Source organism: Streptomyces sp. NPDC015661 (assembly GCF_043077765.1).
Taxonomy (GTDB): Bacteria; Actinomycetota; Actinomycetes; order Streptomycetales; family Streptomycetaceae; genus Streptomyces.
In genome coordinates, this window is sequence record NZ_JBIBST010000008.1 from 289932 (window position 1) to 346558 (window position 56627).

50 protein-coding genes and 5 tRNA genes (2 of these 55 cut by a window edge) are annotated in these 56627 nt (G+C 71.3%); 36 read left to right on the plus strand and 19 right to left on the minus strand.

Going from position 1 to position 56627, the window contains the following annotated elements; translation table 11 throughout:
• Together serA and ACF07V_RS23265 are read left to right on the plus strand one after the other, a co-directional pair.
• Positions 1-1319, plus strand: the 3' portion of a protein-coding gene (serA, locus tag ACF07V_RS23260) for a phosphoglycerate dehydrogenase (RefSeq protein ID WP_392156793.1). The gene continues 271 nt to the left of window position 1, outside the view; only the last 1319 of its 1590 coding nucleotides appear in the window; the start codon falls outside the window, past its left edge; its stop codon occupies positions 1317-1319.
• A gap of 77 nt (positions 1320-1396) precedes the next feature.
• On the plus strand, positions 1397-1975 hold the full coding sequence (locus ACF07V_RS23265; protein WP_392156795.1) for a TetR/AcrR family transcriptional regulator: 579 nt from the start codon (positions 1397-1399) through the stop codon (positions 1973-1975).
• Here the strand turns inward: ACF07V_RS23265 and ACF07V_RS23270 are convergent.
• On the minus strand, positions 1947-2939 hold the full coding sequence (locus ACF07V_RS23270) for an NAD(P)-dependent alcohol dehydrogenase (RefSeq protein ID WP_392156796.1): 993 nt from the start codon (positions 2937-2939) through the stop codon (positions 1947-1949). The genes ACF07V_RS23265 and ACF07V_RS23270 overlap by 29 nt on opposite strands.
• A 124-nt stretch (positions 2940-3063) precedes the next feature.
• Positions 3064-4176, minus strand: coding sequence for a PucR family transcriptional regulator (locus tag ACF07V_RS23275; RefSeq protein ID WP_392156798.1), 1113 nt, complete (start codon positions 4174-4176; stop codon positions 3064-3066).
• A gap of 182 nt (positions 4177-4358) precedes the next feature.
• Here ACF07V_RS23275 and ACF07V_RS23280 point away from each other — a divergent pair, with 182 nt between their 5' ends.
• Both ACF07V_RS23280 and pruA read left to right on the plus strand, forming a co-directional pair.
• On the plus strand, positions 4359-5285 hold the full coding sequence (locus ACF07V_RS23280) for a proline dehydrogenase family protein (RefSeq protein WP_392156799.1): 927 nt from the start codon (positions 4359-4361) through the stop codon (positions 5283-5285).
• A 31-nt stretch (positions 5286-5316) separates the two neighbouring features.
• Complete coding sequence (gene pruA / locus ACF07V_RS23285) at positions 5317-6948, plus strand: L-glutamate gamma-semialdehyde dehydrogenase (RefSeq protein ID WP_392156800.1); 1632 nt, start codon at positions 5317-5319, stop codon at positions 6946-6948.
• 74 nt (positions 6949-7022) lie between these two features.
• Here the strand turns inward: pruA and ACF07V_RS23290 are convergent, their stop codons facing one another.
• Positions 7023-7904, minus strand: coding sequence for an alpha/beta fold hydrolase (locus ACF07V_RS23290; protein ID WP_392156802.1), 882 nt, complete (start codon positions 7902-7904; stop codon positions 7023-7025).
• A gap of 94 nt (positions 7905-7998) precedes the next feature.
• Between ACF07V_RS23290 and ACF07V_RS23295 the strand changes: the two genes are divergently transcribed.
• Positions 7999-8535: a GNAT family N-acetyltransferase gene (locus ACF07V_RS23295; RefSeq protein WP_392156803.1), complete on the plus strand. Its 537-nt coding sequence runs from the start codon at positions 7999-8001 to the stop codon at positions 8533-8535.
• 7 nt (positions 8536-8542) lie between these two features.
• Here the strand turns inward: ACF07V_RS23295 and ACF07V_RS23300 are convergent, their stop codons facing one another.
• Positions 8543-9268, minus strand: a complete 726-nt coding sequence (locus tag ACF07V_RS23300; protein ID WP_392156804.1) for a hypothetical protein — start codon at positions 9266-9268, stop codon at positions 8543-8545.
• Complete coding sequence (locus ACF07V_RS23305; protein ID WP_392156806.1) at positions 9265-9606, minus strand: PadR family transcriptional regulator; 342 nt, start codon at positions 9604-9606, stop codon at positions 9265-9267. The genes ACF07V_RS23300 and ACF07V_RS23305 overlap by 4 nt, the downstream gene beginning before the upstream one ends.
• A gap of 60 nt (positions 9607-9666) precedes the next feature.
• Here ACF07V_RS23305 and ACF07V_RS23310 point away from each other — a divergent pair, with 60 nt between their 5' ends.
• The 4 genes from ACF07V_RS23310 (at position 9667) to ACF07V_RS23325 (ending at position 12681) form a co-directional block, all read left to right on the plus strand.
• The gene (locus ACF07V_RS23310; RefSeq protein ID WP_392156807.1) at positions 9667-9828 is read left to right on the plus strand and encodes a hypothetical protein; all 162 of its coding nucleotides are present in this window, start codon (positions 9667-9669) and stop codon (positions 9826-9828) included.
• A gap of 230 nt (positions 9829-10058) precedes the next feature.
• Entirely contained in the window at positions 10059-10190 is a 132-nt protein-coding gene (locus ACF07V_RS23315; protein ID WP_256341282.1) for a hypothetical protein, read from the plus strand.
• Positions 10191-10272: 82 nt separating this feature from the next.
• Complete coding sequence (locus ACF07V_RS23320) at positions 10273-11313, plus strand: 3-isopropylmalate dehydrogenase (RefSeq protein ID WP_392156809.1); 1041 nt, start codon at positions 10273-10275, stop codon at positions 11311-11313.
• Between the two features lie 258 nt (positions 11314-11571).
• A complete protein-coding gene (locus ACF07V_RS23325; protein ID WP_392156811.1) occupies positions 11572-12681 on the plus strand; it encodes a branched-chain amino acid aminotransferase in 1110 nt (369 codons plus the stop codon).
• 19 nt (positions 12682-12700) lie between these two features.
• Here the strand turns inward: ACF07V_RS23325 and ACF07V_RS23330 are convergent, their stop codons facing one another.
• Positions 12701-14125, minus strand: coding sequence for a cytosine permease (locus ACF07V_RS23330; protein ID WP_392156813.1), 1425 nt, complete (start codon positions 14123-14125; stop codon positions 12701-12703).
• 148 nt (positions 14126-14273) lie between these two features.
• On the opposite strand from ACF07V_RS23330, the gene ureA reads away from it, so the two are divergent.
• From ureA to ACF07V_RS23365, 7 genes are all read left to right on the plus strand, one after another.
• Entirely contained in the window at positions 14274-14960 is a 687-nt protein-coding gene (gene ureA, locus ACF07V_RS23335; protein ID WP_392156815.1) for an urease subunit gamma, read from the plus strand.
• Complete coding sequence (locus ACF07V_RS23340; RefSeq protein ID WP_392156817.1) at positions 14960-16642, plus strand: urease subunit alpha; 1683 nt, start codon at positions 14960-14962, stop codon at positions 16640-16642. The genes ureA and ACF07V_RS23340 overlap by 1 nt, the downstream gene beginning before the upstream one ends.
• 10 nt (positions 16643-16652) lie before the next feature.
• Entirely contained in the window at positions 16653-17669 is a 1017-nt protein-coding gene (locus ACF07V_RS23345; protein WP_392156818.1) for an agmatine/peptidylarginine deiminase, read from the plus strand.
• A gap of 90 nt (positions 17670-17759) precedes the next feature.
• A complete protein-coding gene (locus ACF07V_RS23350; RefSeq protein ID WP_392157059.1) occupies positions 17760-18371 on the plus strand; it encodes a TetR/AcrR family transcriptional regulator in 612 nt (203 codons plus the stop codon).
• Between the two features lie 75 nt (positions 18372-18446).
• Positions 18447-19766 carry an MFS transporter gene (locus ACF07V_RS23355; RefSeq protein ID WP_392156820.1) on the plus strand — a complete coding sequence of 440 codons (1320 nt, stop codon included), beginning with the start codon at positions 18447-18449 and terminating at the stop codon, positions 19764-19766.
• 282 nt (positions 19767-20048) lie between these two features.
• The gene (cimA, locus tag ACF07V_RS23360; RefSeq protein WP_392156822.1) at positions 20049-21665 is read left to right on the plus strand and encodes a citramalate synthase; all 1617 of its coding nucleotides are present in this window, start codon (positions 20049-20051) and stop codon (positions 21663-21665) included.
• 43 nt (positions 21666-21708) lie between these two features.
• Positions 21709-23058 carry a hypothetical protein gene (locus tag ACF07V_RS23365; RefSeq protein ID WP_392156823.1) on the plus strand — a complete coding sequence of 450 codons (1350 nt, stop codon included), beginning with the start codon at positions 21709-21711 and terminating at the stop codon, positions 23056-23058.
• Positions 23059-23075: 17 nt separating this feature from the next.
• Here the strand turns inward: ACF07V_RS23365 and dnaN are convergent, their stop codons facing one another.
• Complete coding sequence (dnaN, locus tag ACF07V_RS23370; protein ID WP_392156825.1) at positions 23076-24179, minus strand: DNA polymerase III subunit beta; 1104 nt, start codon at positions 24177-24179, stop codon at positions 23076-23078.
• 423 nt (positions 24180-24602) lie between these two features.
• Here dnaN and ACF07V_RS23375 point away from each other — a divergent pair, with 423 nt between their 5' ends.
• The gene (locus ACF07V_RS23375) at positions 24603-25439 is read left to right on the plus strand and encodes a hypothetical protein (protein WP_392156827.1); all 837 of its coding nucleotides are present in this window, start codon (positions 24603-24605) and stop codon (positions 25437-25439) included.
• 89 nt (positions 25440-25528) lie between these two features.
• Here ACF07V_RS23375 and ACF07V_RS23380 read toward each other — a convergent pair whose 3' ends face one another.
• Complete coding sequence (locus tag ACF07V_RS23380; RefSeq protein ID WP_392156828.1) at positions 25529-26140, minus strand: YceI family protein; 612 nt, start codon at positions 26138-26140, stop codon at positions 25529-25531.
• 224 nt (positions 26141-26364) lie between these two features.
• Between ACF07V_RS23380 and ACF07V_RS23385 the strand changes: the two genes are divergently transcribed.
• The 5 genes from ACF07V_RS23385 (at position 26365) to ACF07V_RS23405 (ending at position 35319) form a co-directional block, all read left to right on the plus strand.
• Positions 26365-26874, plus strand: a complete 510-nt coding sequence (locus tag ACF07V_RS23385; protein WP_392156830.1) for a hypothetical protein — start codon at positions 26365-26367, stop codon at positions 26872-26874.
• 158 nt (positions 26875-27032) lie between these two features.
• A complete protein-coding gene (locus tag ACF07V_RS23390) occupies positions 27033-30887 on the plus strand; it encodes an endo-alpha-N-acetylgalactosaminidase family protein (RefSeq protein WP_392156832.1) in 3855 nt (1284 codons plus the stop codon).
• Positions 30888-31051: 164 nt separating this feature from the next.
• Positions 31052-33373, plus strand: coding sequence for a polysaccharide lyase 8 family protein (locus ACF07V_RS23395; protein WP_392157061.1), 2322 nt, complete (start codon positions 31052-31054; stop codon positions 33371-33373).
• A 153-nt stretch (positions 33374-33526) separates the two neighbouring features.
• On the plus strand, positions 33527-35110 hold the full coding sequence (locus ACF07V_RS23400) for an acyl-CoA carboxylase subunit beta (protein WP_392156833.1): 1584 nt from the start codon (positions 33527-33529) through the stop codon (positions 35108-35110).
• Positions 35111-35124: 14 nt separating this feature from the next.
• Complete coding sequence (locus ACF07V_RS23405) at positions 35125-35319, plus strand: acyl-CoA carboxylase subunit epsilon (RefSeq protein ID WP_392156835.1); 195 nt, start codon at positions 35125-35127, stop codon at positions 35317-35319.
• Between the two features lie 239 nt (positions 35320-35558).
• Here the strand turns inward: ACF07V_RS23405 and ACF07V_RS23410 are convergent, their stop codons facing one another.
• The 8 genes from ACF07V_RS23410 to ACF07V_RS23445 form a co-directional block, all read right to left on the minus strand.
• A complete protein-coding gene (locus ACF07V_RS23410) occupies positions 35559-36140 on the minus strand; it encodes an ATP/GTP-binding protein (RefSeq protein WP_015036414.1) in 582 nt (193 codons plus the stop codon).
• Positions 36121-36672 carry a DUF742 domain-containing protein gene (locus tag ACF07V_RS23415; RefSeq protein ID WP_392156836.1) on the minus strand — a complete coding sequence of 184 codons (552 nt, stop codon included), beginning with the start codon at positions 36670-36672 and terminating at the stop codon, positions 36121-36123. Before ACF07V_RS23415 ends, ACF07V_RS23410 begins: the two co-directional genes overlap by 20 nt.
• A gap of 99 nt (positions 36673-36771) precedes the next feature.
• Positions 36772-37185, minus strand: coding sequence for a roadblock/LC7 domain-containing protein (locus ACF07V_RS23420; RefSeq protein WP_026057603.1), 414 nt, complete (start codon positions 37183-37185; stop codon positions 36772-36774).
• A 7-nt stretch (positions 37186-37192) separates the two neighbouring features.
• Positions 37193-40462: a nitrate- and nitrite sensing domain-containing protein gene (locus ACF07V_RS23425; protein ID WP_392156838.1), complete on the minus strand. Its 3270-nt coding sequence runs from the start codon at positions 40460-40462 to the stop codon at positions 37193-37195.
• A 340-nt stretch (positions 40463-40802) separates the two neighbouring features.
• On the minus strand, positions 40803-41384 hold the full coding sequence (locus ACF07V_RS23430; protein WP_116158662.1) for an ATP/GTP-binding protein: 582 nt from the start codon (positions 41382-41384) through the stop codon (positions 40803-40805).
• Positions 41365-41769, minus strand: coding sequence for a DUF742 domain-containing protein (locus ACF07V_RS23435; RefSeq protein WP_017235980.1), 405 nt, complete (start codon positions 41767-41769; stop codon positions 41365-41367). The genes ACF07V_RS23430 and ACF07V_RS23435 overlap by 20 nt, the downstream gene beginning before the upstream one ends.
• Before the next feature lie 165 nt (positions 41770-41934).
• The gene (locus ACF07V_RS23440) at positions 41935-42348 is read right to left on the minus strand and encodes a roadblock/LC7 domain-containing protein (protein WP_015036421.1); all 414 of its coding nucleotides are present in this window, start codon (positions 42346-42348) and stop codon (positions 41935-41937) included.
• A 9-nt stretch (positions 42349-42357) separates the two neighbouring features.
• The gene (locus tag ACF07V_RS23445) at positions 42358-46221 is read right to left on the minus strand and encodes a nitrate- and nitrite sensing domain-containing protein (protein ID WP_392156840.1); all 3864 of its coding nucleotides are present in this window, start codon (positions 46219-46221) and stop codon (positions 42358-42360) included.
• 568 nt (positions 46222-46789) lie between these two features.
• On the opposite strand from ACF07V_RS23445, the gene ACF07V_RS23450 reads away from it, so the two are divergent.
• The 9 genes from ACF07V_RS23450 to ACF07V_RS23490 all read left to right on the plus strand — a co-directional run bounded on the left by ACF07V_RS23450 (position 46790) and on the right by ACF07V_RS23490 (position 51004).
• Complete coding sequence (locus tag ACF07V_RS23450) at positions 46790-46993, plus strand: hypothetical protein (protein ID WP_392156842.1); 204 nt, start codon at positions 46790-46792, stop codon at positions 46991-46993.
• Between the two features lie 127 nt (positions 46994-47120).
• Positions 47121-47906 carry a fumarylacetoacetate hydrolase family protein gene (locus ACF07V_RS23455; protein ID WP_041131422.1) on the plus strand — a complete coding sequence of 262 codons (786 nt, stop codon included), beginning with the start codon at positions 47121-47123 and terminating at the stop codon, positions 47904-47906.
• On the plus strand, positions 47899-49374 hold the full coding sequence (gene gltX, locus ACF07V_RS23460; RefSeq protein ID WP_392156844.1) for a glutamate--tRNA ligase: 1476 nt from the start codon (positions 47899-47901) through the stop codon (positions 49372-49374). The genes ACF07V_RS23455 and gltX overlap by 8 nt, the downstream gene beginning before the upstream one ends.
• Positions 49375-49672: 298 nt before the next feature.
• Positions 49673-50395 (plus strand): HAD family hydrolase, encoded by a 723-nt coding sequence (locus ACF07V_RS23465; protein WP_392156846.1) that lies wholly within the window; start codon positions 49673-49675, stop codon positions 50393-50395.
• 95 nt (positions 50396-50490) lie between these two features.
• A tRNA-Gln gene (locus tag ACF07V_RS23470) sits at positions 50491-50562 on the plus strand.
• Positions 50563-50603: 41 nt separating this feature from the next.
• A tRNA-Glu gene (locus ACF07V_RS23475) sits at positions 50604-50676 on the plus strand.
• 62 nt (positions 50677-50738) lie between these two features.
• A tRNA-Glu gene (locus ACF07V_RS23480) sits at positions 50739-50811 on the plus strand.
• Positions 50812-50831: 20 nt separating this feature from the next.
• A tRNA-Gln gene (locus ACF07V_RS23485) sits at positions 50832-50903 on the plus strand.
• Between the two features lie 28 nt (positions 50904-50931).
• Positions 50932-51004: transfer RNA gene (locus ACF07V_RS23490), tRNA-Glu, on the plus strand.
• 136 nt (positions 51005-51140) lie between these two features.
• Here ACF07V_RS23490 and ndgR read toward each other — a convergent pair.
• A complete protein-coding gene (gene ndgR, locus ACF07V_RS23495; RefSeq protein WP_005311436.1) occupies positions 51141-51857 on the minus strand; it encodes an IclR family transcriptional regulator NdgR in 717 nt (238 codons plus the stop codon).
• A gap of 140 nt (positions 51858-51997) precedes the next feature.
• Between ndgR and leuC the strand changes: the two genes are divergently transcribed.
• From leuC to ACF07V_RS23515, 4 genes are all read left to right on the plus strand, one after another.
• On the plus strand, positions 51998-53422 hold the full coding sequence (gene leuC, locus ACF07V_RS23500; protein ID WP_392156847.1) for a 3-isopropylmalate dehydratase large subunit: 1425 nt from the start codon (positions 51998-52000) through the stop codon (positions 53420-53422).
• Between the two features lie 6 nt (positions 53423-53428).
• A complete protein-coding gene (leuD, locus tag ACF07V_RS23505) occupies positions 53429-54022 on the plus strand; it encodes a 3-isopropylmalate dehydratase small subunit (RefSeq protein WP_041131426.1) in 594 nt (197 codons plus the stop codon).
• Positions 54023-54126: 104 nt separating this feature from the next.
• Positions 54127-54354: a hypothetical protein gene (locus ACF07V_RS23510; RefSeq protein WP_015036430.1), complete on the plus strand. Its 228-nt coding sequence runs from the start codon at positions 54127-54129 to the stop codon at positions 54352-54354.
• Between the two features lie 143 nt (positions 54355-54497).
• On the plus strand, positions 54498-55190 hold the full coding sequence (locus tag ACF07V_RS23515) for an HU family DNA-binding protein (protein ID WP_392156848.1): 693 nt from the start codon (positions 54498-54500) through the stop codon (positions 55188-55190).
• An 82-nt stretch (positions 55191-55272) separates the two neighbouring features.
• On the opposite strand, the gene ACF07V_RS23520 is transcribed toward ACF07V_RS23515, so the two are convergent.
• Both ACF07V_RS23520 and cofC read right to left on the minus strand, forming a co-directional pair.
• On the minus strand, positions 55273-55482 hold the full coding sequence (locus ACF07V_RS23520) for a hypothetical protein (RefSeq protein ID WP_392156849.1): 210 nt from the start codon (positions 55480-55482) through the stop codon (positions 55273-55275).
• A gap of 10 nt (positions 55483-55492) precedes the next feature.
• Positions 55493-56158 carry a 2-phospho-L-lactate guanylyltransferase gene (gene cofC / locus ACF07V_RS23525; RefSeq protein WP_392156851.1) on the minus strand — a complete coding sequence of 222 codons (666 nt, stop codon included), beginning with the start codon at positions 56156-56158 and terminating at the stop codon, positions 55493-55495.
• 127 nt (positions 56159-56285) lie between these two features.
• On the opposite strand from cofC, the gene ACF07V_RS23530 reads away from it, so the two are divergent.
• Positions 56286-56627, plus strand: the 5' portion of a protein-coding gene (locus ACF07V_RS23530; protein WP_392156853.1) for a lysophospholipid acyltransferase family protein. Its footprint extends 411 nt past the window's final position; 342 of the gene's 753 nt are visible here — the first part of the coding sequence; the start codon lies at positions 56286-56288; its stop codon lies beyond the right edge, outside the window.

The window sequence follows — 56627 nt, forward strand, 5'->3', positions numbered from 1 at the left end:
TGGTCGTCAACGCCCCGACCTCGAACATCGTCACCGCGGCCGAGCTCGCCTGCGGTCTGCTCGTCGCCACCGCGCGCAACATCCCGCAGGCCAACACCGCGCTGAAGAACGGCGAGTGGAAGCGCTCGAAGTACACGGGCGTCGAGCTGAGCGAGAAGACCCTCGGCGTCGTCGGCCTCGGCCGCATCGGCGTCCTGGTCGCCCAGCGCATGTCCGCGTTCGGTATGAAGATCGTCGCGTACGACCCCTACGTGCAGCCGGCCCGCGCCGCCCAGATGGGCGTGAAGCTCCTCGCCCTGGACGAGCTCCTCGAGGTCGCCGACTTCATCACCGTCCACCTGCCGAAGACCCCGGAGACCATCGGTCTCATCGGCGACGAGGCCCTGCACAAGGTCAAGCCCTCGGTCCGCATCGTCAACGCCGCGCGCGGCGGGATCGTGGACGAGGCGGCGCTGTACTCGGCGCTCAAGGAGGGCCGGGTCGCCGGAGCGGGCCTCGACGTGTACGCCAAGGAGCCCTGCACGGACTCCCCGCTCTTCGAGCTCGACCAGGTCGTCTGCACCCCGCACCTCGGCGCCTCCACGGACGAGGCCCAGGAGAAGGCCGGTATCGCGGTCGCCAAGTCGGTGCGCCTGGCGCTCGCGGGCGAGCTGGTCCCGGACGCGGTCAACGTCCAGGGCGGCGTCATCGCCGAGGACGTGAAGCCGGGTCTGCCGCTCGCCGAGAAGCTCGGCCGGATCTTCACCGCCCTCGCGGGCGAGGTCGCGGCCCGCCTCGACGTCGAGGTGTACGGCGAGATCACCCAGCACGACGTGAAGGTGCTCGAACTCTCCGCGCTCAAGGGCGTGTTCGAGGACGTGGTCGACGAGACCGTGTCGTACGTCAACGCCCCGCTGTTCGCGCAGGAGCGCGGTGTCGAGGTCCGTCTGACGACGAGCTCCGAGTCGCCCGACCACCGCAACGTGGTCACCGTGCGCGGCACCCTCTCGAACGGCGAGGAGGTCGCGGTCTCCGGCACGCTCGCCGGCCCCAAGCACCTCCAGAAGATCGTCGCGGTCGGCGACTACGACGTGGACGTGGCGCTCGCCGACCACATGGTCGTGCTGCGTTACGAGGACCGTCCGGGTGTCGTCGGCACCGTCGGCCGGATCCTCGGCGAGGCCGGTCTGAACATCGCCGGCATGCAGGTGGCGCGTGCCGAGGAGGGTGGCGAGGCGCTCGTCGTCCTCACCGTGGACGACACCGTCCCGGCCGCCGTGCTCGCGGAGATCGCGGAGGAGATCGGCGCGACCTCGGCCCGCTCGGTCAACCTGATCTGACGCTTGGGTCGCACCCCGTACCCGGTCGATAGACGCTCGTCTTACACAAGCGTCTACCGACCGGGTACAGTGCTGTCATGGGACACAAGGAAGACCTCCTCGAAGGCGCCAAGCGCTGCCTCCTGGAGAAGGGGTACGGGCGCACCACCGCGCGCGACATCGTCGCCGCCTCGGGCACCAACCTCGCCTCCATCGGCTACCACTACGGCTCCAAGGACGCCCTGCTCCAGCAGGCCTTCCTCGCCCTCACCGAGGAGTGGGGGGAGCAGGCCGGGGCCGCGGGCGCGGAGGGCGCCGAGGCGCTCCCGGCCGACCCGTACGAGCGCTTCCACGCCGTCTGGGAGCAGGTGATCGCCGCGGCCGGTGCGAGCCGGCCGGTCTGGAAGCTCCAGACCGAGGTGGTCACCCGCATCGACGACGACGAGAAGCTCCGCGAGGCCATCAAGGAACCCCAGCGCGAGGGCCGCCTCGGCATGGCCGAGGGCTTCCTCGGCATCGACCCGGAGCGGGACCCCGAGAAGGCCCGCGTCGCCGGACTGCTCTGCCAGGCCCTGGCGACCGGCGTGATGATCCAGTGGATGGTCGACCCGGAGACCGCGCCGAGCGCCGAGGACCTCACCGCCGGGCTCAAGGTCCTGATGGAGGAAGGCAGCTGAGGACCACCTTCGCGCGGGCGTGCCCCTCCTCGACGTACCGCAGGGCGCGGTCCGCCTCGGCCAGCGGGTAGGTGCGCCCGATCACCGGGGCGATCCCGCCGCTCTCGGCGAACTCCCGCAGTGCCGCAAGGTTCTCCCGCCGCGGCTCGGCCGTCGGGACGTGCAGCCGCCGGTCGGCGAACGTGGCGACCAGCCGGCCCTTGATGAGCAGCCCCATCGGCCCGAAGACGCTGCCGCCCTCGAAGACGCCCCCGCCGGACAGGACGAGCGCGCCGGTGGGGGAGAGGATCCGGCGGAGCTCGCCGAGCGAGCGGTTGCCCACCAGGTCGAACACGAGGTCGTAGCGGTCCTGGGAGGCGGTGAAGTCCTCCCGGGTGTAGTCGACGACCCGGTCCGCGCCGAGCCCCAGGACCAGCTGCCCGTTCCGGCTGCCGCACACCCCCGTCACCTCGGCGCCGAGCGCCTTCGCGAGCTGCACGGCGAAGGTGCCGACGCCTCCCGAGGCACCGTTGACGAGGACCTTCGCGCCCGGCCGCGCCCTGCCCAGGTCCCGCACCCCGATCAGGGCGGTGTTTCCCGCCAGCGGTATCGCCGCCGCCTCCGCGAAGCCCAGCCCGGCCGGCTTGAGCTCCGTCGCCGCGACCGGGGCGCACACGTACTCCGCGAAGGACCCGGGGGCCTCCCCGAAGACCTCGTCGCCGGGGCGCAGTTCGGTCACCCCGCCGCCCACGGCCTCGACCACGCCCGCGAAGTCCCGGCCCCGGATCCGCTCCTTCGGTCTTCTCAGCCCCAGGGCGAACCGTGCCACGTACGGATCGCCGCGCATCAGGTGCCAGTCCGCCGCGTTCACCGCGGCGGCGTGCACCCGGACGAGCACCTCGCGCTCGCCCGGCACCGGCCGCGCGACCTCCGTGAACTCCAGCACGTCCGCCGATCCGTACCGCTCCTGCACCCAGGCCCTCATGACGCCCCCTCAGTCCGTCCCCGGTCCCTCGGGAACGACAGTAGGGCGCCCGGCCGGCCGGGACCATCGGGGACGACCCGGAGCGATCCCCGACCGATCCCCGACCTTTCCCCGACGCGGGGGCTCACAGACGGGCGGACTTCAGCGACATGTGGAGCAGCAGCCGGTCCTCGCCGTCGTCCAGGTCGAGGCCCGTGAGCGCCTCCACCCGGGAGAGCCGGTAGTAGAGGGTCTGCCGGTGGATGCCCAGGGCCGCCGCCGCCCGGCCCGCCTGACCCGCGCTGTCGAGGAACACCTCTGCGGTGCGCGCCAGTTCGGCGTGGGCGGGGGCGAGGAGCGGGGCCACGACCGGGTCGACCTCGGGGTGGTACAGCGCCGCGAGCAGGCGGTACGGGCCGATCCCGGCCCACTCCGCGACCGGGCCGAGCGTCGGCTGCGCCGTCGCCGCGCGGGCTGCCGTGTTCGCCTCGCGCCAGGCCGCCGGGAGCTCCGTGAGGCCCCGGCGCGCGTTGGCGATCCCGGCGGGCGTCGTGCCTCGCAACCGGTCGGCCGCCTTGTGGGCGGGGGAGAGGTCCTCGGCCGTGCGGAGCCGTACGAGCGCGGCGAGCGCGTCGCCCTCCGGCAGCGTGGCGACCGCCGCCGCGCCGGGCACGGCCCGGACCGAGGGGGCCTCGCCCTGCCAGGGGGTCACGCACACGACGGCGTGCAGGCCGTCCGCGCTGGGGCCGAGGGCGGCCCGCAGCGCCGCGACGGCCATGTCGCTCTGCCAGCCGCGCCCGGCGGTGAGGACCGCCGCGAACTCGCGCGAGATGTCGGCGCCCGCCCGCTCCTCGTCGGCGAGGAGTTCCCCGATCCGGCCGGCGACCTCCATCGCCGCGGCGAGCCGCTCGTCCGAGGGGCCGGGCTCGGCGTCCAGGAGCCATACGTATCCGAGGACGACACCCCGATGGCGTACCGGCAGACAGATGCGGTCCCGGAAGACGCCCGCGTCCGGGGCGGCCGGGATGCGGACCGGGCCGGTCGCCCGGGTGATGCCGAAGCCCTCGAACCAGGCGCGGACCGCCGGGGTGGACCTGCGGGTGAGGATCGAGCGGGTCCTGACCGGGTCCATCACGGAGTCGTCGTCGCTGTCGTGCGCGCCGAAGGCGATCAGCCCGAAATCGCGGTTCTCCAGCGTCGCCGGTTCGCCGAGCAGCGCCGAGATCTCGTCGACCAGGTCCTGGTAATCGCCCTTCACGGACCCATTCTCGCACCCCCTCAGACATGTGTATGAGACGCCGCGCACGGATGCGTGACAGCTGTAGATGGCGCAGGATCGGAGCGATCCATAGGTTTCACGGTGGTTCTCCGTGCTGTTCCCGGTTCGTTCCCTTGATCCGGTTATGGCCCCGTCCTACCTTTGCCTTTTGGAGGTGCCCCGTGCTGGGTCCCGTGATCCTCGCCGCGTCGCGCAGCGACAAGATGCGCCGTCTCGTTTCGGCCGCCCCCGGGACCAAGCAGGTCGTCGCCCGCTTCATCGCCGGCGAGACGGTCGACGACGTCGTCCCGATCGTCTCCGAGCTGAGCGGCCGCGGCCTGGAGGTCACCCTCGACGTCGTCGGCGAGGACATCACCACCGTCGAGCAGTCGTACGCCGCCCGGGACGCCTACCTGGAGCTCATCGGCCGTCTCGAGGAGCTGGGCCTCGGCGCCCGCGCCGAGATGTCCGTGAAGCTGTCGATGTTCGGCCAGTCCCTGGAGAACGGCCACGAGCTGGCCCTCGCGAACGTCCGCCCGGTCGTCGCGGCCGCCGCCGAGATCGGCACCACCGTCACCCTGGACGCCGAGGACCACACCACCCTCGACTCGATGTTCGCCATCCACGAGGAGCTGCGGAAGGACTTCCCGCAGACCGGCTGCGTCATCCAGGCGTACCTCTTCCGCACGGAGGACGACGCCCGCCGCCTGGCCGCGAACGGCTCCCGCGTGCGCATCGTGAAGGGCGCCTACAAGGAGCCCGCCGAGGTCGCCATCCAGGACAAGCCCGAGATCGACAAGGCGTACGTCCGGATCATGAAGATCCTGATGGACGGCGAGGGCTACCCGATGATCGGCTCGCACGACCCGCGCCTGATCTCCATCGGCCAGGAGCTGGCCCGCCGCGCCGGCCGCAAGCTGGACGAGTACGAGTTCCAGATGCTGTACGGCATCCGCTCCGAGGAGCAGAACCGTCTCGCCGCCGAGGGCCACCGCATGCGCGTCTACACCGCGTACGGCACCGACTGGTACGGCTACTTCATGCGCCGCCTCGCGGAGAAGCCGGCCAACCTCCTCTTCTTCGTCCGCTCCATCCTCACCAAGGGCTGAGCCCCACCTCTCACAAGGAGTCACGAGCCTCATGGACGCTGTCACCCAGGTCCCCGCTCCGGTCAACGAGCCGGTGCACAGCTACGCCCCCGGTTCGCCCGAGCGTGCCCGCCTCGAGGTCAAGCTCAAGGAGCTGGCCGAGAACCCGCGCGAGCTGCCGATGACCATCGGCGGCGTGAAGCGCCTCGGCGGCGGCGAGGAGTTCAAGGTCGTCCAGCCGCACAACCACAAGGCCGTCATCGGCACCTTCCGCGGCGCCACCGAGCAGGACGCCCAGGACGCCATCGACGCCGCCCTGGCCGCAGCCCCGGCCTGGCGCGCGATGTCCTTCGACGACCGCGCCGCGATCATCCTGCGCGCCGCCGAGCTGCTCGCCGGCCCCTGGCGCGAGACGCTGGCCGCGTCGACCATGCTCGGCCAGTCGAAGACCGCCCAGCAGGCCGAGATCGACACCCCGTGCGAGCTCGTCGACTTCTGGCGCTTCAACGTGGCGTACGCCCGCCAGATCCTCGCCGAGCAGCCGCCGGCGAACTCCCCGGGTGTGTGGAACCGTCTGGACCACCGTCCGCTGGAGGGCTTCGTCTACGCGATCACCCCCTTCAACTTCACCGCCATCGCGGGCAACCTGCCCACCGCCCCCGCCCTCATGGGCAACGTGGTGGTCTGGAAGCCGTCCCCGACGCAGACCCACTCCGCCGTGCTCCTCATGGAGCTCCTGGAGGAGGCCGGCCTGCCGAAGGGCGTCATCAACCTGGTCACCGGCGACGGCATCGCCGTCTCCGAGGTGGCCCTGAACCACCGCGACCTGGCCGGCATCCACTTCACCGGCTCGACCAAGACCTTCCAGCACCTGTGGAAGACGGTCGGCAACAACATCGAGAAGTACCGCTCGTACCCGCGGATCGTCGGCGAGACCGGCGGCAAGGACTTCGTCGTCGCCCACCCCAGCGCCGACCGCGCCGTCCTGAAGACCGCGCTGAACCGCGGCTCCTTCGAGTTCCAGGGCCAGAAGTGCTCCGCGTCCTCCCGCGCGTACATCCCGGCGTCCATCTGGAACGACGGCTTCAAGGAGGAGTTCGCGGCCGAGATCGACGGCATCACCATGGGTGACGTCACCGACCTGTCGAACTTCATCGGCGCCGTCATCGACGAGCGGTCGTTCGCCAAGAACAAGGCGGCGATCGACCGTGCCGCGGCCGACCCGAGCTGCACGATCATCGCCGGCGGCACCTACGACGACTCGGTGGGCTACTTCGTCCGTCCGACCGTCATCGTCTGCGACGACCCGGAGAACGAGGTCTTCAAGGCCGAGTACTTCGGCCCGATCCTCGCGATCCACGTCTACGAGGACGACAAGTACGACGAGATGCTGACCCAGATGGAGTCGGTCTCGGACTACGCCCTCACCGGCTCGGTCATCTCCGGCGACCGTGCGGCCGCCGCGTACACGATGGAGAAGCTCCGCTTCGCCGCGGGCAACTTCTACATCAACGACAAGTCGACCGGCGCCGTCGTCGGCCAGCAGCCCTTCGGCGGCGGCCGCGCCTCCGGCACCAACGACAAGGCCGGTGCCCCGCAGAACCTGATGCGCTGGACGCTGACCCGCGCCATCAAGGAGACGCTGGTCCCGCCGACCGAGTACGGCTACCCGCACATGGGCTGACGCCCGCCCGCCGCGTGAGCGGCCCCTGATCACCGCCCCCCTCCTCTACCCCCAATTGAGGACGGGGGCGGTTCTCATTCCCCCACGTGACGCTTGAGGAAGTCGCCGATCAGCCCGGCGATCGCCGGCGCGTGGGTCTCCAGGGCGAAGTGGCCGGTGGGCAGGAGGTGGATCTCGGCGTCCGGGAGGTCGCGGCGGAAGGCCTCGGCGCCCGCCGGTACGAAGACCTGGTCGCCCGCGCCCCAGACGGCGAGGAGGGGGACGCGGGAGGTGCGGAAGTACTCCTGGAAGGCCGGGTAGAGGGCGAAGTTGGAGCCGTAGTCGGCGATCAGACCCAGCTGGATGTCGTCCTGGCCCTCGCGGGCCATCAGGGCGGCGTCGTGGTGCCAGGCGTCCGGGCTGAGGAGCTCGCGGTACTCGGCGGGGACGCCCGTCTCGTACTGCCACTTGATGCCGTCGAGGGAGCGGATGGCGCGGACCGGCTCCTCGGTCTCGGGGGTGCGCTCCTCGATGAGGGCGAGGACGGGGGCCCAGGCCTCGGCGCCGAGGCCCTCCTCGTAGGCGTTTCCGTTCTGGGTGACGATCGCGGTGATCCGCTCGGGGTGGGCGAGGGCGAGGCGCAGGCCGATGGGGGCGCCGTAGTCCTGGATGTAGAGCGCGAACCGGTCCAGTCCGAGGGCCTCGGTGAACTCGACGGTGAGCGCGGCCAGTTCGGCGAAGGTGTAGTCGAAGTCGGTGGCGGAGGGTGCGGCGCTGCGGCCGAAGCCCAGGTGGTCGGGGGCGATCAGCCGGTACGAGCCGGCGAGCAGGGGGATCAGGTCGCGGAACATGTGCGAGCTGGTGGGGAAGCCGTGCAGCAGGAGCAGGACGGGGGCGTCGGCCGGGCCGGCCTCGCGGTAGGCGATCTCGTGGCCCCGGACGGTGACGGTGCGGTGGTGGGTCGGCAGCACGGACATCTCTAACCCCTTAAGTGTCGCTCACTGGTTATAGGTGAACTCAAGCAGGGCAGGGGTAACCTGTCAATGGGGTGTGAGGGGTTAGGGTGGGGAAATGATTGTGAGGACCGCTCCCACCCATGACCTCGGTGCCGCCCGGCTCCGCTCCGTACGCGAGCTGCTCGACACCGCCTTCGAGGGCGACTTCTCCGACGACGACTGGGACCACACCCTCGGCGGCGTCCACGCCTGGATCGAGGACGGGCGGGGGCTCGCCGCCCACGGTGCCGTCGTGCAGCGCCGGGTGCTCCACCGGGGGCGCTCGTACCGCGTCGGATACGTCGAAGGGCTCGCCGTCCGGGGCGATCGCAGGCGACAGGGGCTCGGCGGCGCAGTGATGGCCGAGCTGGAACGGGTCATCGACGGGACGTACGCCTTCGGGGCGCTCAGCGCCTCCGACGCGGGGGCCGCGCTCTACCGGGCGCGCGGCTGGCGGATCTGGGAAGGGCGGCTCGACGCGCTCGGGCCCGAGGGGACCGTCCGCCTCGCCGAGGAGGAGGGCTCCGTCTTCCTGCGCCCCGCCGGCGGCCCGGCCCTGCCGGACCCCGCCGCCCCGCTGGTCTTCGACTGGCGGGACGGCGACGTGATGTGAGGGCGCGTCAGCCCCGGTTCCGGGCGCGGCCCGCGGCCGTCTCCAGGTGAGAGGTGTAGACGGCCGAGAACACGGAGACGACGGCGATGCTGATCGCGAGCCCCCCGGTGCCGAGCACCCCGACGAAGGAGGCCGCCAGCGCGCCTCCCACCAGGACGCACCAGGCGGCGAGCACCGCCTTGCCCCGACGGCTCAGGAACAGCCACCGCTGCGGGGTGGCCGGCGGGTTCCCCACGGTGCCGGCCGGGCCCGCGGTCGCCGCGCACGGCCGCTTGAAGTAGCCGTACACCAGCCACTCCCCGCACAGCTCCCAGCCCTCCGGCGTGAGTTCGTCGAGTACGCGGCTCCGCCGGCGCCCGGCGATCACCTCGCGGCGGTACTCCCAGCGCAGCGCCGACCCGGGCGACCGGCGGCAGACGAACCGGCCGACCGCGTCGAGCGACTCCACCTCCCAGCCCTGGCCGCCGTGGACGGCCAGCATCCGGCGGTCGTTGAAGAGGTCGGCGGTCCAGGTCCAGTTCTCCGCGCGCTCGTCCGGTTCGCCGGGCGCGGGTGCGAGGCCGCCGAGCTGCGCGGCGAACGCGGCGGCGGGGCCGAACTCCTCCTCCGGGGCCGTGCCCGTCTCCGCGAGGTGGGCCCGCAGGTCCTCGACGGTCGCGGCGATCTGCTCGTCCGGCACCTGTGCGGCGCGCAGCGAGCCGGAGAGCTCGGCGAAGTAGGCGTCGGTGGTCATCGTGTCGTTCCCCCTGGGCTGAGCATGGTCCGTACGGTGCGGTGGAAGGCCAGCCACGCCCCGCTCTCGGCGGTGAGCCGCTCCCGCCCGAGGGGCGTGAGCCGGTAGTAGCGCCGGCCGGGGCCGCGCTCGGCGGCGCGGAACTCCGCCTCCACGAGGCCGGCCTCCTCCAGGCGGTTCAGTACGGGATAGAGCGTCCCGCCCTTGATCTCGCCGAGTCCCGCCTCGGCGAGCGCCTTGGCGATCTCGTACCCGTAACTCTCGCCGTCGGTCAGGCGGGAGAGGACGAGCAGGTCGAGGACTCCCTTGAGCCAGCTGGATCTGCGGTCTGCGGCCATGGGGCCATTGGATCACCAGCTAGGTAGGAATGCAATCTAGATAGTGATGGGGTGGTCGTGATGCCGGAACTGTCCCTGATCGGAGCACCGCCCTCGATGGAGATCGCCCGTCCCGGTCCGGACCGCCCCACCCGGTCGGTGGGCTGCGTCACCACCCCTGAGCTGGTGAAATCCCTCGCCGTGAGGTCGCTCATCCGCGAGCTGCGGGCCACGGAGAGTTGAGTGCTGTCTCAGATAGTAGGAAGTCCGAGTAATTGTGGAGACAGATGAGGAGGCCTGCCCTAGCTTTGTAGAAGCCGAACGTCTCGCTTCATCAAGCGAATGGCGGTCGAGAGCGCGACGCCCTGTGCAGGCAACCCCTGCGGCGGCGCTCCCCGCCCCTTCCGGCGCCTTCGATCACCACTGATCTCCGCACATCCGGATCACCACTGATCTCAAGGAGTCGATCCCCCATGGCCGCTCAGACCGCCCGCCGCGTCCGCCACTCCGCCAACCGTCCCAGCGACGAGGCCCGCCAGAACGCCGCCGCCGCCCTCCAGCGCGCCCTCGACCGCCGTGACAACGGCGGCTCCACCGGCCACTGATACCCCGCTCGTCCGACATGGCGCTTCGTCCACATGGTGGACGAGACGTGTCAGACGATGGGACGAAGAGTAGGGTGCCGACATGTCTCACAGCATCAATCTCGCAGTCATTCCCGGCGACGGCATCGGCCAGGAGGTCGTGGCCCAGGGCCTCAAGATCCTCTCGGCCGTCCTTCCCCAGGACGTGAAGCTGGAGACCGAGGAGTACGACTTCGGCGCCAAGCGGTACCACGCCACCGGCGAGACCCTCACCGACGCCGACCTCGACTCCCTCAAGAAGCACGACGCCATCCTGCTCGGCGCCATCGGCGACCCGTCGGTGCCGTCCGGCGTCCTGGAGCGCGGCTTCCTGCTGAAGCTCCGCTTCGCCTTCGACCACCACGTGAACCTGCGTCCCTCGAAGCTGCTCCCCGGCGTCGCCACCCCGCTCGCCGGGCAGCCCGAGATCGACTTCGTCGTGGTCCGCGAGGGCACCGAGGGCCCGTACACGGGCAACGGCGGCACCATCCGCAAGGGCACCGAGCACGAGGTCGCCACCGAGGTCTCGGTCAACACCGCCTTCGGTGTCGAGCGCGTGGTCCGGGACGCCTTCGCCCGCGCCCAGGCCCGTCCGCGCAAGAAGCTGACGCTGGTCCACAAGAACAACGTGCTGACCTTCGCCGGCCACCTCTGGACGAACATCTTCAACAAGGTCGCGGCCGAGTTCCCCGAGGTCACGACCGACTACCTGCACGTCGACGCCGCGACGATCTTCCTCGTCACCGACCCGGCCCGCTTCGACGTGATCGTCACCGACAACCTCTTCGGCGACATCATCACCGACCTCGCCGCTGCCGTCTCCGGCGGCATCGGCGTCGCCGCCTCCGGCAACATCAACCCGAGCGGCGCGTTCCCGTCCATGTTCGAGCCGGTCCACGGCTCCGCGCCGGACATCGCGGGCCAGGGCAAGGCCGACCCCACGGCCACCGTCCTCTCCGTCGCCCTCCTGCTCCGCCACCTCGGCTACGAGGCCGAGGCCGCCCGGGTCGAGGAGGCCGTCGCCGCCGACCTCACCGAGCGCGGCGACAGCGTCCGCACCACGGACGAGATCGGCGACGCGCTCGCCGCGCGAGTAGCGAGCTGACCCGCGCCGACTGACATCAGCAGCAGCCGCCGGGTCGCATTCAGCGCCCGGCGGCTGTCCTCTGCGCGGCCGCCGGGGGCTCCCCCGAACTCCGGACCGCGCTCACCCGTTTTCCGCAGCGGTTCCCACGGGCGATAATCGAACGTGGGGCCGCGGCATACGGGCATGCCCGGACGCCGCCTCGTCAGGGACACACGTCCCCGGCGGTGACGTGCGCGCGCGGTCCTCCCCATCACAACCGGTGAAGGACACGCACTCATGACGACGCCCACGATCGAGCTCAAGCCCTCCTCCAGCCCGCTGTCCGCCGCGGAGCGCGAGGCGATCCTGGCCAACCCGGGATTCGGCCGCCACTTCACCGACCACATGGTCACCATCCGGTGGACCGAGGGCCGCGGCTGGCACGACGCCCAGCTCGTGCCGTACGGTCCGCTCTCCCTGGACCCCGCCACGAACGTCCTGCACTACGCGCAGGAGATCTTCGAGGGCCTGAAGGCCTACCGCCGCCCCGACGGCTCGGTCGCCACCTTCCGTCCCGACGCCAACGCCCGCCGTTTCCAGCGCTCCGCGCACCGTCTCGGCATGCCCGAGCTGCCGGTCGAGACCTTCGTCGAGGCCTGTGACGTCCTCGTCCGGCACGACGAGGCCTGGGTTCCGGCGCACGGCGGCGAGTCCTCGCTCTACCTGCGTCCGTTCATGATCGCGACCGAGGTGGGCCTGGGCGTCCGCCCGGCCAACGAGTACCTCTTCGTCGTCATCGCCTCGCCGGCCGGCCCGTACTTCCCCGGCGGTGTGAAGCCCGTCTCCATCTGGGCCTCGGAGGACCGCGTCCGCGCCGTCCCCGGCGGCATGGGCGACGCGAAGACCGGCGGCAACTACGCGGCCTCCCTGCTCGCGCAGGCCGAGGCGGCGGCCAAGGGCTGCGACCAGGTCTGCTACCTCGACGCGGTCGAGCACAAGTGGGTCGAGGAACTCGGCGGCATGAACCTGTACTTCGTGTACGGCGCTGCGTCCAACGAGAAGCCGAAGATCGTCACCCCGACCCTCACCGGCTCCATCCTGGAGGGCATCACCCGCGACTCGCTCCTCCGGCTCGCCGAGGACCTCGGCTACGAGCCCGAGGAGGGTCGCGTCTCCATCGACCAGTGGCAGGCCGACACCGAGAACGGCACCCTCACCGAGGTCTTCGCCTGCGGCACCGCCGCCGTCATCACCCCGGTCGGCACGGTCAAGTCCGCCCGGGGCGAGTGGCAGCAGTCGGGCGGCGAGCCCGGCGAGGTCACGATGAAGCTGCGCGAGGCGCTGCTCGCCATCCAGACCGGGAAGTCCGAGGACGTCCACGGCTGGATGCACGAGCTCGGCAAGTAGGAGCCGCTCCCGCTGGGAGTTACTCCGTCGCCGCCAGGGCTTCCGGGACCGTCGCCACGGTCTCGGGGGCCCTGTTCGGCGTCAGGACGGCGTACAGCGCGCCGCCCACGATCCCCGAGAACACGAAGCTGCAGTCGATCCCGCCCGTCAGGGCGAGCAGCGGCCCCTCGTAGAGCGGCGTCGACACCGCGGCCAGGCCGACGGCCGCGCCGATCGCCCAGGAGACGGTGGCGCGCGGGTGCCAGCCCGCCGAGAACCAGTAGATCCCGCCGCGCGAGCGGTTGTTGAAGACCTGGAGCGCCTCCGGGTCGTACGTCCCGCCGCAGCGCGCGTGCCCGATCAGGGTGATCACCGCCCACGGCGTGCCGATCGCGGTGAGCAGCAGCACGAACGAGGTCATCGCCGTCTGGGCGTCCGAGGCGAAGTGGCCGAGGAAGACGAAGGCCGTCGCCACCGCCGCGACCACGAGGGTGGCACGCGCGCGCGTGGCCTTGGGCAGGATCGCGTCGAGGTCGAGCCCCATCGAGTACAGCATCAGACCGGCGTTGCCGACGGAGCCGGCGGTGGCGGCGACGAACAGCGGTACGAGGTACCAGACCGGGGACGCCTCGACGAGCGGGCCCGCGTAGTCCAGGCCGCCGCGCGCCGCCAGGGCGGTGAACGTGCCGAAGAGCTGCGGCACGAGCAGACCCACCGTCAGCCCCAGGCAGGTCGCCCGGAACACGGTCTTCGTGCTGTGCCGCTCGGGGGAGACGTACCGGGTGTAGTCGCCGAGCAGGGTGATGAAGGCGACCGGTCCGCTGAGGCCCGCCGCGACGGCGGAGAGCAGCCAGGTCGGCCAGAAGGAGCCGAGCAGGTACGGGGTGTCCGGCACCGCGGCCGTCGTGAAGTCCCCGGCGTAGGCGGCCAGGCCGACGGCGAGGAGCACCGTCATGCCGATCGCGAGCGCCTTGCTGAGCCGGAGCAGCAGCCGGTAGCCGTACACCGCGCCCACCACGGTGCAGGCGGCCAGGACCGCGTAGACGGCGGCGTGGGCCGCGCCGCCGGTCGGCAGGCCGATCAGGCGGGCGAGTGTGCCCACCATCACGTCGCCGCCGATCCAGAGGGTCAGCGCGGTGTAGCCGAGCGAGAGCAGCAGCCCGACCACGGAGCCGACGAGCCGGCCGCGGACGCCGAAGAAGGCGCCGGAGGAGGTGGAGAGGTTGGTCGCGGTACGGAGGGACACGAGCGCGAGCGGGGCGGTGACCGCGACGCCGACGAGGGTGCCGGTGACGACGGAGGTCACCGAGGCCCAGAAGCCGAGTCCGAAGGAGACCGGCAGCCAGCCGAAGACGATCACCCCCAGACAGAGGTTGGATCCGAGCAGGATCGAGATGAGGTCGCGGGGGCCGCTGGTGCGTTCGGCCTCGGGGATGGTGTCGACTCCGCGCTGTTCTATCGGCATGAGGACTCCCTGCGGGGGCGGACGGGACAAATTTAGAGCGGCGCTCAATGTGACCTACGCCTGTCGGCGACGTCAATGCTTGGAAGCTTGCGTCTCAACATTTAGAGTGTCGCTCAAACGTGTCGGAAATGCAGGAGGTGTTTGGGGCGTGCGACTGACCCCCACGGAACGCGATCGGCTGCTGCTCTTCGGCGCCGCCGAGCTCGCCCGCGCCCGCAGGGCCCGTGGCCTGCGGCTCAACGTGCCCGAGGCGACGGCCCTCATCGCGGACACCGTCTGCGAGGCGGCCCGCGACGGCAAGCGACTCGCCGAGGCCATCGAGGCGGCCCGCTCCGTCCTCGGCCCCGACGACGTCCTGCCCGGCGTCGCCGACGTCGTCACCGAGGTCCACGTCGAGGCCGTCTTCGACGACGGCTCGCGGCTCGCGGTCGTCTCCGCCCCGATCGGTGGCGGCGGCCTGGGCGCCGAGGCGCCGGGCGCGCTGCTGCCCGGTCCCGCGTACGAGGAGGCCGAACCGGCGCTCGTCGTACACGTCCGGAACACGGCGACGGTCCCGGTGAGCGTCACCTCCCACTTCCACTTCTTCGAGGTCAACCCGCGCCTCGACTTCGACCGGGCCGCCGCCTACGGCATGCGGCTCGCCATCCCGGCCGGAGCCTCCTTCCGCTTCGACCCGGGCGGCGAGGCCGAGGTCGGGCTCGTGCCGATCGGCGGCGCCCGCGTCGCCATCGGCTTCGCGGGCCTGGTCGACGGCCCGCTGGACGCGCCCGGCGCGCGGGAAGAGGCCCTGCGCAGGGCGCGGGCGTGCGGCTACCTGGGAATCGAGGACGACTGATGGACCCCTACGAGTACGCGTCCGTGCACGGCCCGCGCGCCGGCGACCGGGTCGTCCTGGGCGACTCCGGACTCGTCGTCCGTGTCGAGTCGGACTCCCAGAAGCCCGGTGACGAGTTCCTCGCCGGCTTCGGCAAGACCGCCCGCGACGGCCTCCACCTCAAGGCCGCGGCCGTCCGCGAGACCTGCGACGTCGTGATCAGCAACGTCCTGGTCATCGACGCCGTGCAGGGCATCCGCAAGGTGTCCATCGGCATCCGCGAGGGCCGGATCCACGCGATCGGGCGGGCCGGCAACCCCGACACCCTCGACGGCGTCGACGTCGTCGTCGGCACCGGCACCTCGATCGTCTCCGGGGAGGGCCTCATCGCCACCGCCGGAGCCGTCGACACCCACGTCCACCTCCTGTCCCCGCGGATCATGGAGGCCTCGCTCGCGAGCGGCGTCACCACGATCATCGGCCAGGAGTTCGGCCCCGTCTGGGGCGTCGGCGTCAACTCGCCCTGGGCCCTCAAGCACGCCTTCAGCGCCTTCGACGCCTGGCCGGTCAACATCGGCTTCCTGGCCCGCGGCTCCTCCTCGGACCCGGCGCCGCTCGTCGAGGCGCTCGCCGAGGGCGGTGCCTCGGGCTTCAAGGTCCACGAGGACATGGGCGCCCACACCCGGGCCCTCGACACCGCCCTGCGGGTCGCCGAGGAGCACGACGTCCAGGTCGCGCTGCACTCGGACGGCCTCAACGAGTGCCTCTCCGTGGAGGACACCCTCCGCGTCCTGGAAGGCCGTACGATCCACGCCTTCCACATCGAGGGCTGCGGCGGCGGACACGTCCCCAACGTCCTGAAGATGGCGGGCGTGCCGAACGTCATCGGCTCCTCCACCAACCCCACCCTGCCCTTCGGCCGCGACGCGGTCGCCGAGCACTACGGGATGATCGTCTCCGTCCACGACCTGAAGACCGACCTCCCGGGCGACGCCGCCATGGCGCGCGACCGGATCCGGGCCGGGACCATGGGTGCGGAGGACGTCCTGCACGACCTCGGCGCGATCGGGATCACCTCCTCCGACGCGCAGGGGATGGGAAGGGCCGGCGAGACCGTACGCCGGACCTTCGCCATGGCCGGGAAGATGAAGGCCGAGCTGGGCCCGATGGAGGGGGACGGCGCACACGACGACAACGCGCGCGTCCTCCGCTACATCGCCAAGCTCACCATCAACCCGGCGATCGCCCACGGCCTCGCCCACGAGATCGGCTCGATCGAGGTCGGGAAGATGGCCGACATCGTGCTCTGGCGCCCGCAGTTCTTCGGCGCCAAGCCGCAGATGGTCATCAAGAACGGCTTCCCCGCGTGGGGGGTCGTGGGCGATCCGAACGCCGCCACCGACACCTGTGAACCGCTCGTCCTCGGACCGCTGTTCGGCGCCCACGGAGCGACCCCGGCCGACATCTCCGTCGCCTTCGTCGCCCAGGCCGCCGTCGACCTCGGCTCCGACGTGATGCCGACCCGCCGCCGCCGGGTGGCCGTGCGCGGCACCCGCGGCATCGGCCCCGCCGACCTGGCCTTCAACTCCCGCGTCGGCGACGTGCAGGTCGACGGCCGGACGGGCCTCGTCTCGCTCGACGGCTCCCCGATCCGCTCCGAGGCGGCCGAGTCCGTCTCCCTCAACCGCCTCTACTTCCTCTAGGACCTGACTCATGACCTTCCGCATGCCCGCCGAGTGGATGCCGCACGAGCGCACCTGGATGGCCTGGCCCAGCACCAACCCCACCTTCACCAACGAGGAGGAGCTCGCCGAGGCCCGCGAGGCCTGGGCGTCCGTGGCCCGCGCCGTCCGCCGCTTCGAGCCGGTGACGGTGGTCGTCGCCCCCGGCGACGCCGACTCGGCCCGTGCCCTCCTCGGCCCGGAGATCGAGCTGGTCGAGCGCGAGCTCGACGACGCCTGGATGCGGGACATCGGCCCGACCTTCGTCACCGACGGCACCGAACTCGCCGCCGTGGACTGGGTGTTCAACGGCTGGGGCGCCCAGGACTGGGCCCGCTGGGAGCACGACTCCAAGATCGCCCGCCATGTCGCGGACGTGGCGGGAGTCCCCGTGCTCTCCTCCCCCCTCGTGAACGAGGGCGGCGCGATCCACGTCGACGGCGAGGGCACGGTGCTCCTCACCGACACCGTCCAGCTCGGCTCCGGCCGCAACCCCGAGTGGACCCGCGAGCAGGTCGAGGAGGAGATCCACGCCAAGCTCGGCACGACGAAGGCGATCTGGCTCCCGCACGGCCTCGCCGGCGACTACGGCCTCTACGGCACCCAGGGCCACGTCGACATCGTCGCCGCCTTCGCCCGCCCCGGCACGGTCCTCGTCCACAGCCAGCAGGACCCGGCCCACCCGGACTACGAGCGGTCCAGGATGTACGTGAACATCCTGCGCGGCCAGACCGATGCCCAGGGCCGCGCCCTTGAGGTCATCGAGGTCCCGGCCCCGACGGTCCTCAAGGACGAGGAGGGCGACTGGGTCGACTACTCGTACATCAACCACTACCTGTGCAACGGCGGCGTCGTCCTCTGCGCCTTCGACGACCCGCACGACGAGCTCGCCGCGGAGATCTTCCGCCGCCTCTTCCCGGAGCGCGAGGTCGTCCTGGTCGACGCCCGCACGATCTTCGCGGGCGGCGGCGGCATCCACTGCATCACCCAGCAGCAGCCGAAGGTCTGAGATACCGGCCGGTCGTGGCCGCACGCCTTCGGGCGTGGGCCCGACGGCCGCATCATGTAGAACGTACGAGTGAGTCAGAGCAGCAACCCCATCCCCCCGCACCCCCGCCGGCGCAACCAGGCCGCCCCTCCCCGGGAGGACGTGCTCGCCGCGGCCATGGACACCATCGCCGAGCGCGGGCTCGACGGGCTGACCATGGCCGGGCTCGGGCGTGAGGTCGGGATGAGCAGTGGGCACCTGCTCTACTACTTCCGCACCAAGGACGAGCTGCTGCTGCAGACCCTGGAGTGGAGCGAGGGGCGGCTCGGGGCCGAGCGCAGCGCCCTGCTGTCCCGGCCGGGGTCGGTGCGCGACCGGCTCGACGGGTACGTCGAGGTGTATGTGCCGGTCGGGCCCAGGGACCCGCACTGGACCCTCTGGCTGGAGGTCTGGAACCGGTCGCAGAACGCCGACGACGACGCCCGCGCCCGGCAGGCCGCCATCGAGGGGGCCTGGCACCGGGACCTGGTCGCGATCCTCGCCGAGGGCGTCTCGCGCGGGGAGTTCCGGGCCGTCGACCCGGACCGCTTCGCCACCCGGATGCGGGCCCTCCTCGACGGCTTCAGCGTGCACGTCGCCGTCGGCATCCCGGGCACGGGGAGAGAGCAAGTCCTCGCGCACGTAAGGGAGTTCATCGAGCAGAGCCTGCTGTCGCGACCGTAACGCACGTAAGTACACCCGATCGTTGCCCGCTACAGCCTTGTTGGCCCCGCGTGATCTCCGGCACGGTTCCTGCCCATGGGACGAGAGCACTGGAAGAAGATCTGGGTCGGCTCGGCGGGCAACATGGTCGAGTGGTTCGACTGGTTCGTGTACGCGAGCTTCGCCACCTACTTCGCGGGGGCCTTCTTCCCCGAGGGCAACGACACCGCCAAGCTCATGAACACCGCCGGCATCTTCGCCGTCGGCTTCTTCATGCGCCCCGTCGGCGGCTGGCTCCTCGGCCGGGTCGGCGACCGCAAGGGCCGCAAGGCCGCGCTCACCCTCACCGTGACGCTGATGTCCGCCTCCGCCGTCCTGATCGCGATCGCGCCCACCTACTCCGTCGCCGGATACGGCGGCGCCGCCGTCCTCCTCGTCGCCCGCCTCCTCCAGGGCCTCTCGGTCGGAGGCGAGTACGCGGCCAGCGCCACCTACCTCACCGAGGCCTCCGCGCCCGAGCACCGCGGCTTCGCCTCCAGCTTCCAGTACGTGTCGATGACCGCCGGCCAGATCCTCGGCCTCGGCCTGCTGCTGATCCTCCAGCACACCCTCTCCGCCGAGGCCCTGCACGGGTGGGGCTGGCGCATCCCCTTCGTCGTCGGCGCCCTCGGCGCGGCCGTCGTCTTCTATCTGCGCCGGAACATGCTGGAGACGGAGGTGTACGAGGAGACCGCAGACTCCGGAGTCGCCCAGGGGCAGCAGGGCACCCTCAGGGCCCTGTGGGCGCACAAGCGGGAGGCCTTCCTCGTCGTCGCGCTCACCATGGGCGGGACCGTGGCGTACTACACGTACACCACCTACCTCACCAAGTACCTGTCCAACTCCGCCGGACTGCCCAAGCAGACCGCCACGCTGGTCTCCTTCTGCGCCCTGATCGTCTTCGCCTGTCTGCAGCCGCTCGCCGGCCGGCTCTCCGACCGGATCGGGCGCCGCCCGCTCCTCATCACCTTCGCGGTGGGCTCCACCCTCCTCACCGTCCCGATCCTGTCGATGCTCAAGCGCGCCGGCTCCTTCTGGCCGGCCCTCGGTCTCTCGCTCCTCGCGCTGGTCGTCGTCACGGGCTACACCTCGATCAACGCCTGCGTGAAGGCCGAGCTCTTCCCGACCGGCATCCGCGCCCTCGGCGTCGCCCTGCCGTACGCGATCGCCAACGCCCTCTTCGGCGGCACCGCCGAATACGTGGCGCTCTGGTTCAAGAACGCCGGCATCGAGGCGGGCTTCTCCTGGTACGTGGCGGGCTGCGCGGCCGTCTCCCTGATCGTCTACCTCGCGATGCGGGAGACCCGCGACATCGACCTGGGCCGCGTCGGCGCCGCTCTCCCGGGACGGAAGCGAGATCAGCTGCCCGTATCGTGAGACCGTCGTCCCGTCGGTCCCGTACCTGTGTCAGACTTCCGGCGTGCTTGCTACCACGATGATTATCGGCAGCAGCGCGCCGGTCCGCAGTGGCCACTGAATCGCGGCAAGACCCCCGCGGCAGTGGACACCGTGCCCCAGACCCGCGCGCAGACCTCTCGCACCCGCGAGGGGTTTTTTCGTTTTCCGGCCCCACCCACGCCGGAAGCGGACGACGCGTGAGAATGGGGGCAAGTGGATCCATACCTTCCGGAGCCACATCCGACAGGAGCCATCACAGCCATGACCACGGAGAACGCCGAGGGCTCGCGCCTCGACGACAGCTTCCATGTCTTCGACACGACGCTGCGCGACGGGGCGCAGCGTGAAGGCATCAACCTCACCGTCGCGGACAAGCTGACCATCGCCCGGCACCTCGACGAGTTCGGCGTCGGCTTCATCGAGGGCGGCTGGCCCGGCGCCAACCCGCGCGACACGGAGTTCTTCGCCCGCGCCCGGCAGGAGATCGCGTTCAAGAACGCGCAGCTCGTCGCCTTCGGCGCCACCCGCAGGGCCGGCGGCAACGCCGCCGAGGACCCGCAGGTCAAGGCGCTCCTCGACTCCGGCGCACCGGTGATCACCCTGGTCGCCAAATCGCACGACCGGCACGTCGAGCTCGCCCTGCGCACCACCCTCGACGAGAACCTGGAGATGGTCCGCGACACCGTCTCCCACCTGGTCTCCCAGGGCCGCCGGGTCTTCGTCGACTGCGAGCACTTCTTCGACGGCTACAAGGCGAACCCCGACTACGCCAAGGCCGTCGTGCGCGCCGCGCACGAGGCGGGCGCCGACGTCGTCATCCTCTGCGACACCAACGGCGGCATGCTCCCCGCGCAGATCCAGGCCGTCGTCGCCACCGTCATCGCCGACACCGGCGCCCGGCTCGGCATCCACGCCCAGGACGACACCGGCTGCGCCGTCGCCAACACCCTCGCCGCCGTCGACGCGGGCGCCACCCACGTCCAGTGCACCGCCAACGGCTACGGCGAGCGGGTCGGCAACGCCAACCTCTTCCCCGTCGTCGCGGCCCTGGAGCTCAAGTACGGCAAGAGGGTCCTCCCCGAGGGCGCGCTCGCCGAGATGACCCGGATCTCGCACGCCATCGCCGAGGTCGTCAACCTCACCCCCTCCACCCACCAGCCGTACGTCGGCGTCTCCGCCTTCGCCCACAAGGCCGGACTGCACGCCTCCGCGATCAAGGTGGACCCCGACCTCTACCAGCACATCGACCCCGAGCTGGTCGGCAACACCATGCGGATGCTCGTCTCCGACATGGCGGGCCGCGCCTCCATCGAGCTCAAGGGCAAGGAGCTCGGCGTCGACCTGGGCGGCGACCGCGAGCTCGTCGCCCGGGTCGTCGAGCGGGTCAAGGAGCGCGAGCTCAAGGGCTACACGTACGAGGCCGCCGACGCCTCCTTCGAGCTGCTGCTCCGCGAGGAGGCCGAGGGCCGGGCCCGCCGCTACTTCCGTACGGAGTCCTGGCGGGCCATCGTCGAGGACCGCCCCGACGGCATCCACGCCAACGAGGCCACGGTCAAGCTCTGGGCCAAGGGCGAGCGGATCGTCGCCACCGCCGAGGGCAACGGCCCGGTCAACGCCCTCGACAAGGCGATCCGGGTCGGCCTGGAGCGGATCTACCCGCAGCTCGCCAAGTTCGAGCTGGTCGACTACAAGGTCCGCATCCTGGAGGGCCGCCACGGCACCGAGTCCACGACCCGGGTCCTGATCACCACCAGTGACGGCAACGGCGAGTGGTCCACGGTCGGCGTCGGCGAGAACGTCATCGCCGCGTCCTGGCAGGCCCTGGAGGACGCCTTCACGTACGGGCTGCTGCGCGCCGGGGTCGACCCCGCAGAATAGTCCCGCTATGTCTGGTTCGCTCCGGTTCGGGTAGCGTCGAACCATGAGGACCAGGGCGATATCCAGAGGGTCGGCCCTCGGCGGGCTGCTCCTGCTCCTGCTGCTGGTCCTGGCGCCCCTCGCGAGCGCCAGGGCCACCGGCGTACCCGACGCGGCCGCCGCCCTGAAACAGGGCCCGGTCTACGTCGACCCGGGCGCCGCCGGCCAGCTCTCCACGGCCGACGCGAAGGCCCTCGCGCAGAAGATCAAGGACGCGGACAAGCCGCTCTTCGTGGCCGTGCTCCCCGCGAACGGGCAGTTCCCGCCGGAGAACCTCTTCCAGAACCTGCGCACGGAGACCGGGATCACGGGCCTCTACGCGATCCGCCTCGGCAACGGCTTCGACGCCCGCGCCGACCGCTCGGTGCTGTCCCGGGACGCGGTGGACAACCTCGTCACCGCCGTGCGCCAGCCCGGCGCCGACGCCGCCACCGAGCTCAACAACTTCGTCGACCAGGCCCTGCCCGTGATGCGCGGCTCCGCCCCCGCGTCCTGGGGCAACGTCGGCACGGACTCCGGGGTCCCGGTCGCCGGGCTCGTGACCCTCGGCGCGGTCGTCGTCGCCGGCGGCGCGGGCGCCTACGCCGTCGTCCGCCGCAACCGGCTCCGCAAGGAGGCCGAGGAGCGCGCCGCGCTCGACCGGCTCCGGGTCGTGGTCGACGAGGACATCACCGCCTTCGGCGAGGAACTCGAACGCCTCGACTTCCACCCCGCCGAGCGCGGCGCCGACGACGCCATGCGCGGCGACTACGAGCGCGCCCTCGACTCCTACGACCGGGCCAAGTCCCTGATGGGCGCGGTCACCCGGCCGCACGAGGTCCGCGGCGTCACCCAGGCCCTGGAGGACGGCCGCTTCTCCCTCGCCGTCCTGGCCGCCCGCCGCGAGTCCCGCCCGCTCCCCGAGCGCCGGCCGCCCTGCTTCTTCGACCCGCGGCACGGCCCCTCCACCGAGGACCGCACCTGGACCCCGCCCGCCGGGACCGCCCGCGAGGTCCCGGTCTGCGCCGCCGACGCGGCCCGCCTCGATGACGGCCTCGACCCCGTGGCCCGCACCGTCGACACCGACACCGGCCGCCGCCCCTACTGGGAGGCAGGCCCCGCCTACGGCCCCTGGGCCGGCGGCTACTTCGGCGGCGGCATGCTCCCCGGCCTCCTCGTGGGCACCATGCTCGGCTCCATGCTCTCCACCCCGGCGTACGCCACCGAGTACGGCGGCGGGGACTTCGGAGGCGGCGACTTCTCCGGCGCCGACTTCAGCTCCGGCGACTTCGGTTCGAGCGACTTCGGCGGCGGCGACTTCGGGGGCGGCGGGGACTTCGGCGGGGGCGGCGGCTTCGACGGCGGCGGGTTCTAGCCGCCTCTCCGGGCAGGTCAGACCAGCGGCTTCACCGACATCAGCAGGTGGCGGTGGGTGGCCTCCGGGCCGTCGGTGAGCAGGGCGCGCTGGCCCGGGCCCAGGAGGTGGAAGTGGACCTCGGGGGCGTCCAGGGAGCCCAGGGCGTCGAGGAGGTAGCCCGGGTTGAAGGCGACCGTCAGGGACTCCGACCCCGTCAGGGTGGCGGGGAGCCGCTGGGAGGCCACATCGTCCTCGTAGCCCGCCTGGAGGTGGAGGCCGGTGGGGGAGAAGGCCAGCTGGACCGGGCTGTCGCCCTCCGCGACGACCGCGACCCGCTTGACGGCCTCGGTCAGCGGCGCCCGCTCGGTGACGGCGAGGGCGTGCTCGCCGAGGGCGAAGAGCTTGTCGTGGCGGGGGAGCCGGCCGTCGAGCAGCCGGGTGGTGGTGCGGGTGCCGGCGCTCTCGAAGCCGAGGGACCCCGAGTCGAGGGCGAGGCGGGCGGGGCCCGCGCCGGCGACGGAGCGGGCGATCTCGGTGAGGCGCCGGGCCGGGACGACCACATCGGCGGCCTCCACGGGCACGCCGGCCTCCGGCTGCCACTCCAGGGTGCGGACCGCGTACCGGTAGCGGTCGGTGGCGGCCAGCGTCATCGTCGCGCCGTCCAGGGCGAGCCGTATCCCGGTCAGGACGGGCAGCGAGTCGTCACGGCCCGCCGCGACGGCGACCTGGCCGACCGCCACGGCGAAGGCGTCCCCGTCCACCAGCCCGCGCACCTCGGGCAGCCCGGGCGCGGCCGGGTAGTCGTCGAGCGGCAGCAGGGAGAGGCCGAAGCGGGCGTCGCCCGAGGTCACCGAGAGGCGGGCGCCCTCCACGGCGAGCACGGTGTGGCCCTTGGGCAGCACCTTGCAGATGTCGAGCAGGCGCCGGCCGAGGACCAGCGCCCGGCCCTCGACGGCGATGTCGGCCTCGACCTCGACGCGGGCCGAGGCCTCGTGGTCGAGGCCGGAGACCCGCAGTCCGCCGTCCGCCGACTCGAGGAGCAGACCGCCGAGGACGGGCAGGGGGGAGCGGGCCGGCAGGACGCGCGCGGCCCAGGCCACGGCGTCGGTCAACACGGCGCTGTCGATGCGGAATTCCATGCCGACGACGCTAGCCGCCGCCACTGACAGCGGCGTTGACCAGCGATTTCACGGGGCGGTGCCCCACCCCTCGGGTCGCCCGGATCCACTCCGAGGGCACCGACCTCGTCACGGGCGCGGAGAACGCCTTCGGTCTCGGCTTCGTCCCGCTCGCACCCGCCATCCCTCGCTCGGCCCCGCGGCGATCGGCCACAGCGGCGCCCCCGGCTCCCAGGCCTTCGCCGACCCGTCCACCGGCCTCGCGTACAGCTACACCCGCCGTCGCTTCGGCTTCCTGGCGGGACCGGGCGCACCGGAGAACGACCGTCTGCTCCCGGCGGTCGTCGAGGCGGCGGCGAAGGCCGTCTGACCTGCGCGATCGTGCTGCCGGGTGATGCGAGATCGTGATCGGCGCGGGCCCGCCGCGCCCCTACGATCCTCGTCATGATCACCCTTGCCTTCGTCGACACTTCCTCGGAGGGCTACGCCACGGGCGAGGCCATCGGGGCGCTCCTGGGCGCCCTCCTGGCCGCAGCCCTGGTCTGGCGCCTCACCCGCTCCTGGCGCCACGAGACCCCGGGCCGAAGCGCCGCGGCCGCGCCTCTGCCGCTCGCCGAAGCCGCGGTGGCCGACGCACGGGTCACGGACGGCGGTGCCGACGGCTCCTGGGCGCGTGCCCGGCGCCGGCGGCTGATCGTCCTCGCGGTGGTCGCGGCGATCGTCGCCCTCGGGGTCACGCAGGCGCTCTCGTACCAGGGGCAGCCCTCTGCGGCGGAGTCGGGCGCCGGTTCCACCGAGGCGGCCCTGACCTCGGCGAAGCCGGGGGAGACCATCCCGTCCCGGGTGATCGAGGGGCCCGCCCGGGTCGGCGGGTACCGCCTCCTCACGGGGGCGGACCCGTTCAAGGGGAAGAAGAAGCCGAACGGCAAGCAGTGGTACTACGACCGTGACGGCGACGGCGCCCTGGACCTGATGCTCGGCATCGACGCCGTCGAATGGAACCCCACACTCGCCGCGGAGAAGCAGACGGACACGCTCGACCAGGAGCTGCGGAACTTCTTCGCCGGAGCCAGGGCGGAGGATGTCACCGCCTTCGACGCCGGCCCCTGGGGCGGGAAGCTGAGCTGCGGGACCCTCGCGGCGGCCGAGGGGCGGCCGGCGCTGTGCGCGTGGACCGATGCCGAGACCTTCGGCAGCGTGCTGGTCGGGGGAGACGGTGACCTGGCCGAGGCCGCGAAGACCGCCCTCGCCTTCCGCACCGCCGCCGAGAAGCGCGGCTGACGCCCGGTAGCCCCGGGAAACGCCGAGCGCCCGTCTTCCGCTGACGCGGAGGACGGGCGCGCTCGTGTGTCCGGGGGTCCCGGAAGGGGTCAGGCGGCGTTCTTGATGGCGGAGATGTCGAAGTTCAGCTTGACCTTGTCGCTGACCATGACGCCACCGGTCTCCAGGGCCGCGTTCCAGGTCAGGCCCCACGCGGAGCGCAGGATCTCGGCGGAGCCCTCGAAGCCGACGCGCTCGTTGCCGTAGACGTCCGTCGCGGTGCCGTTGAACTCCAGGTCGATGGCGAGCGGCTTGGTGACGTCCTTGATGGTCAGCTCGCCGGTGACGCGGTACTTGTCGCCGCCCAGCTGCTCGGCGCTCGTGGAGCGGAAGCTCATCAGCGGGAACTGCTCGGCGTCGAAGAAGTCGCCGCTGCGCAGGTGGCCGTCACGGTCGCCGATGCCGGTGTCGATGGAGGCGATCTTGACGTCGATCGAGGCGGTGGAGGCGCCCGGGTTCGAGCCGTCGAGCTTCAGCCTGCCCTCGTGCTCGGCGAAGCTGCCGCGGACGTTGGTGACCATCGCGTGACGGACGGTGAAGCCGATGCTGCTGTGGGCCGGGTCGATGGTGTAGTCGCCGGTCAGGGCGGCGAGGGCGGGGTCCACGGGGAGGGTGGCGGTGGCGACGGCGGACTCGGTGTTCTTGCGGCCGAAGAGACCCATGACATGCTCCTTGTCGGTGTTTGTTGAACCTTCAACGAGAACGACTGTAACCCTATTCCGTTCAACATTCAACATCTCTGGAAGAAGTTCACCCGGGCGAGACGTCCCGTGCACCGACGCCCTCTGGCGGACGCGCGTAGAACTACGGCACCATCTCCCTGCGCGAAGAGCACCACCTGCACAGCCGTCCCCACCCGTCACGGTCACCAGCAGGAGGCAATCCCGTGAAGCTCCGCTCCGTCCTCACCGCACTCGGCCTGGTCCTGGGCGCCCTCTTCGCCCCCGGATTCGGCGCCCTCTCCACCGCCACCGACGCCCACGCCGTCACCAAGATCAGCCACGCCACCGCGACCTCGATGTTCCGCTCGTCCGGGATCACGTGGTCCTCGTCCGGCAACTGCTCGGACCGCTACAACTCCACCTGCACCTCCTTCGAGCAGCTCAACCTCGCCACCGCCCAGGGCGCCCAGACCCTGAAGAGCGCCAGTGGCTGCGCCCTCAACATCACCGGCGGCACCGAGGTCGGGCACGCGAGCGGCACGTACTCGCACTGGAACGGCTACAAGCTGGACTTCAGCAAGTACACCTGCGTCGGGAACTACATCAAGAACACCTTCACCTACATCGGGCTGCGCGGCGACGGAGCCCCGCAGTGGAAGTCCGGCGCCGGCAACGTCTACGCCGACGAGGGCAACCACTGGGACGTGACCTTCTACAACTGCGGCGGCTGCTGACCCCCACCCGCACCCCCGCCGGAACCCGCACCCGCGTTCCACCCAACGCACCCCCTTCGGTGGTCACTTGGACTAACCGAAGGGGGTTCTTGGACTGGAGGGGCCCGCGCGGCGCGATCTCGTTGACGGTGCCGCCGCGGCGGGGCTGACTGTTCCGCATGTCCCTCCCCCTCTCACCCAGACTCCGTGCGGCCTGCGCGCTCGCGGCCGCCTCGGCCACGGTGTTCGCCCTGTCCGGACCCGCCCTCGCCGAAGGTGCCACGGCCTCCACCGTCACGGCCGCCACCGCCGACGCCGTCATCGGCTCCGACCAGCTCTCCGTCGCCGTCGCCGAGGACTTCCCCCGCGTCCTCTCGTACACGGACCGCGCGAGCGGCGCCCGCCTCCTCGGGAGTACGGCCCCGGTCACGCAGGTCGTGCTCAACGGCACCGCCCACGCCGTCCAGGCCAAGGGCGCCCCCGTCCTGACCCCGGCCTCCGCCGCGTACACCCTCGCCTTCCCCGACCTGCCCGGGGTCGAGATCGACGCCCGGCTGAGCGTCGACGGCCGGACCACCACCTTCCAGGTGACCGCCGTCCGCGACACCGAGGCCTTCCGTGTCGGCACCATCGACGTCCCCGGCCACGACCTGGTCTCGGTCGGCTCCTCGGACGCCGGCGCCGCGACCGCGTTCACCCGGCTCGACCCCGACTCCACCCGTACCGCCGACGTCTTCGCCCAGGTCACCGACGCCACCGCCGCCGAGGCGAACCCGGTCGGCGCGAGCTACGCGATCGTCAACACCGGGCAGCTCGCCGCCGCCGTCGAGTCCAACTCCAGCTACGACAAGCCCTCCGGCGCCTCCGCCCGCGACGGCGCCCGCTTCTGGCACCAGGCCCGCAAGAGCGGCACGGAGACCCGCGTCGGCGTCTGGTCCGGCCAGTGGACCTACCGGGGCGCCGGCGCCCCGCAGCCCGAGAGCGGCGGCGACCTGCCCTGGGCGAAGGTCGTCGTCACCCCCGACGCCAACGCCGACGGCACCACCGACTGGCAGGACGGCGCCGTCGCCTTCCGCGCCATCGGGATCAAGGCCCCCGGCAGCGAGCAGACCCCGGGCCGGGTCGTCGCCCACATCCCGTTCAACTTCGCCTCCCAGGCCACCCACCCCTTCCTGCGCACCCTCGACGACGTCAAGCGGATCTCGCTCTCCACCGACGGACTCGGCCAGTTCGCGCTGCTCAAGGGGTACGGCTCCGAGGGCCACGACTCCGCCCACCCCGACTACGGCGGCAACTACAACAAGCGGGCCGGCGGCCTCGCCGACCTCAACACCCTCCTCAGGGAGGGCAAGAAGTGGGGCGCGGGCTTCGGCGTCCACGTCAACGCCACCGAGTCGTACCCCGAGGCGAAGAACTTCAGCGAGACCCTCGTCGACAAGACGAAGCCCGGCTGGAACTGGCTCAACCAGAGCTACTACATCGACCAGCGCCGCGACATCAACAGCGGCGACCTCGCCCGCCGCTTCCAGCAGCTCCGCGACGAGACCGACCCCAACCTGTCGATGCTCTACATCGACGTCTACTACACGCACGGCTGGATCGCCGACAAGACGATGCAGGCCGTCCAGGCACAGGGCTGGAACGTCGCCACCGAGTGGTCCGAGAAGTTCGAGCGGGCCTCCCTCTGGTCCCACTGGGCCAACGACCTCGACTACGGCGGCGCCACCAACAAGGGCCTCAACTCGAAGATCATCCGCTTCATCCGCAACGGCGAGAAGGACATCTGGAACAACCACCCGGTCCTCGGCCAGACCGCCCTCGTCGACTTCGAGGGCTGGACCGGCGAGACCGACTGGAACGCCTTCTCCGCCAACATCTGGCAGCGGAACCTGCCCGCCAAGTACCTGCAGCAGCAGAAGATCACCCGCTGGAACGGCGACGACATCACCTTCACCGGCGGCGTCCGCGGCACCGTCGAGAACGGCCGCCGCACCTTCTACGAGAACGGCCGCAAGGTCCTCGACGGCGACGGGTACCTGCTCCCCTGGGACGGCGGAAAGAAGCTCTACCACTACAACAAGTCCGGCGGGAAGACCAGTTGGGCCGTCCCCGGCTCCACGCGCGCGTACACCGTGTACAAGCTCACCGACAACGGACGCGTGAAGACCGCCACCGTGCGCCCCTCCGGCGGGCGCATCACCCTCGACGCCGTCGCCGGACAGCCCTACGTCCTCTACCCCGACAGCGCGCCCGCGCAGACCGCCCCGCAGTGGGGCCAGGGCAGCCCGGTGAAGGACCCCGGCTTCAACGACGCCAAGCTCGGCGCCTGGACCAAGGCCGGCACCGTCGCCCGTGACACCGACGACCAGGGCCGCAACAGCGCGAAGCTCGGCGGCGACGCCACCGCCTCGCTCCGTCAGCAGATCACCGGCCTCACCCCCGGCAAGCGGTACACCGCCTCCGCCCTCATCGAGGTCGAACCCGGAAGGACCCGCCCCACCACCCTCTCCGCCGGCGGCGCCTCCGTCACCGTCGAGCGCTCCTCCCTGGAGAACCAGGTCGCCGCCTCCGACTGGAACGGCACCCGCCTCCAGCGCGCCAAGGTCACCTTCACCGCACCCGCCGACGGCTCCGTCCCCCTGCGGATCGAGGCCGCGAGCGGCAGCACGGCGACCGTCCGGATCGACGACGTGAGGGTCGTCGCCGACGACCCGGCGACGAAGGCGGGCACGGCCGCGTACGAGGACTTCGAGGCCGTCGACCAGGGCTGGGGCCCCTTCCTCAAGGGCGACGCCGGCGGCACCACCGACCCGCGCACCCACATCGCCCAGCTGCACGCCCCGTACACCCAGGCCGGCTGGAACGGAAAGCTGATCGACGACGTGATCGGCGGCGCCGAGAGCCTCAAGTCGCACGACGAGAACAGCGGACTCGTCTACCGGACCGCGCCCTGGACCGTCCCGATGAAGGACGGCCACAGCTACCGCGTGGAGTACGACTACCAGTCCAGCCACGCGGGCGCGTACGAGTGGGTCACCGGCTACGACCGCACGAACGGCAACGGGCCGGCCGTCGAGACCCGCCGCACCCCCCTCGGGCAGCAGCGGACCACCGGGCACTTCGCCGAGACCGTCACCGCCGGCTGCGGCGACACCTGGACCGGCCTGCGCAAGCGCGGGGACGCCCCCGACGGCGCCGACTTCGTCCTGGACGGCTTCACCGTCACCGACCTCGGCCCGGCCGCCGAGCGCGCCGCCTGCGGCACCCTCGCCGTCACCGCGCCCGACACCCTGGAACCCGGTCGCCCGAACCAGGTCACGGCCACCTTCGGCAACGACGAGGCCACCGACGTCACCGGCGCCCAGGCCGTCCTCGACCTGCCCGAGGGGTGGACCGCCGAACCCGCCGCGCCCGTCGCCCTCGGCACGGTCGCCGCGGGCGCGCAGGCCACCGCGACCTGGCAGGTGACGCCGCCGGTGGACGCGGCCTACCAGCCGTACCCGCTGGGCGCCTCCGTCGCGTACGGGATCGGGGGAGGGCAGCGGAAGCTGACCGCCGCCACCACCGTCCGCACCCTGCCCCCGCCGCCCACCGCCGACAGCTGGGCCAGCGACCTCGACTGGACCTCGGCCACCAACGGCTGGGGGCCCGTCGAGCGGGACCTCTCCAACGGCGAGACCGGCACCGGCGACGGCTCCCCGCTGCGGATCGGCGGTGTGCCCTACGCCAAGGGGCTCGGCACCCACGCCCCGGCCAAGGTCCGCTACTACCTCGGCGGTCGGTGCACCTCGCTCACCGCCGAGGTCGGCGTGGACGACGTCCAGACCACCCGGGGCAGCGTCCAGTTCAGCGTCCTCGCGGACGGCGCGGAGAAGGTGAAGTCCCCGGTCCTCAGGGCCGCGGACCCGGCCTGGCAGCTCACCGCCGACGTCACCGGTGCCTCCTACGTCGACCTGGTGGTCGGCGACGGCGGCGACGGGAACGGCAACGACCACGCGGACTGGGGCAGCGCCCGCTTCCACTGCGGAGGCTGACGGCTGTGAAGGCCGAAGGCCGTGGAGGCCTGCGACCGCCGACGACCTCCGAGGCCGACGACCAGTAAGCGCTTTCTGCGGTGCTCATTGATTGCGTCGGAAACAGGGTGTTACACCGGGCGCCGACCGGTCTCCACCACTTCCCCCGGGAGGCTCCCGTGTCCCTGCCCCTCTGGTCCCGCCGCACCTTCCTGAGCACCACGACAGCCGCGGCCCTCACGCTCGCCCTCGCCCCGCAGGCCCACGCGGCCGACGCGGCGGACGAGTTCGAGGCGCTGCGGCTGCGCTGGCTCGACCTCCAGCTCGGCTCCGGCTTCGACGCCGGGGCCGAGCCCTACGCCGGCAAGCTCGCCGAGACGGGCACGCTCGCGCGTGCCTTCCGCGCGAGCATGGCCGCCACCCCCACCTCGCTCTGGCCCGACGCCCCCTTCGACCCGCCGGCCGGCATCTCCCAGAGCTACAGCCGCCTGTGGACCATGACCCAGGCGTACGTACAGCCCGGCACCGGCCTGACCGGCGACGAGAGCCTGCTCGCCGACGTGCTCCGAGGCCTCGACCACCTCTCCGCCACCGTCTACAGGGCGGGCGCCCCGCGCTACGGCAACTGGTGGGAATGGCAGATCGGGGCGCCCCGCCTCCTCATGGACATCGTGGCCGCGCTCCACCCCCGCCTCGGCGCCGAGCGCGTCGCCGCCGCCTGCGCCGCCGTCGACCACTTCGTCCCCGACTCCGTCCTCGCGACCTACTCCGGCACCTCCACCGGCGCCAACCGCGTCGACCTCTGCCGCTCGGTCGCCCTGCGCGGGGTCCTCGGCGCGAACCCCGCCAAGATCGCCCTCGCCCGCGACGCCCTCTCGCCCGTCTTCCCGTACGTGACCCAGGGCGACGGCCTCTACGCCGACGGCTCCTTCGTCCAGCACACCTGGGTCGCCTACTCCGGCACCTACGGTGTGGTCATGCTCGACGGCCTCGGCCGGCTCTTCACCCTCCTCGCCGGCTCCACCTGGGCCGTCACCGACCCGAACCGCCAGATCGTCCTCGACAGCGTCGAGAAGGCCTACGCGCCCCTCATCTACGACGGCCTGATGATGGACAGCGTCAACGGACGTGCCATCAGCCGCGGCTACCTCAAGAACGACGACCGGCACATCATGCGCTCCGACCACTTCCACGGCCAGGGCGTCATCGCGGCCGTCGCCCTCCTCGCGGGCGGGGCGTCCGCCGCCGAGCGGGACCGGTGGCACGCGCGCGTGAAGGGGTGGATCGAGCGCGACACCGTCTCCCCGATCCTGGCCGCCCGCCAGTTCGGCGTCGCCGACCTCGCCCGGCTGCACGCCGTGGCGGCGTCCCCCGTCCCCGCCGCCCCCGAACCGACCGGGCACCGGCTCTTCGCCGCCATGGACCGGGCCGTCCACCGCCGCCCCGGCTGGGCCGCGAACATCTCCATGGCCTCGAACCGGATCGCGTACTACGAGTGCGGCAACGGCGAGAACCCGCGCGGCTGGCACACCGGCGCCGGGATGCTCTCCTGGTGGACCCCGGACCTCGGCGACCAGTACACCGACTGGTTCTGGCCCACCGTCGACCCGTACCGCCTCCCCGGCACCACCGTCTCGACCAAGCGCCTCGCCGACCGGGCGGGCGGCGACTGGGGCGCGGCCCGGCCGGCCGTCCGCTGGGTCGGCGGGGCCACCGACGGCCAGTACGCGGCCGTCGGCCAGCACCTCAAGGGCCTCGGCTCCACCCTGGAGGCCCGCAAGTCCTGGTTCTGCGCGGCGGACGCGGTCGTCTGCCTCGGCGCCGGGATCACCGCGACCGACGGCGTGCCCGTCGAGACCGTGGTGGACAACCGCCTCCTCGGGGAGGGCGGCACCCAGGCCTTCACCACCGGCGACGGCTGGGCCCACCTGGAGGGCCACGGCGGCTGGGTCCTCCCCGAGGGGACCGCGAACCTGCGGAGCCTGCGCGAGGACCGCACCGGCGCCTGGAGCGACATCAACACCACCAGCTCCACCGAGCGCAGGACCCGCCGCTACCAGACCCTCTGGCTGGACCACGGCACCGACCCGGTCGCCGCCTCGTACACGTACCTCCTGATGCCGGGCGCCTCCCCGCGGACCCTCGCCGCCCGCGCCGCCGACCCCGACTGGCTGCACGTTCTCGACAACACCGCCGAGCGGCAGGCGATCGCCGTTCCGTCCCTCGGGCTGACCGCGGCGAACTTCTGGCAGGCCGGTACGGTGGGACCCCTCACCGTCACCGCGCCCGCGAGCGTCCTCGTCCGGCGCCGCCGCTCCGTCCTCGACCTGAGGGTCTCCGAGCCGCTCCGCACGGGGCAGCCGCTGGAGCTGGTGTGGAACCTTCCGGTCCGTGCCGTCGTCCGTCACGACCCCTCGGTGGAGGTCCTCGCCACCGGGTCCGGGCTGCGGCTGCGGATCACCCCGGGTACCGCAGGGGCGACCCACGGTTGCGAGGTTCTCCTCTAGGTCTATGTCGGAACCCCACAAACACAGGGGGTGCCTGGCTGTTGACTCGGGCTGGATGGACAAGGGTTCTGTCCAGCCCCACCAGGATTCGACACGCGAGACTGTACGGAGTCGACGGCGGGGTTTTCTTGCGTGACTTCGTAGGGTCGGAACATGACCGTTGTGGACCAGATCCCGAGCGAGCCCGCTGACGCCCGTGGCCGAGTGGCCGAGCTGCACGTCCTGCGCGAGCAGGCACTCCGTGGCCCGAGTGAGCGCGCCACCGAGGCCCAGCACGCCAAGGGCAAGCTGACGGCGCGTGAGCGCATCGAGCTGCTGCTCGACCCTGGTTCCTTCAACGAGGTCGAGCAGCTGCGCAGGCACCGCGCGCAGGGCTTCGGCCTGGAGGCCAAGAAGCCGTACACCGACGGTGTCATCACCGGCTGGGGCACGGTCGAGGGCCGCACGGTCTTCGTCTACGCGCACGACTTCCGGATCTTCGGCGGCGCCCTCGGCGAGGCCCACGCCACGAAGATCCACAAGATCATGGACATGGCCATCGCGGCCGGTGCGCCGCTGGTCTCCCTGAACGACGGCGCCGGCGCCCGTATCCAGGAGGGCGTCTCCGCCCTCGCCGGTTACGGCGGCATCTTCCAGCGCAACACCAAGGCCTCGGGTGTCATCCCGCAGATCTCGGTCATGCTCGGCCCGTGCGCCGGCGGCGCGGCCTACAGCCCGGCCCTCACGGACTTCGTCTTCATGGTCCGCGAGACCTCGCAGATGTTCATCACCGGCCCGGACGTCGTCAAGGCGGTCACCGGCGAGGAGATCACCCAGAACGGCCTCGGCGGCGCCGACGTCCACGCCGAGACCTCCGGCGTCGCGCACTTCGCGTACGACGACGAGGAGACCTGCATCGCGGAGGTCCGCTACCTCCTGTCGATGCTCCCGCAGAACAACCGCGAGAACCCGCCGACCGTCGCCTCCGAGGACCCGGCCGACCGCCGCTCCGACGTCCTCCTCGACCTCGTGCCCGCCGACGGCAACCGCCCGTACGACATGCACAAGGTCATCGAGGAGCTCGTCGACGAGGGCGACCACCTGGAGATCCACGAGCGCTGGGCCCGCAACATCATCTGCGCCCTGGCCCGGCTCGACGGCCAGGTCGTCGGCATCGTCGCCAACCAGCCCCAGTCGCTGGCCGGCGTCCTCGACATCGAGGCCTCCGAGAAGGCCGCGCGCTTCGTCCAGATGTGCGACGCCTTCAACATCCCGATCATCACCCTTCTGGACGTACCCGGCTTCCTGCCCGGCGTCGACCAGGAGCACGGTGGAATCATCAGGCACGGCGCGAAGCTGCTGTACGCGTACTGCAACGCGACCGTGCCCCGGATCTCCCTGATCCTGCGCAAGGCCTACGGCGGCGCCTACATCGTGATGGACTCCCAGTCCATCGGCGCCGACCTGACGTACGCCTGGCCCACCAACGAAATCGCGGTCATGGGCGCCGAAGGCGCCGCCAACGTCATCTTCCGCAAGCAGATCGCGGAGGCCGAGGACCCCGACGCCATGCGGGCCCGCATGGTCAAGGAGTACAAGGCCGAGCTGATGCACCCGTACTACGCGGCGGAGCGCGGCCTGGTCGACGACGTCATCGACCCCGCCGACACCCGCCAGGTGCTCATCAGGTCCCTCGCGATGCTCCGCACCAAGCACGCCGACCTGCCGTCCCGCAAGCACGGCAACCCGCCTCAGTAAGAGGAGTCATCCACGTGACCACCCCTGCCAACCTTCTCCGCGTCGAGAAGGGCACCGCCGACCCCGAGGAGCTCGCCGCCATCACGGCCGTGCTGCTCGCCCGCGCGGCCTCCCAGCCCGCCGAGACCGCCCCGCACGGCCGCACGACGGCCGGCTGGCGCCGCCTGGAGCGCGAGCACGGCTTCCGCGCGCCGCACAGCTGGCGCTGACGCCCCGCTGTACGGAAGGGCCCCGCACCGAGACCGGTGCGGGGCCCTTCGGCACGTTGTGGGCAATCGTTCCGCACGGGCGATGGGGGCGCCCCCTGCTCGAGCGAAGCCGAGAGCTTGGGGGAGCGTGGGCACAACGGAACGGCGCCCTTGCGGGCGCGTCCGCTCCGGGGGCCCACGACACGAAGGCCCCGCACCGTTTCCGGTGCGGGGCCTCTTACCGTGCGTCCGTCGGGGACTTACCGCAGGCGTGCCATGAGAGCGTGCTCCACGAGAGTGATGAGCGCGCTCTTGGCGTCGGCGCGGTGGCGGGCGTCGGTGGTGATGATGGGGGTGTCGGGGCCGATCTGGAGGGCCTCGCGGACTTCCTCGGGCTGGTAGGGCTGGTTGCCGTCGAAGCCGTTGAGGGCGATGACGAAGGGGAGGCCCGAGTTCTCGAAGTAGTCGACGGCGGGGAAGCAGTCGGCGAGGCGGCGGGTGTCGACGAGGACGACGGCGCCGATGGCGCCGCGGACCAGGTCGTCCCACATGAACCAGAAGCGGTCCTGTCCGGGGGTACCGAAGAGGTACAGGATCAGGTCCTGGTCGAGGGTGATGCGGCCGAAGTCCATGGCGACGGTCGTCGTCGTCTTGTCGCCGGTGTGGGTGAGGTCGTCGATGCCCGCGGAAGCGGAGGTCATGACGGCTTCGGTACGCAGCGGGTTGATCTCCGAGACGGCGCCGACGAACGTGGTCTTGCCCACGCCGAAGCCGCCCGCCACCACGATCTTCGCGCTGGTGGTTGAACGGGCCGCGCCGCCGCTAGAGCTTGCGAAGTCCACTGAGCACCCTTTCGAGCAGTGTCACGTCTGGCTGACCGCCGGCGGCCTCGTCGCCGCCGGGCTGGTGGATGGCGACAAGTCCGGCCTCGGCCAGGTCGGCGACGAGGATTCGGGCGACGCCGAGGGGAATGGAGAGAAGTGCCGAGATCTCCGCGACCGACTTGATCTCGAAGCAGAGCCGGCAGATCCGCTGGTGCTCGGGCAACTGCCCCTGCAGCCGGGCGGGATCGGCCGTCGTACTGACCAGTGCCTCGATGGCGAGCTGGTAGCGCGGCCGGGTCCGGCCGCCGGTCATCGCGTACGGACGCACCAGCGGGTTGTGCCCGCCGGAACCGCCCGCGGCGGACGGGCCGCGCGAGGCGGCCGGCGAACCCGCGGCCGTCGAGGGGACCTGAGGCTGCGCGTAGGGCTGCGACATGCCCTGTCTGCTCGGGGCGGAGGGAAAGTTGAAGCGGTTCTGCGTGGTGTCGCCCATCGGCGCCTGGTGCGCGTCATAGCCGTTGTAGGGGCTCGCGCCCGGTGGTGTACCCACGTCTGGTCTCCTCCTCCGACTGCCTCGCGGTCCCATGTCCCTTGGAAACCGCGCCACCGCACCTTACGGTGCGGTGGCACGAAACGCACTGTCTGTCTGTTAGTTGAGAAGACTTCCCTGAAGTTCCGCCCGCAGGTCGGGAGTCAGAACCGTGCCCGCGCGATCCACGAGCAGGGCCATCTCGTAGCCCACGAGACCGATGTCGGCCTCCGGGTGGGCGAGGACGGCCAGCGAGGAGCCGTCCGAGATCGACATGATGAAGAGGAAGCCGCGCTCCATCTCCACCACGGTCTGGTTGACCGCACCGCCCTCGAAGATCCGGGACGCGCCCGCGGTCAGCGAGGTCAGTCCGGAGGCGACGGCCGCCAGCTGGTCGGCGCGGTCACGGGGGAAACCCTCGGACATCGCCAGCAGGAGTCCGTCGGCGGAGACCACCACCGTGTGCGACACCCCGGGGGTGTTGTCCACGAAGTTGGTGATCAACCAGTTCAGATTCTGCGCCGCCTGGCTCATGCTCACACTAACGCTCCTGGTTGTAGGTACTGCCCGGGCCGAGGCCCGATCCGTTCGTGTCCGTTCCCGCGTTGCGTCCCTGCTGGACGCCGCGGCGCAGGTTGCTCAACCTGCCCCGTACGTCCTCGGGTGCGCGGGAGACCTGGGGGCCGCCCTGCGGGGTCTGCTCAGCCGTGCCCTCGACCAGGTTGGCCTTCGGGACCCGCCGGGGGAGACCGGACGAGGTGACCCCGCCCGCCTTGGGGTCCTTGAGCTTTCCGGCCCGCTGCCAGCGCTCGTCGTTGGTCGAGCGCCATTCGTCGGAGCCGTCGGCTTCGTCCTGCTGCTGTACCGGCTGCGCGGGCTTCGGCTGCTGCGGCGCCTGCTGCGGCACCTGCTGCGTCTGCGGGGCGACGCTGCCGCGGCGCGGCAGACCGGCGTCGGTCAGCGCGTGTCCGGCGTCCGGAGCGGGACTCGCGGTCGGACCCGGACGGTCGAAGCCTACGCGCTCGGGGGCCTGTTCGGGAGCGCTCGGAGCAGATTCCGATTCCGCTCCGAAATCCTGTCCGTAGCCGCCCTGGTAAGCGCTCTGATCCGGCCACTCTGCCTGGTGGGGCTGGGGATCGAACGCATTGCCGTACTGCTGGTGTTCGGTTCCCGGCGTCTCGTACGAGGCTTCCGCATAGCCCTGCTGCGGGTACGTCTCGTAGCCCTGCTGCGGGAAGCCGTAGCCGTCCTGCTGCGGGTAGCCGGCCGCGTACTCCTGGCCGTACTCCTGCGCCTGCTGGGGCTGCGCGTACTCCTGCGCCGGGTACTGCTCCGCCGGGTACTCCTGGGCCTGCTGCCCGTACTCCTGGCCCTGGTCGTACTCCTGGGCCTGCTGCCCGTACTCCTGGCCCTGGCCGTACTGGTCCGCCGGCTCTGCCTCGTCGCGGAAGAGCGGACGGTCGCCGCCCTGCGCCTGCGACTCCAGGGCGGCACGCCGCTCCTCGCGCTGCAGCGAGCGGTTGACCGGGTCGAGCTGACGGTCGTCCTCGGCCGGCTGCTCGTAGCGCGAGTCGTCGAAGCCGAGGTCGGCCGCGGTGAGCATCGGCTGCGGGGCGGGGGCCTCGAAGGCGTTCTGCAGCTGCTGCTGCGGAATGATCTGCGAGACGGTGAAGTCGTCCTGGAGCGGCTGCTCGCCGCCACCGCCGTGCGTGATCGCGTCCGGCAGCATGACCAGCGAGGTCGTTCCGGCCTGCTCGCCCGAGGGGCGGAGCTGGACCCGGATGCCGTGCCGGTCGGCGAGCCGGCCGACCACGAAGAGGCCCATGCGCTGCGAGACGGCGGCGTCGACGGTCGGCGGGTTCGCCAGCTTGTGGTTGATGTCCGCGAAGTCCTCGGCGGTGAGGCCGATGCCCTTGTCGTGGATCTCGACCATCACGCGGCCGTCGGGGAGACGGGTCGCGGTGACGCGGACCTTGGTCTGGGGGGAGGAGAACGTGGTGGCGTTCTCCAGGAGCTCGGCGAGCAGGTGCACGAGGTCGGTCACGGCCTGGCCGTGGATCTCGGCCTCCGGCACGCCGGCCAGCTCGATGCGCTCGTACTGCTCCACCTCGGAGGAGGCGGCGCGCATGACGTCGACCAGCGGGACCGGCTGGTCCCAGCGGCGGCCGGGCTCCTCGCCGGCGAGGACGAGGAGGTTCTCGCCGTTGCGGCGCATACGGGTCGCGAGGTGGTCCAGCTTGAAGAGGTTCTCCAGCTGGTCCGGGTCGGCCTCGTTGTTCTCCAGGTCGGTGATGAGGGTCAGCTGGCCCTCGATCAGCGACTGGTTGCGGCGCGAGAGGTTGGTGAAGATCGCGTTGACGTTGCCGCGGAGCATGGCCTGCTCGGCGGCGAGCCGGACGGCCTCGCGGTGGACCTGGTCGAAGGCGCGGGCGACCTCGCCGATCTCGTCCTGCGAGTCGATCGGGATGGGCTGGACGCGGGTGTCGACCCGGCCCGGCTCCGTACGGGAGAGCTGGTCGACGAGCATCGGCAGGCGCTGCTCGGCGATGCCGAAGGCGGCGGTCCGCAGCTCGCGCATCGAGCGGCTCATCTGGCGCGCCATCATCCCGGCCAGGATGAAGGCGGCGAGCAGGGCGACGACGACGATGCCGCCGTTGACCCAGGCGTCCCGCTTGGCCGCGTCGGAGATGTCGGCGGCCTCGGTCACGGCCTTGTCGACGAGGGTCTTCTCGACCTCGCTGTAGCCGTCGAACTTGGCGGTGGCGACGGCCATCCAGGTCTGGGGCGTGATCTTCTCGGCCTGCAGCGCCTTGATGTCCTCGGGGCCCTTGGCGGTGCCGATCTTGGAGGCGACGCCGGAGTAGACGGAGCCGTCCTTGCCCTTGGGGAGCTCGACGCCGGCCGCGGCCATCTTCTTCTCGCCCTCGGCGGCCTTGCCGGCCATGACCTTCTTCAGCAGGTCGACGTCCTCGGGCAGACCGCCGGAGTTGAACTCGCCGAGGGCGATCTGCTCCAGGTAGTTGTACGAGTTGAACGCCACGGACTGCTGGGCGAAGACGGCGTCCTTGTGGCTGGGCCGGACCAGGAGCTGGGTGCCGATGGAGCGCTGGAGGGACTCGGCGCCCTTCGAGAGCTGGATCGCGTAGACGGTGCGGCCGTAGCTGGTGATGTTGCCGGTGCCCAGGCCGAGCTCGTTGGAGAACTCCATCAGGTAGTGCTGCACGCTCGTGTAACCGAGCTGGGTGTTCACCGGGTCCAGGGACACGGTGTACGCGGCCTTGCGCAGCGCCTCGAGCTTGGGCTCCTCGTCCTGGAAGAGCCGCAGACGGCGCTCCAGGCCCTGGCCGGACGGCATGTTCTTGACGGCCTCGTCGAACTTCGCCTTGGCGGCGTCGGTCGCGGCGTACGCCTGCGTGACCTCGTCCGCCTTGCGGTCCTCGGGGGACTTCGCGACGAGCAGGGGGCCCGCGGTCAGGTCGCGCTCGTTGAGGAGGGCGGTGCTGTACTCCGAGGCGGCGCGCACGATGAGCGCCGTCTTCTCGGCGTCCTGCGCCTCCTGCCAGGTGTCGATCGCCGCCTTGACCTGGAAACTGCCCATGACGAGGCCGACGAGCACGGGTATGCAGAGGATCGCGTTCAGGCGGGTGGGCACCCGCCAGTTGCGGGGCGACAGCTTGCTGGAGCTTCCCTTGGGCGCCTCGGTGGGGGGCGGCGTCACGGGAACGTCCGCGGGCGACACCGCCGTACGCGACGGCGGCGTGAAGTTGCCCCGCGTCTCCTGCTCCGCGGAGCTTTCCTTGCTTCGCCTCACTCGACCAACAACCTCTCGGCGTCGGCACCTACGTTGTGCCGGTGTTTCGTTCAGGGCCGTACTACTCGGGAGTTCATGAATTGCAGCACGTGAAGGGGGTCCGTTCCAAACAGTGGGAAGCGGGCCCTTTCAGTGGTCCAGGCCTCGCATAAAACGGGCATAAAGAGCGAGCCCCGCCAAATGGCGGGGCTCAGGTGAGCGCAGTGACACCGATCGGATGCGTCGGGTGTCCGAGGCGCCCCAATTCTCTGTCGAAATGTTATGAACGCGCGGGCGGCCGTGTCGAAGGACACAGACCGCCCCTGGCAGCGGCATATGACAACTGCCCTGCCCCGTCCCTCTACTTGAGGCGTGCCATGAGAGCGTGCTCGACGAGCGTGATCAGGGCGCTCTTGGCGTCGGCGCGGTGGCGGGCGTCGGTGGTGATGATGGGGGTGTCGGGGCCGATCTGGAGGGCCTCGCGGACTTCCTCGGGCTGGTAGGGCTGGTTGCCGTCGAAGCCGTTGAGGGCGATGACGAAGGGCAGCCCGCTGTTCTCGAAGTAGTCGACGGCGGGGAAGCAGTCGGCGAGGCGGCGGGTGTCGACGAGGACGACGGCGCCGATGGCGCCGCGGACCAGGTCGTCCCACATGAACCAGAAGCGGTCCTGTCCGGGGGTACCGAAGAGGTACAGGATCAGGTCCTGGTCGAGGGTGATGCGGCCGAAGTCCATGGCGACGGTCGTCGTCGTCTTGCCGCCGGTGTGCGTCAGATCGTCGATGCCGGCCGACGCGGACGTCATGACGGCTTCGGTACGCAGCGGGTTGATCTCCGAGACGGCGCCGACGAACGTGGTCTTGCCCACGCCGAAGCCGCCCGCCACCACGATCTTCGCGCTGGTGGTCGATCTGGCCGCGCCGCCGCTAGAGCTTGCGAAGTCCACTGAGCACCCTTTCGAGCAGTGTCACGTCCGGCGTGCCGCCGGTCTCTCCGTTGCCCGGCTGGTGGATCGCCACCATGCCGGCCTCCGCCAGGTCGGCCACGAGGATCCGGGCGACGCCGAGCGGCATCGACAGGAGGGCCGACACCTCGGCCACCGACTTGACCTCGCGGCAGAGGTGGCAGATCCGCTGGTGCTCCGGCAGGAGCGTGGCGAGGTGTGCCGGGTCGGCCGTGGTGCTGACCAGTGCCTCGATGGCGAGCTGGTAGCGCGGCCGGGTCCGGCCGCCGGTCATCGCGTACGGACGCACCAGCGGCTGGTCGCCCTCGTGTCCGTACTCGTCGACTGAGGCGCCGTACGGATCGTGAGAGGCGGGGGGCGGGGTCATGAATCCTCCGGGCGTGACAGCAAGACTTCTGCCGTCTGATGGGGCCGGTGGGGGGCCGGGTGGGGCGGCCGGACGATGAACAGTGCCCAGAACGGTACGGAGGGGCGTACCGCCCTGCGGGTCGGTCGAGGCGGACGGATGTGGGGTCCGTCCGCCGTGTGCGACCTAGTGGAGCAGGCTGCCCTGGAGCTCCGCACGGAGATCCGGGGTGAGGACGCTGCCGGCCCGGTCGACCAGCAGCGCCATCTCGTAGCCCACGAGGCCGATGTCGCACTCGGGGTGCGCGAGCACGGCCAGCGAGGAGCCGTCGGAGACCTGCATGAGGAAGAGGAAGCCGCGCTCCATCTCCACCACGGTCTGCGCGACGGGTCCGCCCTCGAAGATCCGGGACGCGCCCGCGGTCAGCGAGGTCAGTCCGGATGCGACCGCCGCCAGCTGGTCGGCGCGGTCGCGGGGGAATCCTTCGGACATGGCCAGCAGGAGTCCGTCGGCGGAGACCACCACCGTGTGCGACACCCCGGGGGTGTTGTCCACGAAGTTGGTGATCAACCAGTTCAGATTCTGCGCCGCCTGGCTCATCGCGTTCAACTAACGCTCCTGCTGATGGTTCGGACCGAGGTGGTGGCTACCCGTGGTCGAGTTGCCGGCCTGGCGGCCCTGCTGGATGCCGCGGCGCAGATTCGTGAGCCGGCCGCGGACGTCGTCGGGTGCACGCGAGACCTGGGGGCCGGCCGTGTGGGCCTGCTCCTGTGCGGTCCCGGGTACGAGGTTGGCCTTCGGCACACGGCGCGGAAGACCGGAGGTGGTGACGCCGCCGGCCGCGGGCTTGCGCACCCGCTCCGCCTGGCGCACCAGCTCGTCGTTGGGCGAGGTCCGCCAGGCGGCCCCGCCGTTCTGGCGGCCGTCGGCGGCCGGGTCACCGGCCGGACGGGGCGCCGGAGCGGACGGCTGCGACACGACCGGGGTCGGCATCGTCTGCGTCAGGTCCACCTGCTGCGGGGCCTGCTGCTGCGCCTGCTGCTGGGCGTACCAGTTGCCTTCCAGCGGGTCGTTCAGCGGGGCACGCCCCTCACCCGCGCCACCGGCCGGCGGCAGGGCCTCCGGACGGCGCGGCTGCTGGAGCTGCGGCTGCTGCGGCTGCTGCGCGCGGACCGGCTCGGCCGGACGCGGGGCACCGAAGTCCTCGCCGGTCCGCTGACGCGGCGCCGGGGCCTGGGCCTGCTGCTGCGCCTGCGGTACGAAGGGCTGCCGGCCGAACTGCTGCTGCTGGCCGCCCTGGTACGCCTGGGGCTGCGGGGCCTGCGGCTGCTGGGGGGCCTGCTGCGGGGCACCGAAGTCCGGGCGCGGGAACTGACCGGTGGAGCCGGGACCCTGCGGGGCGCCGAAGTCGGGGCGCGGGAACTGCGCCGTCGACGCCGGGTCCTGCTGGTACCCCTGCGGCTCCTGCTGGTACCCCTGCGGGGCCTGCGGCTGCTGGGGGGCCTGCTGCGGGGCACCGAAGTCCGGGCGCGGGAACTGGCCCGTGGAACCGGGACCCTGCGGAGCCGTCGGCCCGCCGAACAGGCCCGCCGACTCCGGCTCCTCGTGACCGCGCGGGGCGTCCAGCGGGGACATCTCCTGCTGCGGGCGCCGGACCGGCTGCTGCTGCGGGTCGTTGCCCCAGCTCGCGGCCTGCGGGCGCTGCGGCTGCGGGTTACCGCCGGGCAGCTCGGCGCGCGGGAAGTCGTAACCACCCTGCTGGCCCTGGCCCTGCTGCGGCGGCTGCTGCGCGGCGGGTCCGGACTGGTTGCCCCACACGTCCGTACGGGACGGGATGGCGCTCGCGGCGCCGCCGATGAGGCCGCCCCCGCCGAGGCCCGGACGCTGCGCGTCGGGCGACTGGGGAGCCTGCGGGGCCTGGGGGACCTGCGGCATCCGGCCGGTCTGGTCCAGCTGCGCGTTCTGCGGCTGCGGGGTGCGGGACTGCGGCGCGCCCTGCGGGCCGCCGGCGAGCGGGGCACCGTCACGGGCGGGCAGCGCGGCCCGGGGACCGCTCGTACCGACCTGACCGCGCGCGGCGCCGGCACCGGCGCCGAGACGGCCGGCCGCCGAGGACGGGGCACCGCCCTGGCCCGGACGCCCGCCGGGCAGGCCCGGAGCACCGGGGCCGCCGGCCGCGCCGGGACCGCCGGCCGCACCGGGGCCGCCGGGGAGACGGCCGCCGGGGGCGGAGGCACCCTGCGGCATCGCGCCCTGACCGCCCGCGCCCGGCTTGGGCATGGGCTTCTTGCCGCCCTGGGCGACGTCGACGGGGAGCATGACGAGCGCGGTGGTGCCGCCCGAGTCGGACGGGCGCAGCTGGATCCGGATGCCGTGTCGCAGGGACAGGCGGCCGACCACGAACAGACCCATGCGGCGGGAGACCGAGACGTCCACGGTGGGCGGCGAGGCGAGCCGCTCGTTGATCGCGGCGAGGTCCTCGGGGGAGAGGCCGATGCCGGTGTCGTGGATCTCGACGAGCACGCGGCCGTCGGGCAGCGCGTGACCGGTGACCCGGACCTTGGTCTGCGGCGAGGAGAACGACGTGGCGTTCTCGAGCAGCTCGGCGAGGAGGTGCACGAGGTCGTTGACGACGCGGCCGGCGACCTCGGTCGCCGGGACCGCGGCCAGTTCGATGCGCTCGTACTGCTCCACCTCGGAGGCGGCGGCACGGAGGACGTCGACCAGCGGGACCGGACGGGTCCAGCGGCGGCCCGGCTCCTCGCCGGCGAGGACGAGGAGGTTCTCGCCGTTCCGGCGCATACGGGTCGCGAGGTGGTCGAGCTTGAACAGCGAGGAGAGCTGGTCCGGGTCGGCCTCGCGGGACTCCAGCTCGGAGATGAGCGAGAGCTGGCGCTGGATGAGGCCCTGCGAACGGCGCGAGAGGTTGGTGAACATCGCGTTGACGTTGCCCCGGAGGAGGGCCTGCTCGGCGGCGAGGCGGACCGCCTCGCGGTGCACGTCGTCGAAGGCCGCGGCCACCTGGCCGATCTCGTCCCGGGAGTGCACACCGACGGACTCGACGGAGGTGTCGACGTCCTGCGGGTCGGACTCGGAGAGCTGCTTGACGAGCTCGGGCAGACGGTCCTGGGCGACCTTGGTCGCGGTGTCCTGGAGCCTGCGCAGCGAGCGGATCATGGACCGGGCCACGACGAAGGCGCCGATGAGGGAGACGCCGAGGACGAGGAGGATCAGCGCACCGTTGATGATGGCGTCGCGCTGCGACTCCTGCTTCAGCTCACGCGCCATGGTCTCCATGTCACCGAGCAGACCTCGCTCGATGCGGCTCATGGCGGCGACCTTGGTGCTGTACTCGTCGGTGAAGTTGAGGTGACCGCGGCGCGGGGCCTTGAGCATGCCCGTGTCGGAGTTCAGCACGCGCTCGGCGTACTTGTTCGCGGCGCTGATCGACGGGTCGCCGTTGTTCAGCGACTCGGTCCGCTCGGCGGCGTCACCGCCGGCCGACTCGTAGATCGACTGGAAGGACTTGAGCTCGACGCCCTCACTGTTGAGGGCGGCCTCGCCGTAGAGGCGGTCACCCTGCTGCAGCGAGCCGCTGGTCCGGTCGCTCGGGGGGAGCGCGGAGGCGATGATCGCCTGCTGGATGGAGGCGTACTCCTTGGCGGACGAGAACGCGGCGAGCGCGCGGGTCCGCTTGATCATCTCGGGGTTGCTGGTCGCCTGCGCCATGTCCTGGGACAGGCTGAGCAGCGAGCGGATGAGGCGGCTGTACGCCTCGACCGTCACCGAGTGGGACACGCCCTTCTCGTAGGCGGCACCGCGGATCGAGTGGAGCTCGGCGAGCTGCGAGGCGATCTGGCTGACGTTCTGGCGGATGCTGAGCAGCGCCTCGTCGCCCTCGGTGACCGGGATGTCCTCGGTGGCGTCGAGGAAGGCCTTGTACTCGCGGTCCGTGCGGCGACGCTTGTCGGAGACCTGGTAGTCGCTGACCGGGCGGCCGTTGGCCAGCGGTCCGGCGGACAGGTCGCGCTCCGTCTGGAGGGCCTGCGCGAGGTCCGTCGCCTCTCGGGTCAGCTTGGTGAGCAGCTGCATGTGGTCGAGCTGCTCCATGTCCTGGAGCGAGTCGCTGATGCGGATGCCGCCCAGGGTGGTCGCGGCGACCACGGGGAGAGTGAGGAGTGCGACCAGACGCGTGGAGATGCGCCAGTTGCGCAGGGCTATTCGCGGGCCGACCTCGTTCTCGGCACGGGCCTTGGCGGGCGCGGCGGCCGGCTCGGCGGACTTGGCCGCGGAGCTCGCGCGCCTGCCGCCGTCACCGCCCTCGCCGGACGGACCCTGACCCTGGTTCGGGGTGTGCGAGGCCGAGGGACCGCGGTCGGTCCCGGCACGCGGTTCCTGCTCCGCCGGAGCATCCGCACGGCCCTGGCGGGCCTGGGGAGACCCCGAGCCATCCCTCTTGAAACGTCCCTGCACTAGCGTCGCAACCTCTGGACCAGGCGTCCTTCCGGGTGAACGGAGAGGACGGTGTCGGCGTCGATCGGGGCACGTGGTGCGCCCCAGGTGGTCGTCGGTGACCGGCGCAGTTCCCCCTTCCCCGCCACTCGGCCGGCGCTGCGTTGCGCCCCCTGCGTGCCGGCTTGAAACCCGCGGCGGTGCGTGGAATTCCAGCACAGTGCCGGATCTCCAACAAGGGCCGCGTGTCGTGACGGAAAGGCTATGACAAAGCGTGCACGACACGTCACCCCATGTAGAAGATGATCAGGGAGGATTCGGACCTTTCCGGTCCAATGGTTGGGCATCCCCGTGTGTCCCAGTCGCCATGATCAGGAGCGGAATAGCTCATTCAGTGGCGGAATGTCCCTTTCCGTGACGACCGGCGACCGCCCGTAATGCCCGGATTATGTAGCGCGTGGTGAGCAAACTCACACCCGAATCGATGTCTCAGCCATGCATTCGAAGGGAATCGCATGTTTAGCCTGACGCTTTACACCCCTTCGCGCCCGTACGGGTGCCCCTCCCGGAACAAGGTCTGATCACCGCGATGAAGACGACGACCCTCCGCCAGACGGCCAACCCCCGCCGTTCCACCCTCGTCCACCTCTCGGACGCCGCAGACCTCGGCCGGGGCGCCCAGCCGGAGTACGCGGTCGAGCTGCCGGGCAACACGGCCAACCCGCGCCGCACGATCCTGATGCAGGCCCCGGCGCCGTACCAGCCCCAGCCGTACGCCACCGCGTCCCGCTGACCCGGGCGGGCCCCGCCCGCGCCGGCTTCGTCATCACCCCCGGTGATATCGCCGGGCGGCAGCCCCTCGCCGCGTTAGCCTGGAGCGTCAGACTCCAGCCAGTACCAAGTGAGGGGCGACAGCACTCGTGCGCATCGCCAGATTCTCCATCGACGGCAATGTGGCCTTCGGCGCCGTCGAGGGCGAGGGAACCGTCGAGTCCGGCGGCCTCGTCCTCGACATCATCAAGGGCATCCCGTACACCGACTTCGAGCTCAGCGGCACCAAGGTCCCGCTGAGCAAGGTACGGCTCCTGCCGCCCGTGCTCCCCAACAAGGTCGTGGCCATCGGCCGCAACTACGCGGAGCACGCCGCCGAACTCGGCAACGAGGTCCCCGACGTCCCCGTCGCCTTCTTCAAGCCCACCACCTCGGTGATCGGCCCCGGCGACGCCATCGAGTACCCCTCCTTCTCCAACGAGCTGCACCACGAGGCCGAACTGGCCGTGGTCATCGGCCGCATGTGCCGCGAGGTGCCCCGCGAGCGCGTGAAGGACGTCATCTTCGGCTACACCTGCGCCAATGACGTCACCGCCCGCGACGCCCAGCAGCGCGAGAAGCAGTGGGCCCGCGCCAAGGGCTTCGACACCTCCTGCCCCCTGGGCCCCTGGGTGGAGACCGACCTCGACCCGAGCGACCTGACCATCCAGGCCACGGTCAACGGCGAACAACGCCAGCTGGGTCGGACGAGCGACATGATCCGCTCCATCGAGGACCTGGTCGTCCACATCACCGAGGCCATGACGCTGCTCCCCGGCGACGTCATCCTCACCGGCACCCCCGCCGGGGTCGGCCCCCTCAACGTCGGCGACGAGGTCGCCGTCACCATCGAAGGCATCGGCACTCTCACCAATAAGGTGATCAAGCGTGGCTAACGCGAACATCCGCGTCCGTTTCTGTCCCTCGCCGACCGGCAACCCCCACGTGGGCCTGGTCCGCACCGCCCTCTTCAACTGGGCCTTCGCCCGGCACAACCAGGGCACCATGGTCTTCCGCATCGAGGACACCGACGCCGCTCGCGACTCCGAGGAGTCGTACAACCAGCTGCTCGACTCCCTCAAGTGGCTCGGCCTCGACTGGGACGAGGGCCCCGAGATCGGCGGCCCCCACGCGCCGTACCGCCAGTCGCAGCGGATGGACATCTACAAGGACGTCGCCGACAAGCTGCTCGCCGGCGGTTACGCGTACCACTGCTACTGCACCCAGACCGAGCTGGACGACCGCCGCGAGGCCGCCCGCGCCGCCGGCAAGCCGTCCGGCTACGACGGCCACTGCCGCGAGCTGACCGCCGAGCAGGTCGAGATCTACAAGGCCGAGGGCCGCGCCTCGATCGTCCGCTTCCGGATGCCCGACGAGCCGATCACCTTCACCGACCTCGTCCGCGGCGAGCTCACCTTCACACCGGAGAACGTGCCGGACTACGGCATCCTCCGGGCCAACGGCGCCCCGCTCTACACCCTGGTCAACCCGGTCGACGACGCCCTGATGGAGATCACCCACGTCCTGCGCGGCGAGGACCTGCTCTCCTCCACCCCCCGCCAGATCGCGCTCTACAAGGCGCTGATCGAGCTCGGCGTCGCCAAGGAGATCCCCTCCTTCGGCCACCTGCCGTACGTGATGGGCGAGGGCAACAAGAAGCTCTCCAAGCGCGACCCGCAGGCCTCCCTCAACCTGTACCGGGAGCGCGGCTTCCTCCCCTCGGGCCTGCTGAACTACCTGTCGCTCCTCGGCTGGTCCTTCTCGGCCGACCAGGACCTCTTCACCATCCCCGAGATGGTCGAGAAGTTCGACATCGCCGACGTCAACGCCAACCCGGCGCGCTTCGACCTCAAGAAGGCCGAGTCGATCAACGCCGACCACATCCGGATGCTGAACGTGAAGGCCTTCGCCGAGGCCTGCGAGCCCTGGCTCCAGGCCCCGCACGCCCCCTGGGCGCCCGAGGACTTCGACCAGGCGGCCTGGGAGGCCATCGCGCCGCACGCCCAGACCCGCCTGACCGTCCTCTCGGACGTCACGGCCAACGTGGACTTCCTCTTCCTGCCCGAGCCGGTCTTCGACCAGCCCTCGTGGGACAAGGCGATGAAGGGCGAGCCCGCGGCCCTGCTCACCACCGCCCGCGAGAAGCTCGTGGACGCCGACTGGAACGACCCGGAGTCCCTGAAGAACGCCGTCCTGGCCGCCGGCGAGGCCCACGGCCTCAAGCTCGGCAAGGCGCAGGCCCCGGTCCGCGTCGCCGTCACCGGCCGCACGGTCGGCCTGCCGCTCTTCGAGTCCCTGGAGATCCTGGGCAAGGAGAAGACCCTGGCCCGCATCGACGCGACCCTGGCGAAGCTCGCGGCCTGACGGACACCCGGTACGTGACGAGGGGCGGCAGCCAGTGTGGCTGCCGCCCCTCGGGCGTTGTGTCGCTCCGCCGGGTATCTCTCACCCGGTCGGCCCGAGCGCGGTCCTCGAGTCGCGCGGGGAGCAGAGCCCGGCGCCGTCCGAGAACGACGCCCGGCCCAGGGGTGCCTCTGCGACACCCCCCGGCCGGCCCAGGGGTGCCTCTGCGACACCTACGCCTCGCGCGGCGCGCGGGCCGGCGCCGACTTCCTCGTCGTCCGCCCCGACCGCCACGCCCCCGGGCGGTAACGTCGTATCCATGACCATCCGCGCGGTGCTCTGGGACATCGACGACACGATCTTCGACTACGCGAGCGCGGACCGGACCGGGATGCGGGCGCATCTCGCGGCCGAGGGGCTGCTCGGCGCGTACGGCTCCGTCGAGGAGGCCCTGCGGCGCTGGAAGGAGCTCACGGAGCTGCACTGGCGCCGGTACGAGGCGGAGGGCGGGGACTTCCGGGGCCAGCGGCGCGACCGCGTGCGGGACTTCCTCGGGCGGCCGGAACTCACCGCCGCCGAGGCCGACGACTGGTTCGACCGGTACGTGGTCCATTACGAGGCCGCCTGGGAGCTGTTCCCCGACACCGTGCCCGTCCTCGACCTGCTGGCGCATGACTACCGTCACGGAGTTCTCTCCAACTCCAGCATCCACAACCAGGAACGCAAGCTCCGTGCGCTGGGCGTACGGGACCGCTTCGAGGCCGTGGTGTGCGCCGCCGAGCTCGGCGTGGCCAAGCCGGCCCCGGAGGCCTTCCACGCCGCCTGCACCGCCCTGGAACTGCGGCCTTGCGAGGTCGCGTACGTGGGAGACCACCCCGACATCGACGCGCGGGGCGCCGACGGGGCCGGTCTGACGGGCATCTGGCTGGACCGCGCCGACACCGGCGGACGGCCCCAGCTGAAGCGGATCACGAGCCTTCACCAGCTCCCGGCGCTGCTGCGTGCGGATACGCGTTTTGGAGCACCGTCCACCTTCGGGTAATGTTCTTTCTGCGCCGAGGGGAACGGGCCGAAAGGCCGGAAAGCCCCGGAAGCGCAAGCCGAGCAAGATCCCTTCTCGAAGTGATCACGTTCCGGTGGCCTATGGTGTAATTGGCAGCACGACTGATTCTGGTTCAGTTAGTCTTGGTTCGAGTCCAGGTAGGCCAGCTCGCAGAGCTCATCTGCAACCGTGGATTGGCATCCACAAAGCCCCCGTTGTGTAGCGGCCTAGCACGCCGCCCTCTCAAGGCGGTAGCGCCGGTTCGAATCCGGTCGGGGGTACAGATCCTTCCCGCGGGATCACTTGGGTAGCTCCCAGGTGAACTCGATGCAGGATCGCTAGGGCCCCCGTTGTGTAGCGGCCTAGCACGCCGCCCTCTCAAGGCGGTAGCGCCGGTTCGAATCCGGTCGGGGGTACGAGTTGGTCTAAACCACTTTGGTCTATGGTGTAATTGGCAGCACGACTGATTCTGGTTCAGTTAGTCTAGGTTCGAGTCCTGGTAGACCAGCTGTGATCTGCGGAAACGTAAGATCCACGCCCCCGTTGTGTAGCGGCCTAGCACGCCGCCCTCTCAAGGCGGTAGCGCCGGTTCGAATCCGGTCGGGGGTACAAGACGAAGAAGCCCTTCCCTTCAGGGGAGGGCTTCTTCGCTGTTCGCGTTCGCCGTGTGTGCGGGAACACAACTCCGGCCCACCGCTGCGGCGTTGGAGCGGTGGGCCGGGAACGTACAGATGAAGAGGGACGATCAGCCGTTGCGGCGGAGCGCCTCGGAGAGACGGGCGGCGGCGTCGATGACGGCCTGGGCGTGCATACGGCCCGGGTGGCGCGTCAGACGCTCGATCGGGCCGGAGACCGACACGGCGGCCACCACGCGGTTCGAGGGGCCGCGTACGGGCGCGGAGACGGACGCGACGCCCGGCTCCCGCTCGCCGATCGACTGGGCCCAGCCACGGCGCCGTACGCCCGACAGGGCCGTCGCCGTGAAGCGGGCGCCCTGGAGGCCGCGGTGCAGCCGCTCGGGCTCCTCCCAGGCCATCAGGATCTGCGCGGACGAGCCGGCCTTCATGGTCAGCGTCGAGCCGACCGGGACCGTGTCCCGAAGGCCCGACAGCCGCTCGGCCGCCGCCACGCAGATGCGCATGTCGCCCTGGCGCCGGTAGAGCTGGGCGCTCTCGCCGGTGACGTCGCGCAGATGCGTCAGAACCGGGCCCGCGGTCGCGAGCAGGCGGTCCTCGCCGGCCGCGGCGGCGAGCTCCGCCAGGCGCGGTCCGAGGATGAACCGGCCCTGCATGTCACGCGCCACCATCCGGTGGTGTTCCAGTGCCACGGCGAGACGATGTGCCGTGGGTCGTGCGAGTCCCGTCGCCGCGACCAGTCCTGCGAGGGTGGCCGGACCGGACTCCAGGGCGCTCAGGACAAGGGCTGCCTTGTCGAGAACGCCTACGCCGCTAGAGTTGTCCATGCAACGATATTCGCGTCTCACTCTGTGAAACGCAAGTTCAATTTTTCTCGGAACCTGTGACCCTGGTGTTGCGGCCGCACAACGGCCCGCGAAACGGGTCTCTAGTTGTGCCGGCGTAGACGTCGGCCGGAGGGAAAGCGATGGGTAGGACACTCGCGGAGAAGGTCTGGGACGACCACGTCGTCCGGCGCGCCGAGGGCGAGCCCGACCTCCTCTTCATCGATCTGCACCTGCTGCACGAGGTGACCAGCCCCCAGGCCTTCGACGGCCTCCGGCAGAACGGCCGGCAGGTGCGGCGCCTCGACCTCACCATCGCCACCGAGGACCACAACACCCCGACCCTCGACATCGACAAGCCGATCGCCGACCCGGTCTCCCGCGCCCAGCTGGAGACCCTCCGCAAGAACTGTGCCGAGTTCGGCGTCCGGCTGCATCCGCTGGGCGATGTCGAGCAGGGCGTCGTCCACGTCGTGGGACCGCAGCTGGGCCTGACCCAGCCCGGCACCACCGTGGTCTGCGGCGACTCGCACACCTCCACGCACGGCGCCTTCGGCGCGCTGGCGTTCGGCATCGGCACCAGCCAGGTCGAGCACGTGCTCGCCACCCAGACGCTGCCGCTGGCCCGCCCGAAGACCATGGCCATCACGGTCGACGGCGAGCTGCCCGAGGACGTCACCGCCAAGGACCTGATCCTGGCGATCATCGCGAAGATCGGCACCGGCGGCGGCCAGGGCTACATCCTGGAGTACCGCGGCTCCGCCATCGAGAAGCTCTCGATGGAGGCCCGGATGACCATCTGCAACATGTCGATCGAGGCCGGTGCCCGCGCGGGCATGATCGCCCCCGACGAGACCACCTTCGCCTACCTGAAGGGCCGCGCCCACGCCCCCGAGGGCGAGGACTGGGACGCCGCCGTCGCGTACTGGAAGACCCTGAAGTCGGACGAGGACGCGGTCTTCGACGCCGAGGTCGTCATCGACGCCGCCTCCCTGGCGCCGTTCGTCACCTGGGGCACCAACCCGGGCCAGGGCGCGCCGCTTTCGGCGAACGTCCCCGACCCGGCTTCGTACGAAGACGCTTCGGAGCGCCTGGCCGCCGAAAAGGCCCTGGAGTACATGGGGTTGACCGCCGGGCAGCCGCTGCGCGACATCAAGGTCGACACCGTCTTCGTAGGCTCCTGCACCAACGGCCGCATCGAGGACCTGCGGAACGCGGCCTCCCTGCTGGAGGGCCGCCGGGTCGCCGACGGCGTCCGCATGCTGGTCGTCCCCGGCTCGGTCCGGGTCGCCCTGCAGGCCGTCGAAGAGGGCCTGGACAAGGTCTTCAAGGAGGCCGGCGCCGAATGGCGGCACGCGGGCTGCTCGATGTGCCTGGGCATGAACCCCGACCAACTGGCCCCCGGTGAGCGCTCCGCGTCCACCTCCAACCGCAACTTCGAGGGCCGGCAGGGCAAGGGCGGCCGGACGCACCTGGTCTCCCCCCAGGTCGCCGCCGCCACCGCCGTCCTGGGCCACCTGGCCTCCCCGGCCGATCTGTCCGACGTCGCCACCACCGCGGGGGTCTGAGGAACCATGGAAGCTTTCACCACGCACACCGGCCGGGCCGTCCCGCTGCGCCGCAGCAACGTCGACACCGACCAGATCATCCCGGCGCACTGGCTGAAGAAGGTCACCCGCGACGGCTTCGAGGACGGCCTCTTCGAGGCCTGGCGCAAGGACTCCGAGTTCGTCCTCAACCGCCCCGAGCGGCAGGGCGCCACGGTCCTGGTCGCCGGCCCCGACTTCGGCACCGGCTCCTCCCGCGAGCACGCCGTCTGGGCCCTCCAGAACTACGGCTTCCAGGCCGTCATCTCCTCCCGCTTCGCCGACATCTTCCGCGGCAACTCGCTGAAGAACGGCCTGCTGACCGTCGTCCTCCCGCAGGAGACGGTGGACGCCCTCTGGGAGCTGACCGAGGCCGACCCGACCGCCGAGATCACCGTCGACCTGGAGGCCCGCAAGGTCCTGGCCGCCGGGATCGACGCCGACTTCGAGCTCGACGAGAACGCCCGCTGGCGTCTGCTGAACGGTCTGGACGACATCAGCCTCACCCTTCAGAACGAAGCCGACATCGCGGCCTACGAGGCGGCTCGACCGGCCTTCAAGCCCCGTACAATTACGGTCTGAGCAGCGCTTTTCCACGACTGCGCCCCCCACCGCCCGGTGGGGGGCGCAGTCGCTTGTTGAGACCCTGTCGGGCGACAACTCGCCCTAGATGGCACAATCGGTGCATGGAACGCGACAGCCAACTCGAGCTCTACGAGGCAGTCGCCGCCCGATTGAAGGAAGCGCACACAAGGGTGCGCTCACTGCAAGTCCCGGAGGGCGTAAGGATGGCGCTGTCCCGGAAGCTGCTGGTCGTCACGGCAGCGGCGAAGCACGATCTCAAGGACGCGGCAACGCGTCTCGACCGGTTGATGAAGGACCTCGACGAGGGCCGATTCCCAGAGGACGACTGACACCAGGAACTCCGCAACGGGACTTCCGCGTTGCGGCACTAGGGTGATTAGACCGTTTCGTGTTTGATTTGCGGTATATACATGCCTAACGTGCGAAAAAGCTTGAACACTTTCGTTCTGGCAATGTCTCCGAAGGGGAAGACGTGAACAAGGCGCAGCTCGTAGAAGCGATTGCCGACAAGATGGGCGGTCGTCAGCAGGCCGCCGAAGCCGTCGACCACGTGCTCGACGCCATCGTGCGTGCCGTGGTCGCCGGCGACCGGGTCTCGGTCACGGGTTTCGGCTCGTTCGAGAAGGTCGACCGGCCCGCCCGCTACGCCCGCAACCCGCAGACGGGTGAGCGGGTCCGGGTCAAGAAGACCTCCGTCCCGCGCTTCCGTGCAGGTCAGGGCTTCAAGGACCTGGTCAGCGGATCCAAGAAGCTCCCCAAGGGTGGCGAGGTCTCCGTCAAGAAGGCCCCCAAGGGCAGCCTCACCGGTGGCGCCTCCGCGACCGTGAAGAAGGCCGCCGCCAAGAAGGCCACCACCGCCAAGAAGGCCGCCGCGAAGAAGGCGACCCCGGCGAAGAAGGCCACCACCGCGGCCGCCAAGAAGGTGACGCCGGCGAAGAAGACCACCGCGGCCGCCAAGAAGGCGACCCCCGCGAAGAAGGCCACCACGGCAGCGGCGAAGAAGACCACCGCCGCCGCGAAGAAGGCCACCACGGCCGCCGCCGCGAAGAAGACGGTCGCCAAGAAGACCGCTCCGGCCAAGAAGGCCACGGCGAAGAAGGCGCCCGCCAAGAAGACGACGGCGCGCAAGACCACCGCCGCCAAGAAGACCGCCGCCAAGAAGTAGGACGCGCGGTATCGACCCGCCGGGCCGGGCTTCCCCTCTACGGGGAGCCCGGCCCGCGGCGCGTCCGGGGACGCCTCGCAGCTCAGAAGGTCTGCAGCGTCACCAAAGTGATCCGGAGCCCGGCGCCCGAGGTGCCGGGCTCGGCCTCGATCCGCACCCGCTGCCCCGGCCGCAGCAGCCGCAGCCCGCCCGCCTCGAAGGCCTCCGCCCCGAACTCCACGGGGGTGCCGTCGTCGAGCAGCACACTGCCGCTGTGGGTGTCGGGGTCGTACGTGAACGCGGTCGCCTGCATGGACCGCAGCCTATCCGGCCGCCGTCAGCCACCGGGCGGCCGTCCGCGGACCGAGCCCGAGCGCCAGGGCCTCCGCCAGATCCTCCCCGGTGTCCACGTCCCGGCGTACGGAATCCACCCCCGCGAGCCGGATTTCCACCGCGCCCGAAGACAAATGCCGCAGCCTCGACGCGCCCCCGAATGCCGGTTCCAATTCCACCCCCGGAGCCGCCGAGAGGAATGTCGTACCTATTTCGGCGGCATCCGCGAGAAATGCCCTCGGAAAATTGCCGGCCGCGTCCAGGACCCGGGCCAGCTCCGCGGGCCGCAGCGCGGGAAGGTCCGCGTTGAGTGCCGCCACGCGCGCGTGCGGCCGCCCCGCCCGCACCGCACGGGCCCCGTGCGCGAGCGCCGCGTTGAGCCCGGCGGCGGGGGAGTCCGGCACGATCCGCGCGCCCAGGGCCGCGAGGGCGGCACCGGCCACCGGATCGTCCGTGACGACCGCCACATCGCGCACGCGCGCGCAGTTCAGCACCGCACCCACGGTGTCCTCGGCGAACGCCAGCGCGAGCCGGGGGCGCAGCCGCGCTCCCGCCGCCGCGGCGAGCCTGCTCTTCGCCAGGGCAAGGGGCTTCAGGGGTACGACCAGGGACCAGCCGTCGTCGGCGTCGGTGTGCGTCGGGTGCAGCGGCTTCATCGCGGCCCATTCTGTCCCGCCCACGCGGTCCACCGGAGTCCCCGGGGCGTACGGTGTCACTCGACAGACCAGGAGCATGGGGCGACACTTGACCCCCTGCCAGCCAGTCCCGGAGAAAGGTGTCCGAGTGCCCCGCCGCAGAATCGGCTTCTGGTACCGCCTCGCGGCGGTCATCGCCAAACCCCCCCTGGTGGTTCTGTTCAAGCGGGACTGGCGCGGTATGGAGCACATTCCGGCCGACGGCGGATTCATCACCGCCGTCAACCACAACTCCTACCTGGACCCGCTGTCCTACGCGCACTACCAGTACAACACCGGTCGCGTCCCGCGGTTCCTCGCCAAGGCCGGCCTCTTCAAGGGCGGCTTCGTCGCCACCATGCTCCGCAACACCGGCCAGATCCCCGTCTACCGCGAGACGACCAACGCGCTGGACGCCTTCCGCGCCGCCGTCGACGCCATCGAGCGCGGC

Bases quoted from the DNA above. Each gene is read 5' to 3' on its own strand.
- ACF07V_RS23340 (WP_392156817.1), top strand. From the start codon at position 14,960: ATGGACCCCTACGAGTACGCGTCCGTGCACGGCCCGCGCGCCGGCGAC.
- ndgR (WP_005311436.1), bottom strand. From the start codon at position 51,857: ATGGACAACTCTAGCGGCGTAGGCGTTCTCGACAAGGCAGCCCTTGTC.
- ACF07V_RS23520 (WP_392156849.1), bottom strand. From the start codon at position 55,482: ATGCAGGCGACCGCGTTCACGTACGACCCCGACACCCACAGCGGCAGT.
- ACF07V_RS23450 (WP_392156842.1), top strand. From the start codon at position 46,790: ATGAAGACGACGACCCTCCGCCAGACGGCCAACCCCCGCCGTTCCACC.
- ACF07V_RS23310 (WP_392156807.1), top strand. From the start codon at position 9,667: ATGCCGGAACTGTCCCTGATCGGAGCACCGCCCTCGATGGAGATCGCC.
- ACF07V_RS23270 (WP_392156796.1), bottom strand. From the start codon at position 2,939: ATGAGGGCCTGGGTGCAGGAGCGGTACGGATCGGCGGACGTGCTGGAG.
- dnaN (WP_392156825.1), bottom strand. From the start codon at position 24,179: ATGGAATTCCGCATCGACAGCGCCGTGTTGACCGACGCCGTGGCCTGG.
- pruA (WP_392156800.1), top strand. From the start codon at position 5,317: ATGGACGCTGTCACCCAGGTCCCCGCTCCGGTCAACGAGCCGGTGCAC.
- ACF07V_RS23435 (WP_017235980.1), bottom strand. From the start codon at position 41,769: ATGACCCCGCCCCCCGCCTCTCACGATCCGTACGGCGCCTCAGTCGAC.
- leuD (WP_041131426.1), top strand. From the start codon at position 53,429: ATGGAAGCTTTCACCACGCACACCGGCCGGGCCGTCCCGCTGCGCCGC.
- ACF07V_RS23380 (WP_392156828.1), bottom strand. From the start codon at position 26,140: ATGGGTCTCTTCGGCCGCAAGAACACCGAGTCCGCCGTCGCCACCGCC.
- ACF07V_RS23295 (WP_392156803.1), top strand. From the start codon at position 7,999: ATGATTGTGAGGACCGCTCCCACCCATGACCTCGGTGCCGCCCGGCTC.
- ACF07V_RS23510 (WP_015036430.1), top strand. From the start codon at position 54,127: ATGGAACGCGACAGCCAACTCGAGCTCTACGAGGCAGTCGCCGCCCGA.
- ACF07V_RS23390 (WP_392156832.1), top strand. From the start codon at position 27,033: ATGTCCCTCCCCCTCTCACCCAGACTCCGTGCGGCCTGCGCGCTCGCG.
- ACF07V_RS23365 (WP_392156823.1), top strand. From the start codon at position 21,709: ATGAGGACCAGGGCGATATCCAGAGGGTCGGCCCTCGGCGGGCTGCTC.
- ACF07V_RS23375 (WP_392156827.1), top strand. From the start codon at position 24,603: ATGATCACCCTTGCCTTCGTCGACACTTCCTCGGAGGGCTACGCCACG.
- ACF07V_RS23290 (WP_392156802.1), bottom strand. From the start codon at position 7,904: ATGTCCGTGCTGCCGACCCACCACCGCACCGTCACCGTCCGGGGCCAC.
- ACF07V_RS23355 (WP_392156820.1), top strand. From the start codon at position 18,447: ATGGGACGAGAGCACTGGAAGAAGATCTGGGTCGGCTCGGCGGGCAAC.
- ACF07V_RS23330 (WP_392156813.1), bottom strand. From the start codon at position 14,125: ATGCCGATAGAACAGCGCGGAGTCGACACCATCCCCGAGGCCGAACGC.
- ACF07V_RS23440 (WP_015036421.1), bottom strand. From the start codon at position 42,348: ATGAGCCAGGCGGCGCAGAATCTGAACTGGTTGATCACCAACTTCGTG.
- ACF07V_RS23420 (WP_026057603.1), bottom strand. From the start codon at position 37,185: ATGAGCCAGGCGGCGCAGAATCTGAACTGGTTGATCACCAACTTCGTG.
- ACF07V_RS23315 (WP_256341282.1), top strand. From the start codon at position 10,059: ATGGCCGCTCAGACCGCCCGCCGCGTCCGCCACTCCGCCAACCGTCCC.
- ACF07V_RS23300 (WP_392156804.1), bottom strand. From the start codon at position 9,268: ATGACCACCGACGCCTACTTCGCCGAGCTCTCCGGCTCGCTGCGCGCC.
- ACF07V_RS23305 (WP_392156806.1), bottom strand. From the start codon at position 9,606: ATGGCCGCAGACCGCAGATCCAGCTGGCTCAAGGGAGTCCTCGACCTG.
- cofC (WP_392156851.1), bottom strand. From the start codon at position 56,158: ATGAAGCCGCTGCACCCGACGCACACCGACGCCGACGACGGCTGGTCC.
- ACF07V_RS23345 (WP_392156818.1), top strand. From the start codon at position 16,653: ATGACCTTCCGCATGCCCGCCGAGTGGATGCCGCACGAGCGCACCTGG.
- ACF07V_RS23320 (WP_392156809.1), top strand. From the start codon at position 10,273: ATGTCTCACAGCATCAATCTCGCAGTCATTCCCGGCGACGGCATCGGC.
- leuC (WP_392156847.1), top strand. From the start codon at position 51,998: ATGGGTAGGACACTCGCGGAGAAGGTCTGGGACGACCACGTCGTCCGG.
- cimA (WP_392156822.1), top strand. From the start codon at position 20,049: ATGACCACGGAGAACGCCGAGGGCTCGCGCCTCGACGACAGCTTCCAT.
- ACF07V_RS23400 (WP_392156833.1), top strand. From the start codon at position 33,527: ATGACCGTTGTGGACCAGATCCCGAGCGAGCCCGCTGACGCCCGTGGC.
- ACF07V_RS23325 (WP_392156811.1), top strand. From the start codon at position 11,572: ATGACGACGCCCACGATCGAGCTCAAGCCCTCCTCCAGCCCGCTGTCC.
- ACF07V_RS23465 (WP_392156846.1), top strand. From the start codon at position 49,673: ATGACCATCCGCGCGGTGCTCTGGGACATCGACGACACGATCTTCGAC.
- ACF07V_RS23265 (WP_392156795.1), top strand. From the start codon at position 1,397: ATGGGACACAAGGAAGACCTCCTCGAAGGCGCCAAGCGCTGCCTCCTG.